The following is a 57,671-nucleotide window of genomic DNA, read 5'->3' on the forward strand; positions in this document are numbered from 1 at the left end:
GTACCACCCGGTGATCGCCCAGCACACCGCCCACAGCAGCCACTGCCAGGCACTGAACGGTGCGATGTTCTCGCGCTGGGTGTGGCCGTCGAGGGTGTAGGCGAGGGTGAACAGCGTGCCGGCCAGCATCCACAGGGCCAGCACCGGCAACGTGTCGTAGACCATTGCCAGCATGCGCCACAGCAGCAGTGCGCGCGGGCGGGGCATCTCGGTGGCGGCCGCAGTGGCCGTGTCGGTGGCAGGGCGGGACATGCGCCGAGCATACGCAATGCTGGCCGCATCCGCAGTCGCCCTCGTATCCTGCACGCATGGCCCTTGTTTCCACCCCCGCCGAACGCCGCCAGCTGGTGCAGCAACTGCCCGAGCTCCGGGCCGATGACAGCCTGCGCATCCAGCGGTTCCTCGATGCGATCTGGGCCGAGAACGGCCTGGCCCGCGCCACCCTCGACAGCTACCGGCGCGACCTGGAAGGGTTGGCACGCTGGATCGATGGGCGCGAGGGTGGCCTGGCCGGCATCGAACGTCCCGGGTTGTTCGACTACCTGGCGTGGCGTACCCGGCACGGTTGGTCGCCGCGCAGCAACGCGCGCCTGCTGTCGGCGCTGCGCGCGTTCTTCGCTGATGGTCTGCGCCGGGGTGATCGCAGCGAGGACCCCAGTGCACTGCTGGATCCGCCGAAGCTGCCGAGGCTGCTGCCCAAGGCGTTGGCCGAAAGCCAGATCGACGCACTGCTGGCGGCGCCGGACATCGACAGCCCGTTGGGCCTGCGCGACCGCGCCATGCTGGAGCTGATGTATGCGGCCGGTCTGCGTGTGAGCGAGCTGGTGCTGCTGCCGGCCACCGCGATCAACCTGCGGCAGGGGGTGTTGCGGGTCACCGGCAAAGGCAGCAAGGAACGGCTGGTGCCGTTGGGCGAGGAGTCGCAGCATTGGCTGGAGCGCTATCTGCAGCAGTCGCGGCCGCTGCTGGTCGGCAAGGGCAAGGTGCAGGCCTTGGCCGATGGGCAGACCCCATTGTTTGTAGAGCCCACGCTGCATGCGCTGACCCGCCAGGCGTTCTGGCATCTGGTCAAGCGCCACGCGCAGGTGGCGGGCATCGATCCGGCACGGATCAGCCCGCATGGCCTGCGCCACAGCTTCGCCACCCACCTGCTCAACCGCGGTGCCGACCTGCGCGCGCTGCAGATGCTGCTGGGGCACAGCTCGCTATCGACCACCCAGATCTACACGCTGGTGGCGCGCGAACACCTGCAGAAACTGCACGCCCGCCATCACCCGCGCGGCTGAGCGGGGGCCTGAACCCGGGCCCCGGGCCGTGCGCAATGTCGCGGCCCGGTACAGGTGGCTGTGTCAGAATCCGGGGTCTTCTTCTGCTGCGGACCGCTCCATGCTCCGATTTGCCATCGCCGCCGTGTTCGGTGCGCTCAGCCTGACTGCCTGCGCCCAGCCGGCCCCGCCGGCCGCCAAGGCACCCGCTACCGCTGCTGCGGCCAAGGCTGCCAGCCCGGCTGCCAACGGCTCGGCCGACCAGGCCGTGCGTGCCGCGCTGACCGCGCTCAATCCAGGTTTCGAAGTGGATTACATCGGCGCCGCGCCGTTCCCCGGTTTCCGCGAAGTGGTGGTCTCCGGCCAGCTGCTGTACGTGTCCGATGACGGTCGCTACCTGTTCCAGTCGCAGCCCTACGACACCCGCGCCAAGGGCCCGGCCAACAGCGAGGGCCTGCTGGGCTACCGCCGCGACCTGCTGGCCAAGGCCAACCACGGCGACCGCATCGTGTTCGCTGCGCCCAATGCCAAGTACACCATCAGCGTGTTCACCGACATCGAGTGTGGCTACTGCCGCAAGCTGCACCAGGACATCGCCGAGCTCAACCGCAACGGCATCAGTGTCGAGTACCTCGCGTTCCCGCGCATGGGCCTGGGCAGCAAGGACTACACCGACATGATCTCGGTCTGGTGTGCGGCCGATCGTCGCCAGGCGCTGACCAGCGCCAAGCGCGGTGGCAGCGTGCCGGCCAAGAACTGCACCAACCCGGTGGCGATGCAGTACGCACTGGGCCAGCAGCTGGGCGTGAACGGTACCCCGGCGATCTTCGCCCCGGACGGTACCCAGCTGGGCGGCTACCTGCCGCCGGCGCAGCTGCGCGCCGCGTTGGAAAAGCTGTCGGCCAAGCGCTGATCAGGACACCGCCGGGCCATGCTCGGCGGATGCATCATGCGAGCGAAGCCGGGGATGCGTGTCGCACCCCCGGCTTTTTTCTTATTGCAGGCCGTCACTGACCGCCTTGGTCAGCGTGCCCTGCGCATCGTCACCACTGAACTCCCAGACGAACGCGCCACCCAGGCCCTGGGTTTTCACGTAACCCATCTTGCGGGTGATGTTGGCCGGGGTATCGAAGCTCCACAACGTGCTGCCGTTGTAGATCCAGGTGGCACCGGCGGTGTTGTCGGTGTAGCCCGGCCACGCCAGGTTCTTCAGTACCTTCCAGTCTTCGATGCCGGCCTCGTAGGTGCCCGGGGCGGCGCCGGTCGCGGTCTGGTACAGGCCGTTGTTGGCGTTGGCCACACCGGTCCAGCCACGCCCGTAGTAACCAATGCCCAGGTTGAGCTTGGCTGCAGGCACGCCACGGCTGATGAAGGCCTCGATGGCGTCGTTGCTGTTGTACAGCTTCTGGTCGCCGGTCGAAGGATCATTGGGTGAATCGAACAGCGCCGACTGGTGATTGGTCTTCGCATCCCACGCGCCGTGGAAGTCGTAGGTCATCACGTTGATGTAGTCCAGGTACGGGTGGTAGGCGGCAGGGTCGGTGACGCGGATCTTGTCGATGCCGGCACCCACCGCCACCGTCAGCAGCAGGCCCGGACGCACCGCATCGAGCTGGCGACGGAATTCGGCCATCAGCGCGGTGAAGTTGGCGTTGTCTTCCGGCTTGCCACATTCGATGCCACACGCCACCGGGTATTCCCAGTCGATGTCGATGCCGTCGAACACGCCCAGCGCGGCACCGGCGCCACCGGCACCGTCGGTCACCGGCAGGTTGCCCTTGATGTAAGCGTCGATGCACGAGGCGACGAAGGCCTGGCGGTTTTCCGGGCGCGCCGCGCTGGAGAAGCCGCGCGACCAGGTCCAGCCACCCAGCGAGATCAGCACCTTCATGCCCGGGTACTTGGCCTTGAGCTGCTTGAGCTGGTTCCAGTTGCCGCGCAGCGGCTGGTCCCAGGTATCGGCGCTGCCACTGACACTCTCGGCGGCGCTGAAGGCCTTGGTGTAATCGGCGAAGGCGTCGCCACCGGCACCGCTGTTCGGATCCGACGGTTGGGTGATGCCCACTTCGCAGCGGTTGTTGCGCACGTTGCCGAAGGCGTAGTTGATGTGGGTCAGGCGCGCGGCCGAACCGCTGCTGTCGATGTTCTTGACCCGGTAGTTGCGGCCGTAGATGCCCCACTGGGTGAAGTAACCGATGACCCGCTTGCCGGTGCCGCCGCCATTGCCGGCCAGCGTGGTGGCGCTGATTTCGGTGCCCTGTGCCGACGCATTGCCGGCGTTGTCGCGGGCGCGCACGCGGTAGCGGTAGGTGGTCGACGCGGTCAGCCCGCCATCGACATAGCTGGCACTGGACGGCGAGCCGACCAGGCTGCCGTTGCGGTACACGTCATAGCCGGCCAGGCCGCTGCCGCCGGTGTTGTCGGTGGAGGGGCTCCAGCTCAGCGCGATGCTGTTGGCGGTGCGGGTGCCGACCGCCAGCCCGCCCGGCACGCTCGGCGCGGTGGTATCGCCACTGGCGGTGTTGACGGTGATGCTGATGGTCGCCGTGCTGGCGGTGGCGTTGTTGTTGTCGGTGGCTACTGCGCGAAGGGTGTGGCTGCCGGCGCTGGCATTGGCCCAGCTGGCCGCATACGGCGCATTGGTGGCCACGCCCAGCGAGCTGCCATCGCGGAAGAATTCGACCTTGGCGACGCTTCCGTCCGCATCGCTGGCATTGGCGGTCACGTTGACCGTGCTGCCGGCGCTGAAGGTGGCGCCATTGGCCGGCGAGGTCAGGCTGACCACCGGCGGCTGGTTGCTGCCGCTGCCATCACAGGCACCGAGGTTGGTGTAGTAGGGCGCACCGGCAGGATGGTCCGGCGGCGCGTTCCAGATGTCCTGGTTCGCCCGATAGAGGACGCCTCCCTTCTGCAGGGTATCGCCGGCCCGGTAGATCTTGGCCTGGTCCCACTGGGCCACCCCGGCACAGCTGGCGGCCTGCGCCAGGCCGGGCAGGGCAACGGCCCCGGCAAGGGCCAGCAGCCAGGCCAGACGGCGCGGGCGACAGCGGTGGAGGGAGCGTTCGGCACTGCGGACATCGGCACTCAGCACAAGCGGGTCGTACATGGTGTGTCTCCGATCGATCGGTTGGCGCGCGGGCCCGGATGGCGCCGCACGTAACGCAGGTCCGGACATCGCCCGGGAAGGCGACGGAGGGGGACGGACGGAGGTACCTGGGAGGCCGGGGAGAGAGTCCGGCGCCAGGTAGGGACAACGTTGTCATCAATCGCGTGGTCAATCCGTGAGCAAGCGCATGGTTCGGGGATTCGGGCGGAGAGCGGCGCTGCGCGCGGTCGGCAGCCATCGGCGGAGCCCCCTCGTGGCTGGGGTGGGTCGCTGAAAGCGGGTTTCTGAGGTTTGGCCGGGTGGGTGGGGTCAGGCGGACACCCCGCCATCCCACAGGAAACCCGCTATTGCTGTGGCTTTTGCCCTTGCTCTGGCTGTGGCCTTGGCTTGGGCGCCTCTGCGGGTGCCGGGCGCCGCCCGGCCAGAGCCCATCCGCCGCTTCCGGTACAATGTCGGGCCCGTTTCCCAACTACGGTTCCCCGGACATGATGGTCCTCGAGGGCGCGCCCGCCCTGTCGCCGTTCCGCCGCGAACGTCTTGAATCCCGCCTGCAGTCCATCGCTCCCTCCCTGCGCATCAGCGGTGCCTGGCACGTCTACTTCGTGCAGGCCGAGGGCACTGCCGCCCCCGACGTCGATACCCTGTGCCGCATCCTGGAAGCCCGCCCGCAGTCCGAGGCGGTCGCTGACGGTGCGGTCAGCCGCATCGTGGTGCCGCGCCTGGGCACGCTGTCGCCGTGGTCGAGCAAGGCCACCGAACTGGTGCGCGGTGCTGGGCAGCCGGTCAGCCGGGTCGAACGTGGCCTGCGCATCGATGTGCAGGGCTGGCCGGCCGATGCCGCCACCCAGCAGGCGCTGGTCAAGGCGCTGCACGACCCGATGACGCAGTCGGTGCTGGAGAACGTCGAGCAGGGTCAGGCCCTGTTCTCGACTCCGGCCCGGGGCGAACTGGAGCGCGTGCCGGTGGACCAGCTGGAGGCCGCCAACCAGCGCCTCGGTCTGGCCATGGCGCAGGACGAGATCGATTACCTGCGCGAGCGCTTCAGCGCACTGGGTCGTTCGCCGTCGGACGTGGAACTGATGATGTTCGCGCAGGCCAACTCCGAGCACTGCCGCCACAAGATCTTCAATGCCAGCTGGACCATCGACGGCCAGGAGCAGGATCGCTCGCTGTTCCGGATGATCAAGAACACCCACCAGCAGACCCCGCAGCACACGCTCAGCGCGTACAGCGACAATGCCGCAGTGATCGAAGGGCATCCGGCGTCGCGCTATCGCCCAGACCCGGCCAGCGGCGAGTACCGCAGCGAGCCGAGCGTGCCCAGCGCGTTCCAGATCAAGGTGGAAACGCACAACCATCCGACCGCGATCGCTCCGTTCCCGGGCGCCTCGACCGGCGCCGGCGGCGAGATTCGCGACGAAGGCGCGACCGGTCGCGGTGGCAAGCCGAAGGCCGGCCTGAGCGGCTTCTCGGTCTCGCACCTGCGCATTCCCGAGCTGCCGCAGCCGTGGGAGGCGCCGCGCGCGCTGAACCCGCGCATGGCGCCGGCGCTCGAAATCATGACCGACGGCCCGCTGGGCGGCGCTGCATTCAACAACGAGTTCGGCCGCCCGGCCCTGCTCGGCTACTTCCGCAGCTTCGAGCTGCCCGAAGGCGCCGACCTGGTGCGTGCCTACGACAAGCCGATCATGCTGGCCGGTGGCCTCGGTGCGATCGACCGCGTGCAGGTCGACAAGATCCTGCTGCAGGATGGCGACGCCGTGATCGTGCTCGGCGGCCCGGCGATGCTGATCGGCCTCGGCGGCGGTGCCGCCAGTTCGGTGGCCTCCGGCGAAAGCGCCGAGGACCTGGACTTCGCCAGCGTGCAGCGCGACAACCCGGAAATGGAGCGCCGCTGCCAGGAGGTCATCGACCGCTGCGTGGCGATGGGTGCCGACAACCCGATCAAGTTCTTCCATGACGTCGGTGCCGGTGGCCTGTCCAATGCCATCCCCGAGCTGCTGCACGACTCCAAGGTCGGCGGCATCATCGATCTGGGCAAGGTACCGACCGACGACCCGTCGCTGTCGCCGATGCAGTTGTGGTGCAACGAGTCGCAGGAACGCTATGTGCTCGGTGTCGCGCAGGAGCGCCTGGCCGAGTTCGCCGCACTGTGTGCCCGCGAGCGCTGCCCGTTCGCCGCGGTCGGCGTGGCCACCGCCGAAGAACACCTGGTGGTGGCCTACGGTGCTGTTCCGGGCAACATTCCGGCCGATGCGCCGATCGACCTGCCGATGGACGTGCTGTTCGGCAAGCCGCCGAAGATGCACCGCGACACTGCGCACCCGCCGGCACCGCGCTGGCCGGCGCTGAAGACCGGCGGCCTGGACCTGCAGGAAGCCGGTCTGCGCGTGCTTTCGCACCCGACGGTGGCCTCGAAGAACTTCCTGGTCACCATCGGCGACCGCAGCGTTGGTGGCCTGACCGCGCGCGAGCAGATGGTCGGCCCGTGGCAGTTGCCGGTGGCCGACGTGGCGATCACCCTGGCCGACTTCAACGGCGTGGCCGGTGAAGCCATGGCGCTCGGCGAGCGCACCCCGCTGGCGCTGCTGGATGCCGCAGCGTCGGCACGCATGGCGGTGGGTGAAGCATTGACCAACCTGTGCGCTGCGCCGGTCGATGCGCTGGACGAGATCAAGCTGTCGGCGAACTGGATGGCCGCTGCCGGCCACCCGGGCGAAGATGCGCTGCTGTACGACGCGGTGAAGGCGGTGGGCATGGAATTGTGCCCGCAGCTGGACATCAGCATCCCGGTCGGCAAGGACTCGCTGTCGATGCAGGCGCAGTGGCACGACCAGGGTGAGGCGCACAAGAGCGTGTCGCCGGTGTCGCTGGTGATCACCGCGTTCGCGCCGGTCGCCGACGTGCGCCAGCAGTTGACCCCGCTGCTCGATCGCGAAGTCGAGAGCGAGCTGTGGCTGATCGGCCTCGGCGCCGGCAAGCAGCGCCTCGGTGGTTCGATCCTTGCCCAGGTGCATGCCGATCATGGCGACCTGCCGGCCTTCGCCGGCGCCGCGCCGGACCTGGATGACCCGCAGCGCCTGCGTGGCTTCTTCGAACTGATCCGCGATGCGCGCCAGTCCGGGTTGCTGCTTGCTTACCACGACCGCAGCGACGGTGGTGCCTTCGCCGCACTGTGCGAAATGGCCTTCACTTCGCGCCTGGGCCTGGACATCACCCTCGATGCCTGGGGCGATGATCCGTTCCGCAGCCTGTTCAACGAAGAACTGGGTGCAGTGGTGCAGATCGCGCGCGAAGACCGCGCTGCCTTCGCCGACCTGGTCGAGCGCCATGCCCTGACCGAATGCGCGCAGCGCATCGCCAAGCCGACCACCGCACCGGTGGTGCGCGTGTCGCTGGGCGGCGAGAACCTGGCTGAATGGCGCTGGGACGCGCTGTTCGATGCCTGGTGGTCGGTCACCCATGCCATGCAGAAGCGCCGTGACAACCCGGCCAACGCCGACGCCGAGCGCGAGATTGCCCGCGCCTTCACGGCGCCGGGCCTGAAGCCGAAGCTCAGCTTCGACCTCAACGAAGACGTGGCCGCTCCGTTCATCAGCACCGGTGCGCGTCCGCGCGTGGCCGTGCTGCGCGAGCAGGGCGTCAATGGTCAGATCGAAATGGCGAATATCTTCGAACGTGCAGGCTTCCGCGCGTTCGACGTGCACATGAGCGACCTCATCGAAGGCCGCGTGGCGCTGCAGGACTTCACCGGCCTGGTCGCCTGCGGTGGCTTCAGCTACGGCGACGTGCTGGGTGCCGGCCGTGGCTGGGCGACCTCGATCCTGGAGCGCAGCGCGCTGCGTGATGCCTTTGCTGCGTTCTTCGCCCGCGAGGACAGCTTCGCGCTGGGTGTGTGCAACGGCTGCCAGATGATGAGCCAGCTGAAGGGCATCATCCCCGGTGCCGAGCACTGGCCGCAGTTCCGTCGCAACGCCAGCGAGCAGTTCGAAGCCCGCACTGCACTGCTGGAGGTGGTGGAATCGCCGTCGATCCTGCTGCGTGGCATGGCCGGATCACGCCTGCAGGTGGCGGTGGCGCATGGTGAAGGCCAAGCGGTGTTCGACAACGCCGTCGACCAGGCCGCCGCGCGCGTCTCGCTGCGCTACATCGATGGCAATGGCAACGTCGCCAGCCAGTACCCGCTGAATCCGAACGGTTCGCCGGACGGTATCACCGGCCTGACCAGCACCGACGGCCGTGTCACCATCATGATGCCGCACCCGGAACGCACCCCGCGCGCGCACAACATGAGCTGGGCCCCGGCCGAGTGGCAGGGCGATTCGCCGTGGATGCGCATGTTCCGCAACGCGCGGGTGTGGTGCGGCTGATCGCACTGCATCGCGCAGGCCTCAATGCCAACGCGTATGGAAAAACCCGCCGTTGATCGGCGGGTTTTTCTTTGCGCGATTGAAACTCCAGTTGTGACCGCTAGTTACATGCATTTTCATGCGTCGAGGAATCGTCACGCATGCATAACAAAATCCTTTCATAAACAGGTGAAATAGTGATGTGCTTCACGGCAATAGGATTTGCCGTGTCAAAGTCTTGACGATCTGCAAAGTTGCCGTTAACACTTGAACCCCGTTTCAGAATCATTCATTTCGCAGTAACCGCTTGGCGCACGCGCTCGGTTTTCTGTCGCTGCGCGCCGTTCGGCAATACCCCGCAGTAAATCACGCGAATAAACGCCCCCAGGGGACGTTGGGCCGGAAAGCCCAGCGGTGGCGTTGCTTTGCCCAAAACCAGTCCAATCAGGAGCCGTACCGATGAATCGGATTTATCGCAAGGTCTGGAACAAAGCATTGGGTCAGTTGGTGGTGGCCTCGGAACTGGCCTCCTCCGGCAGCAGCGGCGGGGTCGTCGACCAGCGCCGCGATGCAACGCAGGCTGCGCCCGCACGGTTGGCGATGGCACTGGGCCTGGTATTGGGATTGGGCATGAGCGGTATCGCTGCGGCACAGTCGGTGCAGATCGGCGGCAGCGCCACCTGCGTCGCATTCAGCGGCAAGCTGCTCGAAAAGTGCCTGATCGAAGGCACGGCTGCGGCCAAGGGCAGCAACGCGGTGGCGATCGGCAGCAACAGCAGCGCCAGTGCCGCCAATAGCGTGGCGCTCGGCGCCGGCTCCAAGGCCACCCGTGCAAATACCGTGTCCGTCGGTGACACCGGCAAGGAACGGCAGATCACCAATGTCGCCGCAGGCAGCCAGGCCACCGATGCGGTGAACAAGGCGCAGCTCGATGCGCAGGCGCGTGCAACGCAGGCCGCGCTGGCCGACGTCGCCGCAGACGGTAACCGTTATTTCAAGGCCGACGGCGCTGGCGATGACAGCGACGCGGCGAAGATCGACGGGCAGGGCGCTCTGGCGGCCGGTGCCGGCGCACAGTCGCTGTCCAACGCCACCACGGCAGTCGGCACGCAGGCCATCGCCGCTGGCATCGGCGCGAGCGCCTTCGGCCAGGGCGCACTCGCGCTCGGCGATGCCAGCGTCGTGGTCGGGCAGAGCGCCGCGGCATTCGGTCTCGGCGACACCGCGGTTGGCGCAAGCGCTACCGCCGCCAGCGAAAACGGCGCGGCTACCGCACTCGGTGCACTGTCCGAAGCCACCGCTGATGGTGCGACGGCCGTCGGCGGCGGTGCCGTTGCGATGGGCCCGGGCAGCACCGCGCTCGGTCGCGGCGCTACCGCCGCCAACGAAGCGTCGATTGCAGTGGGTGCATTCAGCACCGCCGTCGGTGAATACAGCACGGCGCTGGGCTCGAACTCCGCTGCGGTGGCCACCGGCAGCGTGGCGCTCGGTGCCGGCTCGCTGGCCGACCGCGTTGATACCGTGTCCGTCGGTGCCGCCGAATACGGCCTGACCCGCCAGATCACCAGCGTGGCTGCCGGTACGGAAGATAACGATGCGGTCAACGTCGGCCAGTTGAAGGGCGTTGCCGCCGTGGCCGATGCCACCGCCAAGCGCTTCCAGGCCACCGGCAGCAGCAACAGTGATGCCGGTGCGCTGGCCGAGGGCGACGACGCACTGGCTGCAGGCGAGGCCGCCAACGCGATCGGCAACGGTGCTACTGCAGTTGGCGCTGGTGCTGGCGCCGTCGCGCAGAACGCGACCGCCGTCGGCAACAACGCGTTGGCCTCGGGCCAGAACAGTGCAGCGTTCGGCAACAACGCACAGGCCAACGGCCCGGGCAGTGTTGCCGTGGGTGGTGCTGCGGTGGACGCCAACGGCAACCCGCTGATCACCAGCGGTGGCGTACCGGTGGAAACCGGCGCCACCAGCGCCGGCGTCGGTGGCACTGCCGTCGGTGCCAGCGCTGAAGCCAGCGGTTTTGCCGCGTCGTCCTACGGCGTGGGTGCCTATGCTGCCGGCGCACAAGCGTCGGCGTTCGGTGCGGTGGCCAATGCCATCGGTGATTACTCCACCGCGTTGGGTACGCAGAGCAATGCCACCGGCACCAGCAGCGTCGCCATCGGCGGCCCGGCCGATCTGATTCCCGGCCTGGGCTTCTTCGTGCAGACCCAGGCCAGTGGCGAAGCCGCGACCGCCGTCGGCGCGGGCGCCATTGCCAGTGGCGATCGCGCGGTGGCCAACGGCAGCCTGAGCGAGGCCTCCGGTGCCGAAGCCACTGCCGTTGGCTACTTCGCCTATGCACCGGGCGAGAACGCCAGTGCCCTCGGCGCTCAGACCTGGGCCAGTGGCGCGCAGAGCACTGCCGTGGGCTACTACGCCACCGCACGCGGCGCCAACAGCGTCGCGCTCGGCGCGAATTCCGAAGCGGTGCGCGCCAACAGCGTGGCGGTGGGCAGTGCCGGCAACGAGCGGCAGATCACCAGCGTTGCCGCCGGCAGCGAAGCTACTGATGCGGTGAACAAGGCGCAGCTGGATGCCGTGGCCAGCACCGCCGACACCACCGCTCGTTTCTTCCAGGCGCAGCCGGAGGCGGGCAGTGACGCCGGCGCACTGGCTGATGGCGAGGGCGCCATCGCCGTCGGTTCCTCGAGCAATGCGATCGGTGCCGGCGCCGTTGCGCATGGCGCCGCCGCGTCGGCCATCGGCGATGACAGTGTGGCGGTAGGCCGCAACAGTGCTGCCACCGGCAATGGTGGCGTTGCCATCGGTGGCCTCGGCCAGGCCTATGATGAATTCAACCAGCCGATCATCGGTGCCGACGGCAAGGCACAACAGGTCGGCACCACCGCCGTTGCCGATGCCACCGCAGTCGGCAGCGGCGCACAGGCCACCGGGGCTGCCAGCAGCGCATTTGGCAATGCTGCCAAGGCCAGTGGTGACAACAGCTTCGCCGCAGGCGGCAAGTCACGCGCCACCGGCAGCTATGCGGTTGCAGTCGGCGACAGCGCGTTCGCCAGCAGCGATGACAGCACCGCCGTCGGTGGATACAGCTGGGCCACCGCCAGTGGCGCCGCGGCATTCGGTTCGGGTGCATGGGCGACTGCCACCAACGCGTCGGCGTTCGGCAACGCGGCCTGGGCCAGCGGCAGCGGCGCAACGTCCATCGGTTACAACAGCTGGGCCAACGGTGCCAGCTCCACCGCTGTCGGTCGCGGCGCCTTCGGCTATGGCGACAACAGCGTGGCGTTGGGCTTCCAGGCACTGGGCAACAGCATCAACAGCATCGCCATCGGCACCAATACGGTGGCCGGTGGTGAAAGTGCCATCGCGCTCGGTGCCGGCAGCAATGCCAGCGCCAGCAACACGGTCGCGCTGGGCGCCGGTTCGGTCGCCAATCGCGCGCGCACGGTGTCGGTGGGCAGCGCCGGCAACGAACGCCAGGTCACCAACGTCGCCGCCGGCACCCAGGCCACCGATGCGGTGAACAAGGCGCAGCTGGATGCGGTTGCGACCACGGCGACAACCACCAGCCGCTTCTTCCAGGCCAGCGGCAACGGCGATGACGTAGCCGGTGCGCTCGTGGACGGTGACAACGCACTGGCCGCCGGTGATGCGGCCAATGCCATCGGCAATGGCGCCACTGCGCTGGGCAGCGGCGCCAATGCGTTGGCCAACAATGCGCAGGCGGTGGGCTTCAATGCCCTTGCCAGCGCAGCCAATGCCAGCGCCGTCGGCGCCAACGCACAGGCCACCGGCGAGTACGCCACCGCGCACGGTGCGGAAAGCGAGGCCAGCGGCGAGCAGAGTGCAGCGTTCGGTGCGGCCAGCATCGCCAGCGGTGCCGGCAGTACCGCTACCGGCGTGCTGTCCGAAGCCTCTGGCGAAGAAGCCGTAGCTGTGGGTTACTTCAGCAATGCCAGCGGTGACGCGGCAACCGCCGTGGGTAGCGAAAGCGTGGCCAGCGGCACGGCGTCAGCGGCGTTCGGTATCGGTGCCGAAGCCACCGGTGGTTACAGCACCGCCATCGGTGGCTATGCACAGGCATCGGCGTTCAACGCCACCGCGTTCGGCAACTTCGCCAACGCCTCCGGCTCCAACAGCGTGGCAGTGGGTGGCGACTCGGAAGCGTCCGGCGCCTACAGCACTGCCACCGGCCAGGGCAGCCTGGCCACCGGCACCAACAGTGTCGCCGTCGGCGGCTCGCTGTTCGGCGTGCTGGCCACCGAGGCCTCGGGCAACTACTCCACTGCGGTGGGTGGTGGTGCCTGGTCGGGGGGCATCAACAGCACCGCACTGGGCAACGCCGCCGAATCGCGTGGTGCCAACAGCGTGGCGCTGGGTGCGGACTCGATTGCAGACCGGGACAACACCGTATCGGTGGGCGGCGGTGGCAACACCCGCCAGATCACCAACGTGGCCGACGGCACCCAGGGCAACGACGCGGTCAACAAGAACCAGCTCGATGCGGTGGCCGCTGCGGCGGAAAAGACCAGCAAGCAGTTCCAGGCCAGCGGCAATGCCGATGGCGAAACCGGGGCGCTGGTCGAGGGTGACAACGCGCTGGCCGCAGGTGACGCCGCCAATGCCATCGGCAACGGCGCCACCGCGCTCGGCAGTGGTGCCAACGCGCTCGCGGCCAACGCCACGGCGGTAGGCTTCGATGCGCTGGCCACCGGCAACAACGCGGCTGCTCTGGGCAGCACGGCACAGGCCACCGGCGAAGACAGCCTGGCGCTGGGCAGTGGTGCCAGTGCCAGTGAACTGGGCGCCAGTGCCACCGGCGCGCGTGCGCAGGCCAGTGGTGCGTACAGCACCGCCAGCGGCGCCGAAGCCAATGCCAGCGGCACCCAGGCACTGGCCAGCGGCTTCCGCAGCGCCGCGTCGGCCGATGGCACCACCGCCGTCGGCGGCTATGCCGAAGCCAGCGGTCGGCTCGGCACGGCACTGGGCTACGGTTCGGCGGCCAGTGGCGCCAACACCACGGCGGTCGGCTTCGGTGCCGCCGCCGCCGGTACCGGTGCCGTAGCGGTCGGTCAGTCCAGCGAAGCCAGTGGCGAAGAAAGCGTGGCGATCGGTGGCAGCACCTTCTTCGGCCTGATCCCGTCGCGTGCCAGTGGCACCGGTGCGGCAGCGTTCGGCGCAGGCGCCTGGGCCACCGAAGACTACGCCACGGCGATCGGCTGGAATTCGTGGGCGGCAGGCAGCAGTGCCACCGCACTGGGTGCCAACGCCACCGCCAATGGCAGCAACAGCGTCGCGCTGGGCGCCGGTTCCAAGGCTGACCGTGACAACACCGTGGCCGTCGGCAAGACCGGTGGCGAACGCCAGGTGACCCATGTCGCAGCCGGCAGCGAAGCCACCGATGCGGTGAACAAGGGTCAGCTGGATGCGGTGGCCAGTGTCGCCGACAAGACCAGCCGTCAGTTCCAGGCCAGCGGCAATGCCGATGGCGAGGCCGGTGCACTGGTGGATGGTGACAACGCACTGGCTGCCGGTAATGCGGCCAACGCCATCGGCAACGGCGCCACCGCACTGGGCAGCGGAGCCAACGCGATGGCGGCCAATGCCACCGCGGTGGGCTTCGATGCGCTGGCCACCGGCAACAATGCCGCTGCACTGGGCAACACGGCGCAGGCCAGCGGTGTCGACAGCGTCGCCCTCGGCAGTGGCGCCAGTGCCAGTGAGCTGGGTGCCAGCGCCACCGGTGCCGGCGCCCAGGCCAAGGGCGCCTACAGCACCGCCAGCGGTGCGCAGGCCACCGCCAGCGGCACGCAGTCGCAGGCCAATGGTTTCCGCGCCAGTGCTTCGGCTGACGGCGCGTCGGCCATCGGCAGCTACGCCGATGCCAGCGGCCGTCTTGGCACCGCCGTCGGTTATGGCAGCAAGGCCACCGGCGCCAATGCGACAGCGGTCGGTGTCAGCGCCAATGCCAGCGCTGCCAGCAGCGTCGCGCTGGGTGCTGGTTCGGTTGCCGACCGTGCCAACACCGTGTCGGTCGGCAGTGCCAGCAGCGATCGCCAGATCACCCGTGTCGCCGCCGGTACCGAGCGTACCGATGCGGTCAACCGTGGCCAGCTGGATGCCGTTGCCGCCACCGCAGACGGCACGGCGCGCTACGTCAAGGCCACCGGCAACGGCACGGCCAGCGCCAGCGGTACCGACGCCGCAGCCATCGGTTCGGCAGCCAGCGCCAGTGGTGCACGCAGCAACGCGCTGGGTGCCAATGCGCTGGCCATCGGCAACGGTGCATTGGCGCTGGGTACCAGTGCCGGTGCAACGGGTGCCAACTCGGTCGCGCTCGGCGCGGGTTCGCGAGCGCTCGATGCCAACGTGGTGTCGGTCGGTGGTGGCAACGGCACCGATGGTCCGGCCACGCGCCGCATCGTCAATGTGGCCGATGGCCGCATCGCCGCCGGCAGCACCGATGCGATCACCGGTTCGCAGCTCAACGTCACCAACCAGCGCGTGGGCGCAGTGGAAACCCGCGTCGGTGATTTCGATTCGCGCATCGCCACCGTTGAAACCACGGCGGCCAGCGCGGTGGGCTACGACGACGCCAGCCGTGATCGCCTGACCCTGTCCGGCTTCCAGGGCACCACCATCGACAACGTCGGTGCCGGCAGCATTGCGGCAGGCAGCCGCCAGGCGATCAACGGCGGCCAGTTGTTCCAGTCGCTCAGCGATGCCGCCAGCTTCCTCGGCGGTGGTGCCAGCGTCGGCATGCAGGGTGTGTTCGTGGCGCCGAACTATGTGATCCAGGGTGCTACCTACAGCAACGTCGGCGATGCACTGGGCGCACTCGACCGCAAGGTCAGCGAGATCGACCGCCGCAGCGCCGGTGGCACGCGTGCCGGTGCGTCCAGCCTGCGCGCGATGAGCGCCTCGCTGGATGACACTTCGTTGGCCAGCACCGCCGATGCGCCTGTGACGGCGGATGCGGCAGCGGCCAGCACCGCACGCGTGCAGGGCACGCCGACGGCCGCCGCAGCAGGTGCCGGCATTCCGGTCGGCACCCCGGCGAGCGGCCTCAATGCCGTCGCCATGGGGGATGGCGCCGTCGCCAGCGGTGCCTCGTCCACTGCCATCGGCCAGGGGGCGAATGCCAGTGCCGCCAATGCCGTGGCGCTGGGACAGGGCTCGGTCGCCGATCGGGCCAACACGGTGTCGGTGGGCAGCGAGGGCAACGAACGCCAGGTCACCAACGTGGCGGCCGGTACCACGGCTACCGATGCGGTCAACAAGGGCCAGCTTGATCGTGGCATGGCCACGGCCAACAGCTACACCGACAGCCGCGTCCAGGCTGTCACCGACAGCTTCGATGTGTTCAAGGGCGAGATCGACGGACGCCTGCGCCACATGGATCGCCGCATCGACCGCCAGGGCGCGATGAGCGCTGCAATGCTCAACATGGCCACCAGTGCTGCCGGTATCCGTACCCAGAACCGGGTCGGCGTCGGCATCGGTTTCCAGGGCGGCGAATCGGCGTTGTCGCTGGGCTACCAGCGTGCGATCAGCGATCGCGCCACGGTCACCTTCGGCGGTGCCTTCAGCAGTGACGACAGCTCGGTCGGCGTCGGTGCCGGTTTCGGCTGGTAAGCCATTCCATCGCGCCGGCGGCCACCCACGCCGGCGCAGCACCTGCAGTGAGGGCCTGGGGGGAGGTCACGGCAATCCCGGCTGGGCCGGCCGGGAGTCGTCAAGGAATGATGGCCGCAGTGTTGGTTCGAACCATGACCCAGAAGAGGAATTTCGACGTGATCAAGAAGCAGAACCTTCGCATCAATGTGCTTGCCGCCGCCGTGCTGTCGATGACGGCCGTCGGTGCCGTCCACGCCGCCGGCCTGCCGACCCGTGAGCCGGTGCGCCAGGCCAGCACCGCCCAACCGGGTGCTGAGCGCATCATCGTCAAGTACCGGGCCGGCGCTGCTGCCGCCACCGACCGCTCGGCGAAGCTGTCCACCGTGCAGTCGGCGCTGACCCGGGCCAGCCTGTCCGGCGGTACCTCACGTGCCAGTACCCTTGGCCCGCAGGTGGTACGCAAGCTCGCTACCGGTGCGGACCTGATCCGCGTGCAGGGCCGCCTGGCCCCGGCCGAACTGCAGCGCGTGCTGAAGGAACTGAAGGCCGACCCGTCGGTGCAGTACGCCGAAGCCGACGTGAAGCTGCGCCGCACCGAACTGCGTGCCGGCAACGTGCAGCCGGCGCTGGTGCCGAACGATCCCTTCTACCAGCAGAACCAGTGGCACCTGCACAACGCCGTCGGTGGCATCAACGCACCGGCGGCGTGGGATGTCTCGCAGGGCGAGGGCATCGTGGTGGCGGTGATCGATACCGGCATCCTGCCGCAGCATCCGGACCTGGTCGGCAACCTGCTGGAGGGTTACGACTTCATCAGCGATGCGGAGACCTCGCGGCGCCCGACCAACGATCGCGTGCCGGGTGCGCAGGATTACGGTGATTGGGTCGAGAACGACAACGAGTGCTATGACGGCTCGCTGGCCGAGGACAGTTCCTGGCACGGCACGCACGTTGCTGGCACCGTGGCCGAGCAGACCAACAACGGCGTCGGCATGGCCGGTGTCGCCTACAAGGCCAAGGTGCTGCCGGTGCGCGTGCTGGGCAAGTGTGGCGGCTACCTGTCCGACATCGCCGATGCGGTGGTCTGGGCATCGGGTGGCACGGTGACCGGCATCCCGGCCAACACCAATCCGGCCGAGATCATCAACATGAGCCTGGGCGGCGGTGGCGCCTGTGCCAGCACCTACCAGGACGCCATCAACGGCGCCATCTCGCGCGGTACCACGGTGGTGGTGGCCGCCGGCAATGAAACCGACAACGCGTCCAAGTACCAGCCGGCCAGCTGCGAAGGCGTGGTGACCGTGGGTGCCACCCGCATCACCGGCGGCATCACCTACTACTCCAACTACGGTACCCGCGTGGATCTTTCCGGCCCGGGCGGTGGCGGCAGCGTCGATGGCAATCCCGGTGGCTACATCTGGCAGACCGGCTCCAATGCGGCGACCACGCCGGAATCGGGCACGCCGGGCTACATGGGCATGGGCGGTACCTCGATGGCCTCGCCGCATGTGGCAGCCGTTGCCGCACTGGTGCAGAGCGCGCTGATCGCCAAGGGCAAGGATCCGCTGACCCCGGCGGCGATGCGGACCCTGCTGAAGGAAACCGCGCGTCCGTTCCCGGTCGCCATTCCGGCGGCCACCCCGATCGGTACCGGCATCCTCGATGCCAAGGCCGCGCTGGCCAAGGCACTGGAAGAACCATGCACCGAGAACTGCGGGCCGGTGGCCACGCCACTGACCAACAAGGCGGCCATAGGTGGCCTGTCAGGTGCAGCCGGCAGCAGCAGGCTCTACAGCTTCGAAGCGGCTGCCGGCAAGCAGTTCAGCGTGATCACCTACGGTGGCACCGGCAACGTTTCGGTCTACGTGGCTGAAGGCCGTGAGCCCAGTGCCAGCGACAATGATGCCAAGTCGACCCGTCCGGGCACCTCCGAGACAGTGCGGGTGACCAAGCCGGTGGCGGCCACCTACTACATCAAGGTGGTGGGTGAAGCGGCCTACAGCGGGGTGAGCATTCTCGCCACGCAGTAAGCTTGAACTGTCGTAGTTGAATGGCCGAAGCCCGTCATCCCATGTGACGGGCTTCGTCTTTTTACGAAAGGTGGCGCAGGGGCGGCGGAAATCATGGCTTAACTGCTAAAGTCGAACCGATTGACAGGAGAGTCATGTGAACGCGCTTGCTGCAACCGCCGCCGACACCGCCGAAGGTCGCATCCTGGATGCGTTGCTGGCGCGTGGCCGGCTGAAGGAAGGCGACCTGGCACGGGCGCGGCCGCTGCACGCCGAAGCCGGTGGCAGCCTGCTCGGCCTGCTGGTGCGGCTGGGGCTGGTCTCCGAACGTGACCAGGCGCAGGCCAGCGCCGAGGTGCTGGGGCTGCCGCTGCTGGAAGGCAAGCAGCTGCCCGAGGCGCCGCCACAGGGGCTGGCCGAGGGCCTGCCGCTGTCGCTGCGCTTCCTCAAGCAGTTCCATGTGTGCCCGTTGGCGCTTGATGAACAGGGCGTGCGGCTGTGGCTGGCCGATGCCCACGATCCCTATCCGCAGCAGGCCGTGCAGCTGGCATTGGGCGTACCGGTGACGCCAGTGCTGGGCATGCGCGCCGAGATCGATGATCTGGTCGAGCGCTGGTTCGGCCAGGGCCGTAGTGCGATGGGCGCGATTGTCGAGACCGCCGATGGCGAGGGCGGTGCGGTGGATGACATCGAGCACCTGCGCGACCTTGCCTCGGAAGCGCCGGTGATCCGCCTGGTCAACCTGGTGATACAGCGCGCGGTGGAGCTGCGCGCCTCGGACATCCATGTCGAACCGTTCGAAAGCCGGTTGAAGGTCCGTTACCGCGTCGATGGCGTGCTGGTGGAGGGCGAAAGCCCGCCGGCCAACCTCACCGCGGCGGTGATCAGTCGCATCAAGATCATGGCCCGGCTCAACATCGCCGAGCGCCGCCTGCCGCAGGATGGCCGCATCATGCTGCGCGTGCAGGGCAAGGAACTGGACCTGCGCGTCAGTACCGTGCCGACCGCGCACGGCGAAAGCGTGGTGATGCGCCTGCTCGACCGCGAAACGGTGGTGTTCGATTTCCACCGCCTCGGCTTCACCGACGCCTTCCTGCCGCAGTTCCGCAAGGTGCTGGAACAGCCGCACGGCATCCTGCTGGTGACCGGCCCGACCGGTTCGGGCAAGACCACCACGCTCTATACCGCGCTGAGCCAGCTGAACACTGCCGACGTCAAGATCATCACGGTCGAAGACCCGGTCGAGTACCAGATCGAGGGTATCAACCAGATCCAGGCCAAGCCGCAGATCGGGCTGGACTTCGCCAATGCCCTGCGCAGCATCGTGCGCCAGGACCCGGACATCATCATGATCGGCGAAATGCGCGACCTGGAAACCGCGCGCATCGCGATCCAGTCGGCGCTGACCGGCCACCTGGTGCTGTCCACCCTGCATACCAACAATGCGGCCGGCGGCATCACCCGCCTGCTCGACATGGGCGTGGAAGACTATCTGCTCACCTCCACCATCAACGGCATCCTCGCCCAGCGCCTGGTGCGCCGGCTGGAACCGACCCACGCCGAACGCTACGAAGCCTCGCCGGAGGAGATCGAACGCTTCGAACTGCGCCGCCTGCAGCCGCAGGGGCCGATCCACCTGTACCGCCCGAAGCCCTCGGCGCTGGCACCGACCGGCTACCTGGGACGTACCACCATCATGGAATTCCTGGTGATGAACGACGCGCTGCGGCGTGCGGTGATGCGCCGTGATGGCATGGGCGAGATCGAGCGCATCGCCCGCGAGGCCGGCATGCGCACCATGTACGAGGATGGCCTGTCCAAGGCGCTGAGCGGGCAGACGACCATCGAGGAAGTGCTGCGCGTGACCGAGGAAAGCTGATGCGCGCAGGACGCAGGGGCTGACATGCCGAACTACCGCTACAAGGCGCTCAACACGCACGGCGAGATCTTCGACGGGCAGATGGAAGCGGCCAGCGAGGCCGAGCTGGTCGCGCGCCTGCAGGACCAGGGCCACCTTCCGATGGAGACGCAGCTGGCTGACGGCGGGGCGATCGGCGGCAGCACCTGGCGCAACCTGTTCCGCCAACGCCCGCTGCAGGGCGCGGCACTGCTGCAGTTCACCCAGCAGCTGGCGACACTGCTCGGTGCCGGCCAGCCACTCGACCGCGCGCTGTCGATCCTGCTCGGCCTGCCGGAAGACGAACGTTCGCGGCGTGCGATCACCGACATCCGCGACGTGGTGCGCGGTGGTGCGCCGCTGTCCACTGCGCTGGAGCGTCAGCACGGGCTGTTCTCGCGCCTGTACGTGAACATGGTGCGCGCCGGCGAGGCGGGTGGCAGCCTGCACGACACCCTGCAGCGGCTGGCTGACTACCTTGAACGCAGCCGTGCGCTGCAGGGCAAGGTGATCAACGCGCTGGTGTACCCGGCCATCCTGCTGGTGGTGGTGGGCGGTGCACTGCTGTTCCTGCTCGGCTATGTGGTGCCGCAGTTCGCGCAGATGTACGAGAGCCTGGACGTGGCGCTGCCGTGGTTCACCAACGCGGTGCTGCAGTTGGGCCTGTTCGTGCGCGACTGGTGGGTGCTGCTGCTGGTGGTGCCCGCCGTGCTGGCGCTGTTCTTCGAACGCAAGGCGCGGCAACCGGTGTTCCGCCTGGCGCTGGATGGCTGGCTGCTGCAGCGGCGCGGCATCGGCCGACTGCTGGGCGAACTGGAAACCGCACGGCTGGCACGCACGCTGGGTACCCTGTTGCGCAACGGCGTGCCATTGCTGGGCGCGCTGGGCATCGCCCGCAACGTGCTGGGCAACCGCGCGCTGGCCGCCGATGTCGAGGCCGCCGCGGATGAAGTGAAGAACGGCGCCGGCCTGTCGCTGGCGCTGTCGCGCGGCAAGCGGTTCCCGCGGCTGGCCCTGCAGATGATCCAGGTGGGCGAGGAATCCGGCGCACTCGATACCATGCTGCTGAAGGCGGCCGATACCTTCGAACAGGACAGTGCCCGCCGCATCGACCGCCTGCTGGCAGCGATGGTGCCGGCGATCACTCTGGTGCTGGCCTCGGTGGTCGGTGCGGTGATCGTGGCCGTGCTGGTGCCGCTGTACGACCTGACCAATGCCATCGGTTGACGATGGATTCCTACGCAACCCCGACACTTCGTAACTGAAAGGACCGACCATGATTGCTTCCCGTCGACCGATCCGCCTTTCCTTCACCGCCGCGCGCAACCAGTCAGGCATGAGCCTGCTGGAAATCATCATCGTCATCGTGCTGATCGGTGCGGTGCTGACCCTGGTCGCGAGCCGCGTGCTGGGCGGCGCCGATCGCGGCAAGGCCAACATCGCCAAGGCGCAGGTGCAGACCGTCGCGTCCAAGGTCGACAACTACCAGATCGATACCGGCAAGCTGCCTGGCTCGCTCAACGATCTGGTGACCGCACCGGCGGGCGTCGGCGGCTGGCTGGGTCCGTATGCCAAGCCGGCTGACCTGAACGATCCGTGGGGCCACGCGCTGGAATACCGTGCGCCGGGTGAAGGCCAGCCGTACGAGCTGATCAGCCTCGGCAAGGATGGCAAGGCCGGCGGCAGCAGCGTCGACGCCGACATCCGCTACCAGCCTTGATCCTGCATGACGTATTTCCTGCCGCGCCGGCTGCCTCGCCCGCGCCTGCACGGCAGGCGCGCAGCGGGCCTGTCGCTGCTGGAAATGCTGCTGGTGATCGCGCTGATTGCAGCGATCGGCCTGATCACTGCTGCCGGCCTGTCACGTGGCTTTGCCGGCATGCAACTGCGCAGTGCCGGCAAGGACATCGCCAACCAGCTGCGGGTGGTACGCGCGCAGGCGATCACCCGGGGTGAACCGCAGCGCTTCGTGATTGAACCGGCGCGACGCCGCTGGGAAGGTGCCAATCAACGCCAGGGTGAAGTGCCTGCGCAGCTGCAGGTGCAGTTCGAAGGCGCCGCGCAGCTGGCCACCGCACCGGGGCAGGGCGTGATCGAGTTCCATCCCGATGGTGGTTCCAGTGGCGGCCGCATCCGCCTGCAGCGCGACGGTGCCGAGTGGCGCATCGATGTTGGCTGGCTGACCGGCGAAGTGCGCTCCGGCCCATGGCGGGCGCAATGAAGCGGCGTGCGCGTGGCTTCACCCTGCTGGAAGTGATCATCGCCTTCGCCCTGCTCGGGTTGGCGCTGACGCTGCTGCTGGGCAGCCTGTCCGGTGGTGCGAAGCAGGTACGCGAGGCCGGGCTGCGCACGCGCGCGGTGCTGCATGCGCAGTCGCTGCTGGCCGAGACGGGAGTCGCCACGCCGCTGCAGGTCGGCCGCCAGCAGGGCGACTGGGAGCAGGGCCGCTATCACTGGGAACTGCAGGTGCAGCCGTGGGTGGAGCCGCGTGCAGGTAGCGTGGTGCAGTCACAGTCGCCGGGTGCGCCCTGGCTGGCCGAGCTGCAGCTGCAGGTGCGCTGGGGTGACAGCGAGCGCGAACAGCTGCGCTGGCGCAGCCTGCGCCTGTTGCCGCCGGATCTAGAGAGCGCGCGATGAAACGGCGCGCTGCGGGTTTCACCCTGATCGAGGTGATGCTGGCCACGGTGCTGCTGGCCGGCGGCCTGGCCCTGGCATTCGCCAGCGTGCGCTCGGCGATGGCGGTCAGCCAGCGCGGCGAGCAGATCGCTGCCGAGAGCGAACGCATGCGCGCGGTGCAGGCGCTGCTGCGGCGTCAGCTGGCCGGCGCGCTGCGCACACCGCTGGAAGTACCCGACCCCACCCGTGAGCCGATCTTCTTCCAGGGCGAAGAACAGCGCATGCTGTTCGCCGCCGACCTGCCCGGCTATCTCGGCCGCGGCGGACCGTACCTGCACGCGTTGCAGGTGGACGGCCGCAGTGGCCAGCAGCGCCTGCTGCTGGACCTGGTGCTGCTGCAGGAGGGCGAGCGCATCGCAGAAACGCCGCCGCGTCCACCGGAAGTGCTGGTGGACGGCCTGAAGTCGGTGCAACTGCGCTATCGCGGCATTGACGCCAGCACCGGCCAGGTGACCGATTGGCTGCCGCGCTGGGACGATACGCGGCGCCTGCCGATGCTTGTGGAAGTACAGATCGTGCCGGCCAAGGGCGCGCCCTGGCCGGTGCTGGTGGTCGCACCGCGTGCCGGTGGCAGCGGAGGTGCGCGATGAACCGGCAGGGTGGCGCCGCGCTGGTGCTGGTGTTGTGGCTGATCGCGTTGATGACTGCACTGGTCGGCGCCTTTGCACTGAGCGCGCGGGTCGAGCACCTGCAGCAGCGGGTGCTGGATGACGACGCGCGCGGCCAGGAGCGTGCACGGGCCGGCCTGGAATACGCGCTGATGCGCCTGTCCGCCGATCCGCAGCGGGCCCCGTGGCGGGCCGATGGCCGTACCTATCGCTGGACGTTCGATGACGCCAGCATCGAGATCAAGGTGCTGGACGAGAACGGCAAGATCAACCTGAATCTGGCCGATGTGGCTCTGCTGACCGCTTTCCTCAAGGCGCTGGGCGAAGACGAAGGAGCCGCACGGCAGCTGGCCGGTGCCATCGTCGACTGGCGCGACGAGGACAGTCTGCTGCAGCCCGGTGGCGGTGCCGAGGCGCCCGACTATGCCGCGGCCGGGTTGCCGTATGGCCCGCGCAACAAGCGTTTCGAGACCCTGGGCGAACTGCAGCGGGTACTCGGCATGCCCGGGCCGTTGTACCAGAAGATGCTGCCGCACCTGACCCTGTACAGCCGCCAGGCACGCCCGGATCCGCAGTTCGCCAGCGCACCGGTGCTGACCGCATTGGGGCTGGATGCCGACACCGTGCTGGCCCAGCGCGCCCAGCAGGAGCGTGATGCCGATACCGCTGCGGGTGCGACAACGCTTGCCAGCAGCAGTGGCACCTATAGTATCGAGTCCCGTGTCATCGACGGCAGTGGACGCCGGTCGGTGTTGCAGGCAGTGGTTCGCAATGGCTCGGGCGGGGTTCCCGGGCGGTCCTACACAGTGCTTCGCTGGGAGCAGGGAATGACAGCAAGATGACGGCTTGGCAGGACAGTCTGCGGCAGGTTCAGGGCCGGATCGGCCCGGGCGCTGGCCGCTTCCTGCGCTGGTGGCGGCAATCGCTGCTGGCGTGGGTGCCGGCACGTTGGCAGTGGGCGCTGGGTTGGGCACAAGCGCGCCTGCTGCTGCTGCGCGAGGGTGACCAGCTGCAGGTCTGGCGTGAGGCCGGCGAACGCCGCGAAGCGGTGGCGACCTTGCCGTGGCCGTTGTCGCCGGCCGAACTGGACCGCGTTCTGGAGCCGCGCCTGCGCAGCCTGCCGCGGGTGTGGCTGTTGCCGGCCAGCGAAGTGCTGCGTCGCCATCTGCGCCTGCCGGCGGCGGCGGCCGACCGCCTGCGCGCGGTGGTCGGCTTCGAGATCGACCGGCAGACACCGTTCGAATCCAGCCAGGTCAGCTATGACGTGCGTGAACTGGGCAGCGCCGGTGAAGGCCAGTTGCAGGTTGAACTGATCGCCTGGCCGCTGCGCCAGCTGGAGGCCTGGCGTGGCAGCGTGGGCGAGTGGGCCGATACGTTGGCCGCCGTCGACGCGATTGATGCGCAGGGCGATCCGCTGCACGTGAATCTGCTGCCGCCCGCGCAGCGCCAGCTGCGACCGGACCCGATGCGGCGCTGGAACCTGCTGCTGGCCCTGGCCGCGCTGGTGATGCTGGTGCTGGCCGCCCTGCAGCTGCTCGACAACCGCCGCGCCGCCGCCGATGAACTGCGTGCCCAGGTTGAACGCAGCGCGCGCAATGCGCGTGGCGTGGCCAGCGAACGTGCGCAGCTGCAGGCGCTGATCGACGGTGCCGCGTTCCTCGAAAAGCAGCGCAGCCAGCGCGCCGGCACGGTGGAAATCTGGAATGAACTGACCCGGCGCCTGCCGGAGGGCACCTACCTGGAAAAACTGGCCATCGAGAACAACAACCTGCAGCTGATCGGGCTCAGCCGCGAGGCCTCGCAGCTGGTGCAGCTGCTGCAGGATGCGCCGCAGTGGCGCAAGGTCAACCTGACCGGCGTGCTGCAGGCCGACGGTGCGGCCAGTGGCCGTGACCGTTTCACCATGACCGCTGAACTGCAGCCGATGGCGGCTGCGGCTCCGGAAGGGGAGGCGGCCGATGCCGATGCCAAGCGCGCGCCGTGACCGCTGGCTGGCACTGGCACTGCTGCTGGCAGTGCTCGGCCTGGCCTATCTGTTGCTGGTGCACCCCTGGTTCACCCAGCCGCTGCGTGAGATCGATGCCGATGTCGCGGCCCTGCGCGAGCGCGAGCAGCGTGTACAGGCGCAGCTTCAGCAGCAGCCGCAGATCGAACAGCGCCTGCGCGCTACCCGCGAAGCGTTGCAGCAGCGGCCGGGCTTCCTGCGCGAAGCCACCGCCGAAGCCGCCGCCGCCGCGCTGGGTGGCAAGCTGCAGGATGCCGTGGCGATGGCCAGCCCGGGTAACCGCAGCTGCACCATCAGCAACCGTACGCCGCTGACCGACAACCGTCGCGATGCCGAGTTCGTGCGCGTCGCCATGCAGGTACGCCTGCGTTGCGGCGTGGCCGAACTGGCCACCGTGCTGCACAGCCTGGAAACCGGCAGCCCGCGCCTGTTCGTCGACAACCTCAACCTGATCGCACAGCGTTTCCAGCAATCGCCGAACGAATCCGGGCTGGGCCTGGATGTGTCCTTCGAACTGGCCGGCTATCTGCTGCCGGGCGCTGCGGCCGAAGGGGCCACGCCAACACCCGCAACCGGGCCGGCCGCCACCCCGCAGCCGCCTGCATCGGCACCGGTGGCTGCACCGGTACCGGATGCACCGGCCGAGGGACAGGAGGTGGCCGATGAAACTTGAGCAGATCAGCCTGCGCACCGGTTTCCTGCTGGCCCTGGCGGGCTGGGCGGCAGCAGTCTGGCTGGCCACCGGCTTCGGCCTCGGCAGCCAGTTGCCGGGCGTCGATGGCAATGCCGATGCGGCGCCGTCACTGCCCGGCCTGCCGTCGCTTGCCGCCGAACGCATGGCCAGTGCGGACAGCTACAGCGCGATCGGCGAGCGCCCGTTGTTCGCCGAGGACCGCAAGCCAAAGCCCTATCTGCTTGGTGGCAGCGAGCCCGCTGCCAGCGCCGCATTGCGCCTGACCGGCGTGCTGCTGACCGGCGATTTCGGCATGGCCACCTTCACTACCGAACAGAACCGCTCGCTGCGCCTGCGCCTCAATGGTGAGGCCGTTGATGGCTGGCAGCTGGTCGCGCTGGCGCCACGCCAGGCTACTGTGATCGGTCCCGGTGGCAACCAGGTGCTGGAGCTGGCGGTGTTCAACGGTCAGGGCGGTGAGCCGCCCACCGTGCTGCGCGGCGCCAACGGTGCACCGCCGGCGGGTGGAATCATTGTGCCGCCCCCGGCAGGTGCTCCGCCGCCACCGCCTGCCGCTGCAGCAACGGCACAGCAGCCGCCAGGTGGCAGCGCAGCACCGGCGGCCACACCGGCGGCCGCTACGCCTCCCGCCAACACCAACGGTCCCAGCGAAGCGCAGATGCAGGCCATCCGCGAACGCATCCAGGCCCGCCGCCGCCAGCTGCAGCAACAACAGCAGCAACAACCGTCGCCGCCCCCGGGCGATGGCACCAACCGATAGAGTGAATGCATGAACCTGCGTTTCCTTCCCTGGTCCTTTGCCCTCGCGCTGCTGGTTGGCTGCAGCACGGTGTCCGCGCCGCACGTGCAGCGCAAAGGCAACCTGACGTCCACGACCGATGCCGGCCAGGCGGCGGAAGTGGCTGCCGATGCCGCCCGTGACAGCCAGGGCGCGCCCCAGGCGGTCATCCGCCGCGGCACCGGCACCATGATCAACCGCGAAGCCGCGCGCGCGCCGGCGCCGGCACTGCACGGGGCCAGTACCGGTGAGGCCACCTTCAACTTCGAGGGGGAATCGGTGCACGCGGTGGTCAAGGCCATCCTCGGTGACATGCTCGGGCAGAACTACGTGATCGCACCGGGCGTGCAGGGCACGGTCACCCTGGCCACGCCGAAGCCGGTGTCGCCGGCACAGGCGCTGAACCTGCTGGAGATGGTGCTGGGCTGGAACAACGCACGCATGGTGTACAGCGGTGGTCGCTACAACATCGTGGCTGCCGACCAGGCATTGGCCGGCACTGTCGCACCAAGTACGGCGCCGGCGGCCAGCGCACGCGGTTTCGAGGTCCGGGTGATCCCGCTGCAGTTCATCTCCGCAACTGAAATGAAGAAGGTGCTGGAGCCGTACGCGCGCCCCAACGCCATCGTCAACGTCGACAGCGGCCGCAACGTGATCACCCTTGGTGGCACCCGCGCCGAGCTGGAAAACTACATGCGCACCGTCGAGATCTTCGACGTCGACTGGTTGTCGGGCATGTCGGTGGGCGTGTTCCCGATCCAGTCGGGCAAGGCCGAGCAGGTTGCAGCCGATCTGGAAAAGGTGTTCGGTGAAGAGAGCAAGACCCCCAGCGCCGGCATGTTCCGCTTCCTGCCGCTTGAGAACGCCAACGCGGTGCTGGTGATCACCCCGCAGGTGCGTTACCTGGACCAGATCCAGCAATGGCTGGATCGCATCGATACCGCCGGTGGCAGCGCCCGCCTGTTCTCCTATGAGCTGCGCTACATCAAGGCACGCGACCTCGCCGAACGCCTCAGTGAAGCCTTCGCCAGCAGCGGCAACCGCGGCGGCTCCAGCTCCGGCTCATTGGCGCCCGGCGCGATTCCGTCGCAGTTGGGCAGCGATGGTGATCGTGGCATGGACAGCAACAACAGCAGCAACTTCGGTTCGACGTCAGGTAGTGGTTCCAGTGGTACCGGCAACGGCAGCATGAACCTGCCGCAGCGCCAGGCCGGCAACGTCAGCGTCAGCCTGGAAGTGGAGGGCGACCGTGTCGGCGTGTCGGCGGTGGAAGAGACCAACACCCTGCTGGTCCGTTCGAGCCCGCAGGCCTGGCGCTCGATCCGCGAGGTGATCGAGAAGCTGGACGTGATGCCGCTGCAGGTGCACATCGAAGCGCAGGTGGCCGAAGTCGCACTGACCGGCGACCTGAAGTACGGCGTGAACTGGTTCTTCGACAACGCCGTAGCCGGGCGTGCACTGGGCGGCGCGCTGGGTGCGCTGACGCTGCCGCCGGCCGCCGGCGGTTCGTGGAGCACCTTCGCGGGCGCGGTGACCGGTGCCGAAGGCGCTGGTTGGGCGTTCACCGGCCACAATGGCGCAGCGGTGGTGAGCGCGCTGGACAAGGTCACCGATGTACGCCTGCTGCAGACCCCTTCGGTGTTCGTGCGCAACAACGCCGAAGCCACGCTCAACGTGGGCGACAAGGTGCCGATCAACACCACCACGGTGAACACCGGCATCGGCACCAGCAGCTACAGCTCGGTGCAGTACATCGACACCGGCGTGATCCTCAAGGTACGCCCGCGGGTGACCCGCGACGGCACGGTGTTCCTCGACATCGTGCAGGAAGTGAGCAGCGCTTCCGACGTGCCGGAGAACTGCAACCCGACCGAGCGCAACTGCAACCCGCGCATCTCCACCAAGAAGCTGTCGACCGAAGCGGCGGTGCAGAGCGGTGACACCATCATGCTGGCCGGCCTGATCACCGATACGGCCACCGATGGCAGCAGCGGCATTCCAGGCCTGAGCCGGATTCCGGTGGTGGGCGCGCTGTTCGGGCAGAAGACCCGCACCAGCCGTCGTTCTGAAGTGATCGTGCTGCTGACGCCGAGCATCGTCCGCAACAGCCAGGAAGCGCGCAACCTGACCGACGAGTACAGCCAGCGCTTCCGCGCGATGGAACCGCTGAACCAGCCGCGCGCAAAGAAGTAAGGGGTTTACGGCCGGGCTGCGCCCGGCAACCGCAGAGGCCAGAGCTGGAGCAACAGCAACAGCAACAGCAACAGCAACAGCAACAGCAACAGCAACAGCGGGTTTCTGCGGGATGGCGGGGCGGTGTGGGTTGTCAGGACACGCCGTAAACCCGTCCCTGGGGGCTCGATGGCGCCTTGCTCGTGTGCGCTGTCCTGCGCACACGGCAAGACCGGGGTTGGGCGTCCTGCCCAACCCGCCCGAGGCATGCCTCGGGCCCATGGCGCCAACGGTCCTGCCAACCCACACCGCCCCACCCCTGACAGATTCCTGCGGCTGTTGGTAGGTGTCGACCTTGGTCGACACGGTAGATCCACGCCATGCGTGGATGAATGTCTGTCAGATTTCGAAATCAGAAAATGGGGGTCAGATCCGTTTTCCTCTGGAAAACGGATCTGACCCCCATCGGCATGTCCAGCAGATCGCAGAAATCTGTCGAAGGCGGGGTGGGTCCGGTTGCGGGGGACGCTGCAAGTACGTCCATGTAAGCTCGGTCGCCGCATCCATGCGGCTCACGCCCCTGCAACCGGACCCACCCCGCCATCCCACAGGAACCCAGCCTTTGCTTCGGCTGTTGCTGTTGCTCCGGCCTGAAGCGGGCGCCGGGTGCAACCCGGCCGATACCCTCCCAGTGCTAGGCTGTGTCCACCGACAACCACGGAGGCGGGATGGGGGCGATCGTGTTGTTGCCGCTGTGCGTGGACGATGCTGCGCTCGACCGCTGCCTGGCCGCGCTGGATGCCGGCACCGCGCCGGGAACCGCGGTCTGGCTGGCCGATGACGCGCAGACCGGGCCGCGTGCGCAGGCGGTGGTGGAGCACTGGTTGGCGCATACGCCGTTGCAGGCCGAATACACCCGCCGCGCGCGGCCGCTGGGCGAGGTCGCCCATCTGGATGAGATGCTGCGCGCCTGCGAGGGCCTGGACGTGGCCGTGCTGGCGCCGGACAGCGTGCCCGCACCCGGCTGGCTGCAGCAGCTGCAGGACGCCTTCGCCCGCGATGCCGCCATCGCCACCGCAACACCGTGGTGCAATGCCGGCGAAACCGCCGCGTGGCCGCGATTGGGCGAAATCAATCCCGAGCCGGAGGACCCGGCGCTGCTGGCACACGCCTGTGCCACGCTGCCAGTGCTGCATCCGGAGCTGCCCTCGGCAGTCACCCACGCGGTACTGGTGCGCGGCAACGCGCGTCGCCGCGCCGGTGGCCTGGACGTGGAGAGTTATGCGGGGTGGAACGCGGCGCTGGTCGACCTGAGCCTGCGCATGGCCGGGCTGGGCTGGCGCAATGTCCTGTGCGAAACAGCCTTCGTCGGCCGCGCAGGGGAGGCCATCAGCCGCGATGGCGATCTTGAAGCGCTGGCCGCGCGCTGGCCGGCCTGGGTGCCGCGGCTGGCCGATTTCCTGATGCACGATCCGTTGCACGGGATGCGCGCCGATCTGCAGCAGCGCATGCAGCAAGCGATAATACCGGCCGAGCAGGGTGACCTGTTCGTCCCGTCATCCGCGCCGGAGCCTCACGCTTGAATGTTGCCATTGCCGCCATCGTCGTCACCTACCAGAGCGGCAGCACCATCGATGCCTGCCTCTCACGGCTGCGCCAAGCGCAGGACGTGGCCGAGATCCGGGTGATCGACAATGGTTCGGTGGATGGCACGCTGGAGATCGTGCAGCGACACGCCAGCCATGACCCGCGTGTGCGCTTCATCGGTAATCCGGACAATCCCGGCTTCGCCGCCGCCAACAACCAGGGCGTGGCCGATTCGGGCAGCCCGTGGCTGGCCTTCATCAATCCGGACCTGATGGTCGAACCGGAAACGCTGGCCGGATTGCGCAGCCGCGCCGACGCGCTCGGTGACTGCCTGCTCGGTGTCGAACAGCTGGATGAGCATGGCCACGCCGATGAGGCCGTGCGCCGCCGCGACCCGGATTTCCTGTTGATGCTGCGCTCGCCGGGCAAAGGCTCGAAACTGGCCGTTCCCCGTGACCCGCAGCAGGCACTGCAGCGGGTACCGGCGTTGTCCGGTGCCTTGCTGATGATGTCGCGCGCACTGTTCGACCGTATCGGTGGCTGGGACGCTGGTTACCGCCTGCATGCCGAAGACCTGGACCTGTGCCGTCGTGCCCGCGAGGCCGGCGCAGTGGTGGCGATCGCCAACGATCTGCAGGTCACCCACGTGCGCGGCGTATCCAGCCGCTCACGTCCGTTCTTCGTCGAGTGGCACAAGCACAAGGGCCTGTGGCGCTATTTCCAGAAGTTCGAGGCCAGGCAGCGTTCGCTGCCGGTACGCGTGGCGGTGTGGGGCGCGATCTGGGCGCACGCGCTGATGCTGGTGCCGCGCCTGCTGCGCAGGTCGTTGTAGAGCCGAGCCCACGCTCGGTTCAGGCAACAATCCAGCCGAACGTGGGCTCGGCTCTACAGAAGGCCGGCGCGCCCACGGTTCACTCCGTCGGGCGCATAATCCGCCCCATGCCTATCATCCAGTCCCTGCTCGACACCGACCTGTACAAGTTCACCATGATGCAGGCGGTGCTCCACCAGCATCCCGGCGCCCAGGTGCAGTACCGGTTCAAGTGCCGCACGCCCGGCATCGAACTGGCCCGCTACATCGACCAGATCGACGAAGAGATCGACCACCTGTGCAGCCTGCGCTTCAGTGACGTGGAGCTGGACTACATGCGTGGCCTGCGCTTCGTGAAGCCCGACTTTGCCGACTTCCTTGGCCTGTTCCACCTCGACCGCAAGTACATCCAACTGCGCGCGTCGAAGACCGTGCCCGGCGAGATCGAGCTGGATATCACCGGCCCGTGGCTGCACACCATCCTGTTTGAAGTGCCGCTGCTGGCGATCATCAACGAGGTCTGGTTCCGCAACACCACCACCGCCGACTTCGCCGAAGGCGAGCGCCGCCTGCAGGCCAAGGCCGCGCTGCTGCGTGATACCCCCGGCTTCGAGCAGTGCCGTATCGCCGACTACGGCAGCCGCCGCCGCTACTCGCGTGACTGGCATGCCCGCCTGCTGCCATTGCTGCGCGATGCACTCGGGCCGCAGCTGGTCGGCACCAGCAACGTGCACTTCGCGCGCCTGTATGGCATGACTCCGCACGGCACCATGGCCCATGAGTACCTGCAGGCGTTCCAGGCGCTGGGCCCGCGCCTGCGTGATTCGCAGGTGGCGGCACTGGAGTCATGGGCACGCGAATATCGTGGCGACCTCGGCATCGCGCTGTCCGATGTGGTCGGCCTGGACGCGTTCCTGCGCGACTTCGACATGTACTTCTGCAAGTTGTTCGACGGCGTGCGCCACGACTCTGGCGATCCGTTCGACTGGGGTGACCGCATGCTGGCGCATTTCCAGCAGCGCCGTGTCGATCCACGCAGCAAGGTGCTGGTGTTCAGCGATGGCCTCGACATCGTCAAGGTGATGCGCCTGTACGACTACTTCCGTGGTCGCTGCCAGGTCGCCTTCGGCGTCGGCACCCACCTGACCAATGATCTGGGGCCAACGCCGCTCAACATCGTCATCAAGATGGTCCGCTGCAACGGCCAGCCGGTGGCCAAGCTCAGCGATTCGCCGGGCAAGAGCATGTGCGACGACCCTGGTTACCTGGCTTACCTGCGCCAGGTCTTCGAGCTGCCGCAGCCGGAGTAATGCCGGCCTGCGGGTCTTACAGGTAGTCGACCACCACCAGGTAGGCGCCCTGCAGCGGCTGCTGCTTCGAGGCCTGCACGCTGTAGCGCTCGGAGAAGGCGATATCACCGGCGCGCATCGCGCTGGCCGACACCGACAGCTTCTGGCCCTGGCGCTTGCCATCGCGCAGCGTTGCGGCCTGGCCATCGGCCAGCGCCGTCACGGCCACCGTCGAGCCCTTGGCCGATGGCGGGCAGGCCGCCAGGCTCAACTCGCCCTGGGACAGGTTCGTCGTGCAGCCCGGCTCAGCGATGCGACCGCTGAAACGGATGCTGCCGCTGCTGGCCTGGGCCAGTGCACTGACGGACATCAGGGCCACACACAGCAGGATGGAGTTCCTCATGACACGTTCTCTGGTTCGGTGTGTCCTAGTTAGCGACAGGTTCGATCCGTCTTTAATAGGACGTTTCCGAATCTGCTAGGGCCATCACCAAGAAAGAGTGATGCGCATCAAATAAGGCGATTCCCCGCTGAAAAAGCCTGTTCTTGCGTTGGCGCCGCAGGTAGCCAAATGCGTCAGCGGGTGGCGCTCACCGCCGATCATGGCGCCCGTCAAATCCCTCATGCCCCCGATTCCGGCGTTCCGCCTACCACGTCACATTTCGAGCGTCAATAAATCGTCGTTCAGAAAAATAATGAGACTTTCATCACAGTTGTGCCTATACTTGCGTCACGGATTCAGGGGAAGGTATGTCCGAGTCCGGCCACAGGTGAGACGCAAGGATGGGTCTTGATAGCCCGGCAGTGCTCCTTGCTTCCTCCTCTACTTCTCATCTCTTCAGTAGGGTTAGGTAAAAGCGAATGCACAAGATCAATATCATCGCCGCTCTGATGCTGGCCGCCGCTCCGCTGGCCGCCAACGCCGCCGACGGCACCATCACCTTCAACGGCAAGGTGACCGACAAGACCTGCACCATCTCGACCCCGGGCGGCAAGGACTTCGCCGTCAACCTGCCGACCGTGTCCAAGAACACCCTGGCCAATGCCGGTGCCGTTGCGGGTCGTACCCCGTTCGCGATCAACCTGACCAAGTGCAGCGCCGGCAACGTCGCGACCTACTTCGAGCCGGGTTCGACCGTTGACTTCAACACCGGCCGCCTGCTGAACCAGGCTTCGGCCAACGCTGCCACCAACGTGCAGCTGCAGCTGCTGGGTTCCAACAACCAGGTCCTGCCGATCAAGGCAGCCGGCGCTGGCCTGGCCCAGACCAACTCGCAGTGGGTCACCGTCGGCACCGACGGTTCGGCCGACCTGAGCTACTACGCTGAGTACTACGCCACTGCCGCCGCCACCCCGGGCGACGTCACCAGCAGCGTCAAGTACACGATCATCTACAACTGATCGTAGCCGTACCCGCATTGGCCGGCGTACGCGCCGGCCAATGCTCCGCGGCCTCTGGCCACACACCTCGAGCGTAGTACTTCCGATGAAAGCAATCTTTCCCCGGGCGCTGCTGCTGGCAGCGTTCACGCTGCCCTTCTGCCAGAACGCACTGGCCGGCGTGGTGGTCAACGGCACGCGAGTGATCTATCCGGCGCAGGCGCGCGAAGTCACCGTGCAGGTCGACAACGTGGGCGAATCGCCGGCGCTGGTGCAGGCCTGGATCGACAGCGGCGACGCCAACCAGACCGCCGATACCAGCGATGCACCGTTCGTGCTGACGCCGCCGATCGCGCGCGTCGAGCCGGGCCGCAGCCAGGCGCTGCGCCTGATCTTCTCCGGCGCGCAGCTGCCGACCGACCGCGAGTCGGTGTTCTGGCTCAACGTGCTGGATGTGCCGCCGTCGCCGGACAACGCCGACAACAGTGGCGAACAGAATTACCTGCAGGTCGCGTTTCGTTCGCGCCTGAAGCTTTTCTACCGGCCGCAGGGCCTGAAGGGCGTCGCCAACGACGCACCGGCAGCACTGCGCTGGACCCGCAATGGCGACCGCCTGCGGGTGGAAAACCCGAGCCCCTTCCACGTCACGCTGGCTGAAGTGCATGCCGTGACCGGCAGCAGTGAAAAGGCCGTCGAGGACAAGGGCGCGATGGTCGCGCCGAAGCAGAGCCTGGAGTTCGCCGCACCGGCGGGCACCGACCAGGTCCGCTTCATCACCATCAACGACTACGGCGGCCGGGTGGAACACACCATCCGCCTCGGCAGCACCGGGGGCTGAACGCGCCGCGCCGGCCCATGGCCTGCGCATCCCGCCACCGCCGCCGTGCGGCGAATTGAAGGAATGTCAGTGTGATCGGAAACAGATTGACATTGTCGATCCATCAGGCGCTTTGCCTGTTGGTTGCTGGCGTGGCCTGCCCAGGATGGGCGCTGGCTGCCCCGGCCAATCTCGGCGAACAGGCGCTGATGGCGCAGAGTGGTGCGGCCAATGCGCGTGCACCGGAATCGGCCCAGTTCAACTCCAGCTTCCTGTCCGGCCAGGCCAAGCAGGTCGACCTGGCGGCCTTCAGCAACGGCAACCCGATGGTGGCCGGCACCTACCGCGTCGACGTCTACGTCAACGGTGCCTGGCAGGGCCGTCGCGACCTGCAGTTCAAGGCCGATGCGCAGGGTCGCGTCGACGCCTGCCTGCCGCTGCCGATGCTGGAAGAAATGGGCGTGGACAGCGAGGCCGTGCTGCTGCAGCAGGACCCGTCCGTGCCGGCCGACAAGACCAGCTGCGTGCCGGTGCAGCAGCGCATGAGCAACGCCTACGGCATCTATGACAGCGGCAACCTGCGCTACGACCTCAGCATTCCGCAGGTGTTCCTGCGCCGCGAGGCGCGCGGCTACGTCAACCCGGCGCTGTGGGACCGCGGCATCAATGCCGGCTTCGTCGGCTACAGCTTCAATGCGATCAACAGCGACAGCCGCGTCGAAGGTGGCCAGCGCAACCGCAGTGCCTACCTCGGCCTCAATGCCGGCCTGAACCTGGGCGGCTGGCAGTTCCGCCACGACTCGAACCTGACCTGGTCCGAGGGTGACGGCCGCCATTGGCAGAGCATCGCCACCTACGCACAGCGCGGCATCCCGCAGGTGCGCGGCATGCTCACCATCGGTGAGGCCTACACCACCGGTGAACTGTTCGATTCGATCGGGTACCGCGGTGCCAGCCTGGCCAGCGACGACCGCATGCTGCCCGACTCGCTGCGCGGCTACGCGCCGGTCGTGCGTGGTATTGCTGAAACCAACGCGCGCATCGAAGTGCGCCAGAATGAGCAGTTGATCTACTCCTCGACGGTGTCGCCGGGCAGCTTCGTCATCGACGATCTGTACCCGACCGGCTATGGCGGCGACCTGGATGTGAGCGTGATCGAGGCCGATGGCCGCCGCCGCGAATTCAAGGTGCCGTTCGGTTCGGTGCCGCAGATGCTGCGCGAAGGCGTGTCGCGTTACGCGCTGACCGCCGGCCAGGTGCGCAACAAGCTGCTGGCCGATGAGCCGTGGCTTGTGCAGGGCACCTATCAGCGCGGTATCGGCAACCAGCTGACCCTGTACGGCGGCACGGCGCTGAGCGATGGTTACCTGTCGCTGCTGTACGGCGTCGGCCTGTCCACGCCGGTCGGCGCGTTCGCCGCCGACGTCACCCATGCACGTACGACGTTCGACCACTACGGCAACCACACCGGTGCCAGCGTGCGCTTGAGCTACAGCAACATGATCGGCGAAACCGGGACCAACCTGACCCTGGCCGCCTACCGTTATTCGACTGAAGGCTTCTACAGCCTGCAGGACGCGCTGTATGGCCGTGATTCGGACAAGCGCGGCATCGACCCGACCACCCGCGGTCGTCAGCGCAGCCAGTTCCAGGTAACGCTGAACCAGCCGCTGGGCCGTCGCGGCGGTGCGCTGTACGTGACCGGTTCGGTGCGTGACTTCTACGATCGTCCGGGCACTTCCAAGCAGTACCAGGTGGGCTACAACAACGCCTGGCGCTCGGTGAACTACGGCTTCTCGGCACTGCGCACCGAAGAAGGCGTGCTCGGCCGTTCCGATACCCAGTACCTGCTGTCGATGAGCGTGCCGCTGGGCCGTGGCAGCCACCCGGTGTCGTTCAGCGCCGATGTCGGCGTGCGCGAGCGCGGTGGCTACGACAACAGCCGTGTCGGCATTACCGGTTCGACCGGCATCGACAACAACTTCAGCTACGGCGTGGCCCTTTCCGACTCCCGCGAAGGTGGTACCACCGCGGTCGGCAGCGCCGAATACCGCAGCCGCTACAGCGCGTTGAACGCCACCTACAGCCACTCGCGCGATTTCCGCCAGGCCTCGGTCGGCGCCAACGGCAGCGTGGTCTTGCATCCGGGCGGCTTCACCTTCACCCCGCAGCGTGGCGACACCATGGTGCTGGTCGAAGCACCGGGCGCGCGCGATGCGATCGTCAGCAATGCCCCGGGCCTGCGCGTCGATGGCCGCGGTTACGCTGTGGTCCCGTACGTGTCGCCGTACCGCCTCAACACCGTTACCCTCGATCCGCAGGGCATGGCCCACGACGTCGAGCTGGAAAGCACCAGCCAGTCGATCGCGCCGTTCGCCGGTGCCATCAGCTACCTGCGCTTCGATACCCGCAAGGGCAACGCGCTGCTGATCCAGGTGCGCAACACCGATGGCCGCACCATGCCGTTCGGTGCACAGGTCAAGGACGAGCAGGGCCAGCCAGTGGGCATGGTCAGCCAGGGTGGCCGCCTGTACGTGCGCAGCGAGAAGAACCAGGGCCAGTTGCAGGTCGAGTGGGGCGCAGGTGCCGACCAGCGCTGCACCATTGATTACCAGGTACCGGCGGGCGCCGATGCGTCCAAGACCGGCTTCATCCCGCTGGAGGCAGCATGCCGATGATTTCTTCCCGTGGCCGCAAGGCATTGGCCGCGTTGGCCCTGCTGGGGGGCGTGCTGCTGGCGCAGCAGGCCAGTGCGGCCTGCCGCATCCAGGTCAACGGTTTCGTTGCGCAGGACGTGCAGATGGACATGGGTCAGATCGTGATCCTGCCCAGTACACCGGTGGGTGGCGTGATCAAAGAGATCAGTGTGCCGATCAACCAGCAGAACAACGTTGCCCGCTGCGACTACTGGTATAGCGGCTACTCGACAGGCGAGTACGTCAACGCGCCGCAGAAGCGACCGGTGGCCGGCTTTGCCAACGTCTATGAGACCGGCGTGGCCGGCGTGGGCATCCGCCTGTTCCGCGACTCCGGCGCGATCCAGGCCTATTACCCACATACCATCAATTTCGCGGCCAACTCCACCATCTCGCTGATCGGCGGCCAGTTCCGCATCCAGCTGATCAAGACCGCCGCACAGACCGGTTCGGGCGTGATCGCACCGAACGGTCGCTTCACCACCTACTACTTCGATGGTGATGGCCCCAGCCGCCCGGTGCTGACCTCCACCTTCAGGGGCTCGGGCACCACCGTGGTCAGCCCGACCTGCGAAGTGCAGGCCGGCAGCCGCAACATCGCCGTTGATTTCGGCAGCGTGCCCAACACCACCTTCACCGGCGTTGGTTCGCGTGCGGTCGATCGTGATTTCGAGATCCGCCTGAACTGCCAGGGCAGCAATGTCGCTGCCTACCAGAGCAAGATCGGCATCCGCCTGGACGCCGACCAGGACAGCTCGAACATGCCCGGCGTGCTGAAGCTGAGCGCGGCCACCAACAGCGCCACCCGCATCGGCATCCAGATGGTCCAGCGCGATGGCAGCACCGAGCGCGAAGTGCGCTTCGGCCAGACCGTCAACGTCGGTACCACCACCACCGGTACCAGCACCATGACCTTGCCGCTGCGTGCCCGCTATGTGCAGACCCAGGCCGGTACCGTCGGTGCGGGTGTCGCGAACGGCCAGGCGACCTTCACCATCCAGTACGAGTAAGGCGCCCGCAGGCCGCCGCCACCGCTGCGTTCCACCGCAACGTCACCTGTTCCGCAGGTGGCGTTGACTGCGTCTTGATCTTCCAACGATGAAGATCGGTGCCACGACGCACGTACAACCACATGAATGTGATGTATGTCGCGAATTTGGAGTTTCCTCATGAGGTGACCGTCTCCTGCCCGCGGGTGTTGGACGGGAACGCCGAAAGGATCCAGACGTGGCTACAGCTGCCTGCATCCCCCCGCGCCAGCCTTCGGGAGCGCTGCGGTGAAGGTCCTGTCCGTGTTCGGCACACGGCCGGAAGCGATCAAGATGGGGCCGCTGGTGCGGGCCTTGGCAGAATCTGCCGATATCGAGTCGGTGGTCTGCATCACGGGCCAGCACCGGGCGATGCTCGACCAGGTGATGTCGTTGTTCGAGATCACCGCCGACCATGACCTCGATGTCATGGTGCCCAACCAGACCCTCAACGGACTGTGCGCCAGGCTGTTCGAGCGGCTTGACGCGCTCTACACCCAGGTTCGCCCGGACCGCGTGCTGGTACATGGCGATACCACCACGGCGATGACCGCCGCGCTGGCCGCGTTCCATCACCGCATCCCGATCGGCCACGTCGAGGCCGGCTTGCGCACCGGTGACATCAACCGGCCATGGCCGGAGGAAATGAACCGGCGGGTGATCGACGTGGTCGGCCACCAGCTGTATGCGCCCACCGCCAGCTCGCGCGCCAATCTGGCCCGCGAGCATCTGGGCGGGCAGATCCTGGTCACCGGCAACACCGTCATCGATGCCCTGCAGCAGACCGTACAGCGGTTGGATGCCGACCCGGCCCTGCGCGCGCAGGCCGACGTGCCCTTCCACATGCTCGACCCGCGGCGGCGCCTGCTGCTGGTCACCGGCCACCGCCGCGAGAGCTTCGGCCAGGGCTTCGAGGATATCTGCCGCGCACTGGCCGAGCTGGCGCGGCGGCCGGACCTGCAGGTGCTGTACCCGGTGCACCTCAATCCGAACGTGCAGGGTCCGGTCAACGCCCACCTCGGCCATCTCGACAACGTGCACCTGGTGCCGCCGCAGGACTACCTGCGTTTCGTGCGCCTGATGCAGCGCGCCGACGTGATCCTCACCGATTCCGGTGGCGTGCAGGAAGAAGCGCCGGCGCTGGCCAAACCCGTTCTGGTGATGCGCGATGTCACCGAGCGTCCGGAGGCGGTTGAGGCGGGTGTGGTGACGCTGGTCGGCACCATGCCTTCGCGCATTGTCGAGGCGGTCAACGCAGCGTTGGCACAGCCACCGCAGCCGACCCACTTCGATCCCGATGCCAGTCCCTATGGCGATGGTCGCGCCAGCGCGCGCATCGTCGCCGCCCTGCGTGGCACGCCCCTTCCCGAATTCTCGCCCGGTCTCCGCAGCGGCGGGGCCATCCACCCTCATCCCCATGAAGTGATGCCATGACCCAGACCGGCCGCTCTCCTTTGTTTGCTTCCGCTGCCGCGTTCATCCTTTCGGGTGTGGTCGCCAGTGCCCATGCCGCAGACAGCGTTGCCGGCCAGTTCGCCGAATGGAGCGGCGACAGTACGGTGAACCGGCAGATGAGCTTGCGCGAACTCGGCTTCCGCCAGCCATTGGTGTTGAGCGGGCAGGAAAGCCAGCGCGAGATTTACCTGCCGGTGCCGGCCGGCGTCGCCACCCGTGATGCGCAGCTGCAGCTGGACGGGCGCTACGTGCGCGGGCATGCCGGGCGCACCTCGGGGTTGTGGTCGGTCGACGGAGACCCGATCGCCGCGCGTTCGATCACCGATGCGCAGGGTGATGCCAGCCAGCTGCTGGCCATCGATGGCGAACCCCGCCAGAACGGTTTCGTGCGGGTCGGCGTCGGCTGGTGGTCGATCGTTTCCGATTACCAGTGCGCCGATCAGAGCGCACCGGCCAACGTGCTGCGGCTGTCGCCGGATTCGCGTTTCAGCTATCGCTTCGACGGCCGCGCCGTGGACACCGTGTCCAAGGCCTGGGGCGCGCTGCCGCCACGGGTGCGCCTGCTGGTGGATGGCAAGGCTCTGCAGGCGCCTGTCTATGATGCCGCCTGGCGCATCGGTACCGCGTTGCAGGCCGGTGGCAAGCAGGTGCAGGTGGTCGCACTGCCTAAGGTTGGTGACAGCGTCGACCTGACTGGCATCAGCATCCCGGCCAGCCTGCAGGGCGTGCCGGCCTATGCCGCGCTGGCGTCGGGCGAACGTGCGTATGTGCTGAAGGATCTGGCTGAAGTGGGGGCGCTGCTGTCGCTGCGTGACAGCGGGCCGTTGGCCGCCGATGTGATGATCGGCAGCAACGCGTTGCGGGCTGGAGTACGCGCGGCGCTGGACGCACTCGCTGCACAGGTCGGCGGCGCTGGCGCTGATGCCGGCACGGCGTTCGCCGCGTGGCGCCGTACCGGCATGGACGGCCTGGAAAAGCCCGCGGCCAACGCCTCGGTCAGCGTGGTCGCCATTGCCGGCCGTCCGACGCTGGTGGTCGACCCGGCGGCGGCGGGCAAGGTCGCCGGATTGTTTGCGGAACACTGGCGCAGCTATGCGCTGGGCCGCAGCCTGCAGGTCACCGCGGCCGGCACGCCGAAGCTCGACGGCGACCAGGTGCTGCTGAGCCGGCTCGGCAACATCGCCGGCACGATGGACGTGGTCACCCGCGCCGATCGCAGTGCCAGCTTCGACCTCGGCGCGCTGTCGGCCGATGGCCGCCTGCCCGAGGAAGTGGTGATCGATGTCTCGGCGGCGCCGAACGCAGCCGGACAGGGCGCGGTAGCCACGATCTACTTCAATGACTACCTGCTGGGCGGCAAGGTGCTGTCGGCCAATGGCCAGCCGCAGCGGCTGGTGGCCAAGGTGCCGGCCTATGCGCTGTCGGCGCGCAACGAGATCCGCGTCAGCTTCCTGCGCCAGCCGGCACGCCCCTATTGCCACGATCCGGCCACCGCTTATCCAGTCTCGATCCTGCCCAGCAGCCACCTGACCCTGGCCAAGCGTTCGCTCGGCAGCGATTTCGTCGGTGCCAGCAGCCAGCTGTCACGCGGCAACCAGGTGTTCGTGCCCGCCACGTGGCTGCAGGATGCACCGTCATCGCTGGCCAAGGTCATCGCTGTGGCCAGTGCAGTGGGTGCGTCGCCGGAGGCATCGGAACTGAAGGTGTTCGATGCCGGTGCGGTGGTCAGCCCGGGTGCGCCATGGCTGGCCTTCGGCGTGGCACCGGCCGGTGTCGATGTGGCCGGCCTGAAGGACGGGCACCTGCTGATCGGCGGGAAGCCGCAGCCGCTGCTGGATGTCAGCGGCCTGGACCGCGCAGCGGTGGTGCAGGTCGGCACCTCCGGCGGCCAGCTCGGCGTGCTGTACAGCGACCTTGGCGCACAGGCACCGCCGTTCGGCGCACCGTTCCGGCTGCTGCGCGGTGATCTCGCCGTGCTCGACGGCAGTGATGCCGTGCGCGAATTCGACCGCCAGGATCCCTATGGCACGCGTGTCGCGCAGGACGGCAATCCGCAATCGAAGTGGGAACGGCACATGGTCTGGTTGCTGCTGCTGGTCGGCGTGATCGTGTTCGCGCTGCTGGCCGCCCGCGTCACCCAGGTGCGCCGCCGCAAGTCCGCCAACACAGGGCACTGATCCACCGTGGACGGTCTGTTCTGGAACATCCAGCTGGCAAACTACTACGCCGCCCTGGAAACCACGGCGGCGGCGGTGGCCGTGCTGATCCTGATCTCCAGCCTCGATGACCTGTTCATCGATGTCTGGTACTGGGTGCGCGAGAGCTGGCGCGCGCTCACCATCAAGCGTCGCGAAGCGTATAAACCGCTGACCCAGGAAGACCTGCTGCAGCGGCCGCAACAGCCGCTGGCGATCATGGTGCCGGCGTGGATGGAGTACGACGTCATCGCGCAGATGGTGGAGAACATGATCAACGTACTCGACTACCGCGAGTACGTGGTGTTCGTCGGCACCTATCCCAACGACCAGCAGACCATCGATGAAGTCGAGCGCATGCGCCGCCGCTACAAGCGCCTGCGCCGCGTGGAAGTGCCGCATGACGGGCCGACCAGCAAGGCCGACTGCCTGAACTGGCTGATCCTGGCCATCTTCGATTACGAGAAGCGCCACGACATCGAGTTCGCCGGCGTGATCCTGCACGACAGCGAAGACGTGCTGCACCCGATGGAACTACGCTTCTACAACTACCTGCTGCCGCGCAAGGACATGATCCAGCTGCCGGTGACCTCGCTGGATCGCGAATGGTATGAGCTGGTGGCGGGCGTCTACATGGACGAATTCGCCGAATGGCACGCCAAGGATCTGGTGGTGCGCGAGAGCGTGTCCGGCATGGTGCCCTCCGCGGGCGTCGGTACTTGCTTCTCGCGGCGCGCGCTGCTGGCATTGAGTGCGCAGACCGGCAACCAGCCCTTCAACACCGACAGCCTCACCGAGGACTACGACGTCGGTGCACGACTGGCGGCGATGGGCATGCAGTCGATCTTCGCGCGCTTCCCGGTGCAGTTCCGCGTGCGCCGTCCCTCGTGGTTCGGCTGGGGTCCGGTGCGCGAACGCACCCAGCAGATGGCCCTGTGCGTGCGCGAATACTTCCCCGACAACTTCCGCGCTTCCTACCGGCAGAAGGCACGCTGGGTGCTGGGCATCGGCCTGCAGAGCTGGGAGTCGCTGGGCTGGCGCGGCTCGCTGGCCACCAAGTACCTGCTGGCGCGCGACCGCAAGGGCATCATCACTTCGTTCGTCAGCATCATCGCCTACGTCATCTTCCTGCAGCTGCTGCTGTTCTGGCTGCTGAAGATGACCGGGGTATGGACGATGCAGTTTCCCAGTGTGTTCCAGGCCGGTACCTGGCAGATGAACGTGGCGCTGCTGACCACGGCTGCATTGGTGACCCGCGTCGTGCAGCGTTTCTACTTCGTCAACCGGCTGTATGGCTGGGAGCATGCGCTGATGTCGATCCCGCGCATGGTGGTCGGCAACATGATCAATTTCATGGCCACCGCCCGTGCCTGGAAGGTGTTCCTGGCCTACCTGCTGTTCGGCAAGCGCATGGTCTGGGACAAGACCATGCACGATTTCCCGGATGCGGCGCAGCTGGTGCAGACCCGCAAGCAGCTGGGTGAACTGCTGGGCACCTGGCAGGCCGTTGAACCCGAACGCCTGCAGCTGGCGCTGGACCAGCAGCATGCCGGTCGGCAGCAGCCGCTCGGCCGCATCCTGCTTACCCAGGGTTGGTTGGATGATGAGACGCTGGCCGAGGCGATCGCCTTCCAGGGTGACCTGCAGCGCGCGGTGATCGATGTGGACTACCTGCGGGCCTGTCAGTTCCCGGTCAGTGCCGATGCCTGCGTGCAGTGGCGCATGCTGCCGCTGCCTCCACGCCAGGAGGGAACACTGCGGCTGGCAGTAGCCAGCCCATTACCCGAAGAAGCGTTGGCACTGCTGAAGCAGGAAACCCGCAGTGATCACGTCGAACAGAGCATTGCCCGCGAAAGCGAAATCAACGCTGGCCTGCGCCTGATCGGCGGCGACCGGCAATGGCACCTGAACAACGTGCCGCTGCTGGGCGACCTGCTGGTGGAGATGCGCCTGATCGACCACGCGCGCTTTGAGATTGCACTGGACGCGTACAAGCCGCAGCGCGACGGCCGCATCGGCGACTACCTGGTGAAGCAGGGCATCACCAGCGAAGAGGCCGTGGCCCAGGCCATGCAGGAACAACGCCGGCGCGCGGCCACGCTGCAGTCGCCGCCTCCCGGGGCCTTGCCGGCATGAAGACCACGCTGCTCTCCACCGTCATTGCCGTGGCATTGGCCACGGCCACCACGCCGGTGCTGGCACAGGCCGATGCGCCGCTGCCATTGTCCGGTGCGGCCTACCGCATCGCCGAGCAGGCCTTTGCCGCCTATGCACGTGGCGATTACCCCACCGCCTACCGGCAGTCCAGTGAAGCGATCCGGCTGCGCCCGGACGTGGTGCGGCTGCGCCTGCTGCAGATCTATGCGCTGCAGAAGCTCGGTCGTGGCGCAGAAGCGCAGCAGCAGGCGCGCCGTGCGCTGGACGTGGGGTTGAAGGATCCTGCCTTGCCTGCGCTGGCGGCGGCTACCGCTGCACGTAGCGCGTCCACGGACGGCAAGGGCGTGCGCACCGCATCCCCATCGCGTCCGGTCGGCAGCGCCGCAGACCGCGCCAAGCAGCGGGCCTACTCGCTGGCCACCGAGGCCTACGCGGCCTATGACGCCAAGCAGATGGGCGTGGCGGCCAGCAAGGCCGAACAGGCGTTCCGCCAGCAGCCGGGGCAGGGGGCGTGGGCGCTGTTGTGGGTAGCCGCACTGGAGGCCCAGCAGCAACCCGAGCAGGCCGACGCCGCGATCAGCACCGCGCTGCGGCTGGGCGCGCCCAACGTCGAGGAGCTGCGCGAAAGGCGTGCGGCGCTGGACCGCCAGCGCGCACTGCTGCAGGCTCAGCAGGCCTACCGATCACTGTCCGCACGTAACGATGCCGCCGCCATTGCACAGGCGCGCGCGGCAGTGGAACTGGCGCCGGATATGGCTTCCTACCGGCTGCTGTTGATCACCGCGCAGCTGCAGGGTGAGCAGCTGTCCGAGGCTGAACGTAGCGCGGACCTGGCACTGCAGACCGACGCCAAGGACCTCAATGCGCAGGTGATGCGGGGCTATCTGCGCCAGCGCCAGGGCAATTCGGTGCTCGCCAATGAGGACTTCGACACCGCACTCGCCACGCCCGGGCAATCAGCCCAGCAGCAGCGCAACGTGCGCCTGCTGGCGGTGGATGCGGCGCTGGCTGCAGGCGATCGGGAGCGTGCGGCTGCACTGCTGGCACCGCTGCAGGCAGCAGGTCCCGCAGGTGAAGGCGATGCACGGACACGGCAGCTGCTGCAGCAGGGCATCGAGCAACGCGCCAAGGCGATCCGCACCAGCGGCGAGCCTCCCCGAATGAGTGCGCAGAGCTACCCGGCTCCGTTCCAGCACTGCCAGGTGAGTGACACCGGCAACGCGTGCGAGCTGATGCCGGCCGACCTGCAGGGTGATGGCGGTGCCGCGCAGCGTGCCTACGCGGCTTACGCACGCCGGGACTACGCTGACGCCATCGTTGAGGCGCGGCAGGCCGTGCAACTCGCGCCGGAGGACGAGAACCTGCAGGGCTTGCTGACCACTACCCTGGCAGCGGGCAACCGCGGCCAGCAGGACGAAGCACGGCAGCGCCTCGGTGCGGCGCTGGCACAGCATTCTGATGACGCGGGTTCGCTGATGCAGCGTGGCTATCTCAACCAGAAGGCGGGTGACCCGGCACAGGCGCTGGCAGACTTCCGCGCCGCAGAGGCCACCGGCAAGGCGCCAAAGACCGTGGTGCTCGACCAGGCCTACGCCAGTGCCGCCAACGGCGACCATCCACAGGCGGTGACGCTGCTGCGCAGTGCCATTGATCGCGCCGATGCCGGCGAGCTGACACTGGATGAGCTTCAGCGCTACAACGTGCGCAATGCCATCGCCAACTATTCGCGCGAGTGGGGCGTGATTGCCTCGGCCGGTTTCCGAGGCGCACGCCAGGCCGCAACCAATGTCGGCGGTGCGGCGATCAGCACACCGGGCGATTCGGTGTTCAGTACGCTGGAGGCGTTCTGGCGGCCCCCGGCCTTCAACGACCGGCACGGCACGCTGGAGCTCTACGCGCGGCTGCTCAACACGCTGTATGACGAAGGCGGCACCTACGAATCCATCCGTGCGGTGGATCCCTGCACGGGTGAATCGACACCGGATGCACGCGCACGCGCCGAGCGCCTCAGTCATTCGCGTTCGACCACCGGCTGGCCGTCCACCATCGCGTCCTTCGGCATGCGCTATGCGTTCGGCCAGACTGGCCTGAGTGCCGGCATCGAGCGCCGCCAGTTCCTCGGCAGTGCCACCCGCCAGGGCGAGGTCTACCCCGCATCGGCGGCCGTGCAATGCCGCCTGCAGCTGGCGCTGAACCCACCACTGGAAGCCAGTACGCTGGCGCGATACCGGTTGGCCAGTGGCTCCGGTGGATGGATGTCCTACCTCACCTACGGCTACTACCACGGCACCGATCTACGCACCGATGTGAATCAGTGGTGGATGGTCAGTGGCTACGCGCAGGGGGGATACACCTGGGACGACAACGGTGCCACCTTCACCCTCGACGCGCTTGATGCCAACGGCACGCCGGTGCGGCGCCTTGGCGAGGCCAATGGCCGCCTGCATCGCGAACAGTGGTTCGCTGCCGGTGAACTGCGCGCCGGGCGAAGCTTCCGCTTCGGTGCAGGGCAGACCCACTGGGTGGTCACGCCGTACGTGGTGGTGGGAGCGGACTGGCTGGATCAGCGCTCGCGTGTGCGCGACATCCGTTACTCGCCGTTCCCGGCGCAGTCGTTCGCGCTCAACGATACGCAGCGCAGCTGGTCACTTGGCGCGGGCCCGGGCGTAGGCGTGCGCTACTGGTTCCGCGAGGACCACTACAACGCTCCACGTTCCTACCTGGATCTGACCGAGCAGTACCGCATCGCCATCGGCGGCGGTGATACGCAACGCGCCAAGGGCCTGTTCGCCACCGCCATCCTCTATTACTGAGGCAGGCCCCAGCGTCGCCGCAACGCTGCGGCCTGCGGCGTATCCTGGGTCAGCCACGGCTCCAGCGCATAGACCAGCACGTGTTGCGCGCCGCTGTCGCGTGCCCACGCGAGCTGGCGCTGGATGCGCGCGGCGTCGGCGGTTTCGCCCTTGAACGCGCTGCCGTCGGCAGGGCCGCCGGGCAGTTCGCGGAACAACTCAACGATCGCATCGAAACCGATGCTGTGTGCATGGAAATGATCGAGCAGCGGTTGCAGCTGCTGCACGTTGCCGGCACCGGTCACCCCCACGCCGTCCTGCACCATGGGCCGCACCGCCGCTTGGGCCAGCACGGCCTGCCACAACGTGACCAGGTTGCCGTCGGTCTGCAGGCGGCTGAAGTAGCAGGACATCGCGCAGTCGCCGCCGCGTGCGCTGGCGGCCTGCACCAGCCCGTGCAGCCACTGCGCCAGCCATTGCTGGCGGGCTGGATCGGCCCAGTGGTACTGCTCCAGTTCGTAGGGCAGGTACCAGCCCCCGAAGGCCGGCTGCTGTGCCCAGGGCGCCTGTGCCAACCAGCTGCGTGCGTGCGCCAGGCTCTCGGCCAGGAAGGCCTGCAGCGTTGCGTCGTCTGCGCCGATGGCCTGCCACCAGCGTTGCTGGAAGGGCAGGCCGACGCGGATGCGGATGTCGTTCTCGCTGGCAGCGGTGAACAGCTGCTGCAGGCTGCCGTCGGGCAATGACCAGTCGCCGTCGCTGCCACCGACGATGCCGGTCCACTGCAGCACCAGCTGCCGGCAGCCCAGCGTACGTGCAAGCTTCAGGGAACGCTGCCAGTCGGCCAGGCCCCACTGCAGGTGGCTGCGCCACGGCTGCAGGAAGGTGCCATCGATCTGCACCGGCAGCGAGCAGCCGGGCAGGGTGGTCAGCGCAGCGGCCAGCGGTGCCAGCACTGCCGTACGCAGCAGCCGGCGGCGCAACGGCGAGGACGGATCAGCAGGAAGGACTGGCGGCGGCATGCCCGCATCATCCCAAAGCACCGTGCGCGGCAGGTGAACCACCGCCGGTAGTGCCGGCCGCTGGCCGGCACCGCCCAACGCTTACTCCAGCGCGTAGCGCAGGGTGAACAGCAGCGCCACCAGCCACACCGCCGGATGCACTTCGCGCCAGCGCCCGGTACCGGCCTTCAGTGCGGCATAGGCGATGAAGCCGAACGCCAGGCCATTGGCAATCGAGTAGGTGAATGGCATCGCCAGCGCACACAGCGCGGCCGGCACCGATTCGGTCAGGTCGCTCCAGTCCACTTCCACCAGTTCGCGCAGCATCAGGCCGGCCACGAACAGCAGTGCTGGCGCGGTGGCGTAGCTGGGCACCATCGCCGCCAGCGGCGAGAACAGCAGCGCGGCCAGGAACAGCGCCGACACCACCAGCGCGGTCAGGCCGGTACGGCCACCGACCTGCACGCCCGAGGCGCTTTCAGCGAAGGCGGTGGTGCTGCTGGTGCCGAGCATCGAACCGGCCACGATCGCGGTGCTGTCGGCCAGCAGAGCGCGGCCGAAACGCTTCTGCGCGCCCGGCAGCTTCAGCAGGCCGGCGCGGCCGACCACGCCGTACAGCGTGCCGGTGGCATCGAACACTTCCACCAGCACGAACACCAGCACCACCTGCAGCAGCACAGCGATCGGCGCGCCGCCGTCATGGTGCAGCAGGCCCGGCAGGTCCAGCTGCAGGAAGGTGGGTGCCAGGCTCGGCGGCAGCGAGACCAGGCCCTGGTACTGCACGTCGCCCAGTGCCCAGCCAGCGCCGGTCACCGCCAGGATGCCGATCAGGATCGCACCGCGGATGCGGCGCGCTTCCAGCACCGCGATCAGCAGGAAGCCGGCCAGCGCCAGCAGCGGCGGTGCCGTGTTCAACGGGCCCAGCGCCACCAGCGTGTCTTCATTGCCGACGATCACGCCGGATTTCTGCAGCGCGATGATCGCCAGGAACAGGCCGATGCCGGCCACGATCGCCGAGCGCAGCGACGAAGGAATGCCCGACACCAACCACGCGCGTACACCGGTCAGCGACAGCACCAGGAACACGAGGCCGGAGATGAACACCGCCCCCAGTGCCTGCTGCCACGGCAGGCCGGCGGCACCGACCACGGTGAAGGCGAAGAACGCGTTCAGGCCCATGCCCGGTGCCATGCCCACCGGGAAATTGGCGGCCAGTGCCATCACCGCCGAACCCAGTGCAGCGGCCAGGCAGGTGGCCACGAACACGGCGCCGGCGTCCATGCCGGTGGTGCCGAGGATCTCGGGGTTCACGAAGACGATGTAGGACATCGTCAGGAAGGTGGTGACACCGGCCAGCAGCTCGGTGCGCACGGTGGTGCCGTGCTGCTGCAGCTGGAACAGGCGCTCGAACAGGGACATCGCAGATCTCTCGTACCTGCGCGCCCTGCCGCCCGAAGGACCGGCGGGTGCGTCGCCAGGCGGTTAGAAGTGGTAGTTCAACTTCAGCGTAACGCTGCTGTAGCTGGTATGGAAGCTGCGTCGCGCCGCAGCCGGGTAGTTGGGATCTTCCAGGTAAACCGGGCTGGAGCCCAGATGGGTGTAACGGTACTCCGCACCCGCCGAAAGCTGGTCGCTGAAGCGGTACAGCACGCCCGCGCCGACGTTCGCGCCGGTGGATACATGGGATGCGCGGGTTTCAAATTCGGCCACGCGGCAGCCGTTGGTGGCCTCCACCAGCGACTTGTCGCAGCCCAGCGAAAACTCCTGACGGGCCACGCTCACGCCGGCGCTGACGTACGGCAGCCACTGGCCTGCCGCGTAACCCAGCGTCAGGTTGACTGCGCCCGAACGGGTCACCGAATCCTTGCCGTAGTAAGGGCTGTACTGGTGGTTGTCGCGGTCCTTCCACTCCTGGTTGACGCTGCCGAAGGAAAGGGTGCCTTCGATCCCGGCAACCACATTGTTGTCGAACTGCCAGTTGCGGCCGACCTGCAGCCCGCCAGCGAAGCCACGGATGCTTTTTTCAGAGGCATTGGCGTTGCTGCGGTCCTGGCTGTGGCCTTCGCCATGGCTGGCATGGGCACCCAGGTAGATGCCTTCCCAGTTCGCCGGCGCGGCCGCGGCAGTGCCCGACAGCAGCAGCGCTGCCGTGGTGGAGATCAGTGCTTTCATGGTGTTTTCCTACGAGGGGGATGAATCGGGTGCGTAGGAAAACCGAAGCGTTGGGCCGGGAACATACAACGAGTTGCAAAGTACGGAGGATGCCGTGTGCGACAAGGAATCAACACTGCTTTACACGGGCAGCCTTCAGCCGGGTGGCGTTGAAGCGCGTCGCGAAGAGGCCAAAAGCGTCAATAAAAATCGATTGCGGCCCATGAAAGGCGAAAGGCCGCGCGAGCGCGGCCTTTCGTTCTTGCTTACTTCAGTGCCTTGAAGCGCAGGCGCTTCGGCGCGGCGTCGTCGCCCATGCGGCGGCGCTTGTCTTCTTCGTACTCGCGGTAGTTGCCCTGGAAGAACTCCACGTGCGAGTCGCCTTCGAACGCCAGGATGTGGGTCGCGATGCGATCCAGGAACCAGCGGTCATGCGAAATGACGAAGGTGTTGCCCGGGAATTCCAGCAGCGCATCTTCCAGCGCACGCAGGGTTTCGATGTCCAGGTCGTTGGACGGTTCGTCGAGCAGCAGCACGTTGCCACCCTGCAGCAGGGTCTTGGCCATGTGCAGGCGGCCACGCTCACCACCGGACAGCGAACCGACCATCTTCTGCTGGTCCTGGCCCTTGAAGTTGAAGCGGCCGATGTAGGCGCGCGACTGGATCTCGATGCCGTTGATGTTGAGGATGTCCAGGCCGCCAGCGATTTCCTGGAAGACGTTGTGGTTGCCTTCCAGCGCGTCGCGGCTCTGGTCCACGTAGGACAGCTTCACGGTCGGGCCGACCACGATCTCGCCGGTGTCCGGCTTTTCCTGGCCGGTGATCATCTTGAACAGGGTCGACTTACCGGCACCGTTGGGGCCGATGATGCCGACGATAGCGCCGGCCGGCACCAGGAAGCTCAGGTTGTCGAACAGCAGGCGGTCGCCGAACTTCTTCGAGACGTTCTTGAACTCCATCACCGCCTGGCCCAGGCGCTCGCCCGGCGGGATGAAGATTTCATTGGTCTCGTTGCGCTTCTGGTAATCGACCGACTGCAGCTCTTCCAGGCGGGCCAGACGGGCCTTGCCCTTGGTACGGCCGCCCTTGGCATTCTGGCGCGACCACTCCAGCTCCTTCTGGATCGCCTTCTGGCGGGCCTTTTCCTGATTGTCTTCCTGCTTCAGGCGCTCATCCTTCTGGGTCAGCCAGTCGGTGTAGTTGCCCTTCCACGGAATGCCGCGGCCGCGGTCCAGTTCCAGGATCCACTCGGCGGCGTTGTCCAGGAAGTAGCGATCATGGGTAACGGCCACGACGGTGCCGGTGTAGCGCGCCAGGAACTGTTCCAGCCATTCCACCGACTCGGCGTCGAGGTGGTTGGTCGGTTCGTCCAGCAGCAGCATGTCCGGCTTCTGCAGCAGCAGGCGGCACAGCGCCACACGGCGCTTCTCACCACCGGACAGCTTGCCGACGATGGCATCCCACGGCGGCAGGCGCAGCGCATCGGCGGCCACGTCCAGCTGGTTTTCCAGGGTGTGCGCATCGCCCGCGGCGAGGATCGCCTCCAGGCGCTCCTGTTCCTTGGCCAGGGCGTCGAAGTCGGCGCCTTCTTCGGCATAGGCCGCGTACACCGCTTCCAGCGCAGCCTGCGCCTGCAGCACTTCGCCCACGCCTTCCTCGACCGCTTCACGCACGGTCTTGGTCGGGTCCAGCTCCGGTTCCTGCGCCAGGTAGCCGACCTTGATGCCAGCCTGCGGGCGGGCTTCGCCCTCGAAATCGGTGTCCACGCCGGCCATGATCTTCAGCACGGTGGACTTGCCGGCGCCGTTCAGGCCCAGCAGGCCGATCTTCGCGCCCGGGAAGAACGACAGCGAGATGTCCTTGATGATCTGCCGCTTGGGCGGGACCACCTTGGACACGCGGTTCATGGTGTAGATGTATTGCGAGGACATGAGGTCTCCGTAGGCGCGGCCCTGCGCCCGATCCGTCACGGGGAGCTTCCCGTTGCGGCAGCGGGCACAGACTGAAAAGGAATACCGCCAATTATAGCCGGAACCGGTTCCGCGCCGCGCCCGGGAAGGGCTGCCGGGCTGGCTGCGGCCTGAATACTCCGTCACAGTCCCGCGGCAGGAAGCGTTTCCAGCTGGAAACGGTTCAGATCGGGTGCGCAATATGGGCTCACCACCCACCCAAGCAGAGGTCTGACATGCGCATCAATCGAGTAATGGCCGGAGCCGTGGCCTCTGTGCTGGCGCTCGGCGCGGTGGCCCCGGCCTTCGCCGACAACGATCACCGCCGCGACCATGACCGCCGCGAGTGGCGCGAGGATCGCCGCGAATGGCGCCAGGATCGCCGTGAGTGGGAACGTGATCGCCGCGAGGCCCGGCGCGACTATCGCCAGGACCGCCGTGAATGGCACCGCGACCATGACCGTTACTACCGCCCAGCGCCGCCGCGCGTGGTCTATCGCCCAGCCTATGGCCCGGGCTATGGCTGGAAGGTCGGCCACCGCTACCGCGACTATTACCGCGGCCCGATCTACGTGGTGAACGACTATCCGCGCTATCACCTGCGCCGCCCGCCGTACGGGCACCAATGGATCCGCGATGACCGCGGCAACATGTTGCTGGTGGCCATCGCAACCGGCGTGATCGCCCAGTACGTGCTCAGCAACCGCTGAAGATCGCGGCAGGGGTCGGATCCCTTTCCACCGGAAAGGCCTCTGACCCCACTGACGAAACCATACGGGGCCGGATTCCTTCGGGGATGCCGGCCCCGTCCTTTTCGGCCCCAGCAGGCCGGTGCGGGGCTACAATCAAGGGCTGAGTCGTACCCCTTTCCCTGCCTGCTGGAGTACCCGATGTTCCCGCGTGACGTCCGCATCGAATCCTACGATCCCGAACTGGCCAAGGCCATCGCCGCTGAGACCCAGCGCCAGGAAGACCACGTCGAGCTGATCGCCAGCGAGAACTACACCAGCCCGGCGGTGATGGAAGCCCAGGGCAGCCAGCTGACCAACAAGTACGCCGAAGGCTACCCGGGCAAGCGCTACTACGGTGGTTGCGAATACGTGGACATCGCCGAGCAGCTGGCGATCGACCGCCTGAAGCAGCTGTTCAATGCCGACTACGCCAACGTGCAGCCCCACAGTGGTTCGCAGGCCAACCAGGCCGTGTACTTCGCCCTGCTGCAGCCGGGTGACACCATCCTCGGCATGAGCCTGGCCCACGGCGGCCACCTCACCCACGGTGCCAAGGTGAACGCCTCGGGCAAGCTGTTCAACGCCGTGCAGTACGGCGTGAACGACCAGGGCCTGATCGATTACGACGAAGTCGAGCGCCTGGCCCTGGAGCACAAGCCGAAGATGGTCGTGGCCGGCTTCTCGGCCTACTCGCAGGTGATCGACTGGGCGCGCTTCCGTGCCATCGCCGACAAGGTCGGTGCCTACCTGTTCGTCGACATGGCCCACGTTGCAGGCCTGGTCGCCGCAGGCGTCTACCCGAGCCCGCTGGAACACGCCCATGTGGTCACCTCGACCACCCACAAGACCCTGCGCGGCCCGCGTGGCGGCATCATCGTCGCCAAGGGCGCCGACGAAGACCTGGTCAAGAAGCTGCAGTCGATCGTGTTCCCGGGTATCCAGGGCGGTCCGCTGATGCACGTCATCGCCGGCAAGGCCGTGGCCTTCAAGGAAGCGCTGGAACCGGGCTTCAAGGCCTACCAGCAGCAGGTGGTGAAGAACGCCCAGGCGATGGCCAACACGCTCATCGCGCGCGGCTACAAGATCGTCTCCGGTGGCACCCAGAACCACCTGATGCTGGTCGACATGATCGGCAAGGACGTGTCCGGCAAGGATGCGGAAGCCGCGCTGGGCAAGGCCCACATCACTGTCAATAAGAACTCGGTGCCGAACGACCCGCGTTCGCCGTTCGTCACTTCGGGCCTGCGCCTGGGCACCCCGGCGGTGACCACCCGCGGCTACGTCGAGCAGGACTGCGTGGACCTGGCCAACTGGATCGCCGACGTGCTCGACGCGCCGAGCGATGACGCCGTCATCGCCCGCGTGCGCGACGCCGTCAGCGCGCAGTGCCGCAAGTATCCGGTCTACGGTTGATCGGGCACTGGGGTCGGAGCCCTTCCCTGCGGGAAGGGTTCTGACCCCGGCACCGGAGTACCCGCGCATGGATGAGCGCCGCCTCAGGTATCTCTATGCAGCCTTGGCTGTGCTCTTCGGCCTGCCCAGCCTGGTAGGCGGCGGGGCCGCAGCGATGCTGCTGCTGTTGATGGGCCTGGGCCAGTTTGGTCACGGCACCCTGGCATCGGTGACGCTGATGCCGCTGTGGGGCCTGGCCGGCATGGCCGGCTGCCTGGCCTGGCTGTGGCTCAGTGCGGGTTACCTGATGCAAGGACGTGCCGGCCTGCGGGTGCGGCCGGTCTGGTGGTGGATGTTGCTGGCCGGAGGTCTGGCCGCCTTCCCGCCGCTGGGGCTGGCGGCGTGGTGGAGCGTCAAGGTTCACGCCGAAGGCTTCGGACTGCTGCTGCTGGGGCCGTCGATGCTGGTCCCGGCCGCCATGCTGTTGTGGCTGCGACCACGCACGTGAAGCAAGCAGCCAGCAAGGAGATTCGAACGCATGGATGAGCGCCTGCACAAACGCCTGTATATCGCCCAATGCCTGCTGCTGGGGTTGCCTGCACTGGTGGCCGGTGGCGGCGTCGCCGGCTTCGGCATCTACACCTTCCTGACCCGCCACGGCCTGATGCGCGGTGACGAAGGTGCGGTGCTGTTGCTGTGGGCGCTGGCGGGTGTGATCGGCTTGCTGGCCTGGTTGTGGCTCAGCATCCGCTACCTGCGGCGCGGGCGCGATGGCCTGCGGCGCACCGCCCGTATTCCCTGGATCGGCTTGGCGCTGGGCGCGATGGCGGCGCTGGCGGTGATCGGCGTGGTGCTTTTCAGCTTGTTTGCCGGCAGCCCCTGGCAGGTACTGGGCTATCTGGTACTGGGCGTGCCACTGCTGGTGCCAGCGGCGCATCTGGTGTGGCTGCGGCGGGGTGCGACCGACGCTGTGTGACTGGCGGTTGGAAGTTTCAGAGAAATTGCATGGTGTGCCGCAGGTGTCAGGACTAGGGTCTTCCGACCTACTGGAAGGAGCCCCCGATGCAATCCTCGCGCCGCCGACACGGCCTCTACTTGCTTCTCCACAGCCTTCTTTTCTCCATTCCCTGCGCGTTGGCTGGCCTGTTGGGTTCGCTGCTGTTCCTATGGGTATGGGCGCACGGCGGTGACAACAGCGCACTTCTTGCATTGCTTGCGATGTGGGGTCTGCTCTCTGTGACGGCGATCCCGCTTGTTTTCCAGCTCGCAAACACCTGGCAGATGCGCGGACCGGATGGATTGAAGCCCGCCGCGCCAGTGCTGGGGACGCTGTTTCTAGTGTCAGCTGCTCAGGCTGTGTCCGCGTCGGTGATAACAGTTTCAAGTTTTGGAGTGGATCCGATACTGCTGATACTGGCAATCGGTTGGGGGGCTCCTTGGATCAGCCTCGCCTGCCACTTCCGATGGCTGTCGAAAGCCAGCGGGCGCGAGTGAAGAAAAACGGAGTTTGCTGCTTGGCCCCTTCTCAGGTACCTTTGCGACGCTGCCATGACCGTGGCAATAGGTACTCCCTGAGCCAGGCGTTCAATGCACTGCCCCTTCTGCCAACATGCCGATACCCGGGTCATCGACTCGCGCGTCTCCGAAGACGGCGCGACGATCCGTCGTCGGCGTGAATGCGAAGCTTGCGGCGAGCGCTTCAGCACCATGGAAACGGTGGAGTTGAAGCTGCCCGCCATCGTCAAGAGTGATGGCACCCGCGAGGCGTTCGACCAGCGCAAGGTGCGTGCAGGCTTCGACCGCGCGCTGCAGAAGCGTGCGGTGGCCGAAGACAAGATCGAAGCGGCGGTACGCGCCGTGGTCCATCAGCTGCGCATCAGCGGTGAGCGCGAAGTGCCCTCGATCAAGGTCGGCGAGTTCGTGATGAACGAACTGCGCAAGCTCGACCATGTCGGCTATGTGCGCTTCGCTTCGGTCTACCGCAGCTTCGAGGACGTGGCCGATTTCCGCGAGGAGATTGAGAAGCTCGAGCGCGACCTGCCGTCCAGTACCGAACAGCTGCAGCTGCTGGGCGATGTGATCGCCCTGACCAAGAAGAAGAAGGGCTGACCGCCCCGGTAGATGCCAACCTTGGTTGGCGCCGTACGCTTCATCCACGCATGGCGTGGATCAACACCGGCGGCGTTACCATGGCCGCATGACCACCCTGTTCTCCGTCCTCGACCACCTGCACATGGCCAACGCACTGCGTCTGGCCGAGCGTGCCGCCTACACCACCCGCCCCAACCCAATGGTGGGCTGCGTCATTGCCCACGGCGAACGTGTGGTCGGGCAGGGCTGGCACCAGCGTGCTGGCGGCCCGCATGCCGAAGTGTTCGCATTGCGCGAAGCCGGCAGCGAAGCACGTGGAGCTACTGCCTACGTCACCCTGGAACCGTGCGCGCATTACGGCCGCACGCCGCCGTGCGCGTTGGCGCTGATCGAAGCTGGTGTGTCGCGCGTGGTCGCGGCGATGCGCGATCCATTCCCGAAGGTCGATGGCGGGGGCTTTGACCTGCTGCGCAACGCCGGCATCGACGTTGCCGAGGGCTTGATGGCGGCGCAGGCGCGCGAACTCAACAAGGGCTTCCTGTCCCGCGTGGAGCGCGGCCGTCCGTGGCTGCGGGTGAAACTGGCCGCCAGCCTCGATGGCCGTACCGCGATGGCCGACGGCAGCTCGAAGTGGATCACCGGCCCCGCCGCTCGCGAGGACGTGCAGCACTGGCGCGCGCGCGCGGGCGCGATCCTCACCGGCGCCGACACCGTGATCGCCGACGACCCGATGCTGACCGTGCGCCTGGCCGACACCGAAGTGTTGCCGCCACTGCGCGTGGTCCTCGATTCACGCCTGCGCTCGCTGGAATGCAGCCGTGTGCGCGAAGGTGGAGGTCCGACGCTGTACCTGCACGATGCGATGGTCAGCCCGCCTGACGCAGCCGACGCGGCCTTCGCCAGCGTAGCCATGCGCCACGGCCGACTTGATCTGGGCGCGGTGCTGGCTCTGCTGGCCGAACGCGGTATCAAC

Annotated in this window: 42 protein-coding genes (2 of these 42 cut by a window edge); 34 read left to right on the forward strand and 8 right to left on the reverse strand. The window is 67.4% G+C overall.

Going from position 1 to position 57,671, the window contains the following annotated elements; genetic code table 11:
• Positions 1–252, reverse strand: partial view of an RDD family protein gene (locus DI041_RS11305; RefSeq protein ID WP_136638609.1) — the 5' portion only. The gene continues 240 nt to the left of window position 1, outside the view; only the first 252 of its 492 coding nucleotides appear in the window; its start codon is at positions 250–252; its stop codon lies off the left edge, out of view.
• Positions 253–308: 56 nt separating this feature from the next.
• On the opposite strand from DI041_RS11305, the gene xerD reads away from it, so the two are divergent.
• Both xerD and DI041_RS11315 read left to right on the forward strand, forming a co-directional pair.
• On the forward strand, positions 309–1,286 hold the full coding sequence (gene xerD / locus DI041_RS11310) for a site-specific tyrosine recombinase XerD (protein WP_136638608.1): 978 nt from the start codon (positions 309–311) through the stop codon (positions 1,284–1,286).
• Between the two features lie 100 nt (positions 1,287–1,386).
• On the forward strand, positions 1,387–2,178 hold the full coding sequence (locus DI041_RS11315) for a DsbC family protein (RefSeq protein ID WP_046983859.1): 792 nt from the start codon (positions 1,387–1,389) through the stop codon (positions 2,176–2,178).
• A gap of 81 nt (positions 2,179–2,259) precedes the next feature.
• Here the strand turns inward: DI041_RS11315 and DI041_RS11320 are convergent, their stop codons facing one another.
• On the reverse strand, positions 2,260–4,371 hold the full coding sequence (locus DI041_RS11320) for a glycosyl hydrolase family 18 protein (RefSeq protein ID WP_136638607.1): 2,112 nt from the start codon (positions 4,369–4,371) through the stop codon (positions 2,260–2,262).
• A gap of 485 nt (positions 4,372–4,856) precedes the next feature.
• On the opposite strand from DI041_RS11320, the gene purL reads away from it, so the two are divergent.
• The 17 genes from purL (at position 4,857) to pncB (ending at position 32,887) form a co-directional block, all read left to right on the forward strand.
• The gene (gene purL / locus DI041_RS11325) at positions 4,857–8,741 is read left to right on the forward strand and encodes a phosphoribosylformylglycinamidine synthase (protein ID WP_136638606.1); all 3,885 of its coding nucleotides are present in this window, start codon (positions 4,857–4,859) and stop codon (positions 8,739–8,741) included.
• 438 nt (positions 8,742–9,179) lie between these two features.
• The gene (locus DI041_RS11330; protein WP_136638605.1) at positions 9,180–16,358 is read left to right on the forward strand and encodes an ESPR-type extended signal peptide-containing protein; all 7,179 of its coding nucleotides are present in this window, start codon (positions 9,180–9,182) and stop codon (positions 16,356–16,358) included.
• Positions 16,359–16,516: 158 nt separating this feature from the next.
• On the forward strand, positions 16,517–18,370 hold the full coding sequence (locus DI041_RS11335) for a S8 family peptidase (protein ID WP_136638630.1): 1,854 nt from the start codon (positions 16,517–16,519) through the stop codon (positions 18,368–18,370).
• 136 nt (positions 18,371–18,506) lie between these two features.
• Positions 18,507–20,228 carry a type II secretion system ATPase GspE gene (gene gspE / locus DI041_RS11340; RefSeq protein ID WP_136638604.1) on the forward strand — a complete coding sequence of 574 codons (1,722 nt, stop codon included), beginning with the start codon at positions 18,507–18,509 and terminating at the stop codon, positions 20,226–20,228.
• A gap of 24 nt (positions 20,229–20,252) precedes the next feature.
• Positions 20,253–21,473, forward strand: a complete 1,221-nt coding sequence (xpsF, locus tag DI041_RS11345) for a type II secretion system protein XpsF (protein ID WP_136638603.1) — start codon at positions 20,253–20,255, stop codon at positions 21,471–21,473.
• 49 nt (positions 21,474–21,522) lie between these two features.
• Positions 21,523–21,966, forward strand: coding sequence for a type II secretion system major pseudopilin GspG (gene gspG, locus DI041_RS11350; protein ID WP_004142831.1), 444 nt, complete (start codon positions 21,523–21,525; stop codon positions 21,964–21,966).
• 6 nt (positions 21,967–21,972) lie between these two features.
• Positions 21,973–22,467, forward strand: coding sequence for a type II secretion system protein XpsH (xpsH, locus tag DI041_RS11355; protein ID WP_136638602.1), 495 nt, complete (start codon positions 21,973–21,975; stop codon positions 22,465–22,467).
• On the forward strand, positions 22,464–22,883 hold the full coding sequence (xpsI, locus tag DI041_RS11360; protein ID WP_136638601.1) for a type II secretion system protein XpsI: 420 nt from the start codon (positions 22,464–22,466) through the stop codon (positions 22,881–22,883). The genes xpsH and xpsI overlap by 4 nt, the downstream gene beginning before the upstream one ends.
• On the forward strand, positions 22,880–23,512 hold the full coding sequence (locus DI041_RS11365; RefSeq protein WP_136638600.1) for a type II secretion system protein J: 633 nt from the start codon (positions 22,880–22,882) through the stop codon (positions 23,510–23,512). Before xpsI ends, DI041_RS11365 begins: the two co-directional genes overlap by 4 nt.
• Positions 23,509–24,372 carry a type II secretion system minor pseudopilin gene (locus DI041_RS11370; protein WP_004142842.1) on the forward strand — a complete coding sequence of 288 codons (864 nt, stop codon included), beginning with the start codon at positions 23,509–23,511 and terminating at the stop codon, positions 24,370–24,372. Before DI041_RS11365 ends, DI041_RS11370 begins: the two co-directional genes overlap by 4 nt.
• Positions 24,369–25,514, forward strand: a complete 1,146-nt coding sequence (locus DI041_RS11375; protein ID WP_136638599.1) for a PilN domain-containing protein — start codon at positions 24,369–24,371, stop codon at positions 25,512–25,514. Before DI041_RS11370 ends, DI041_RS11375 begins: the two co-directional genes overlap by 4 nt.
• Positions 25,489–26,208 carry a type II secretion system protein GspM gene (gene gspM, locus DI041_RS11380; protein ID WP_136638598.1) on the forward strand — a complete coding sequence of 240 codons (720 nt, stop codon included), beginning with the start codon at positions 25,489–25,491 and terminating at the stop codon, positions 26,206–26,208. The genes DI041_RS11375 and gspM overlap by 26 nt, the downstream gene beginning before the upstream one ends.
• Positions 26,198–26,989 (forward strand): general secretion pathway protein GspN, encoded by a 792-nt coding sequence (locus DI041_RS11385; RefSeq protein WP_136638597.1) that lies wholly within the window; start codon positions 26,198–26,200, stop codon positions 26,987–26,989. The genes gspM and DI041_RS11385 overlap by 11 nt, the downstream gene beginning before the upstream one ends.
• A 9-nt stretch (positions 26,990–26,998) precedes the next feature.
• Positions 26,999–29,200: a type II secretion system secretin GspD gene (gene gspD / locus DI041_RS11390; protein WP_136638596.1), complete on the forward strand. Its 2,202-nt coding sequence runs from the start codon at positions 26,999–27,001 to the stop codon at positions 29,198–29,200.
• A 707-nt stretch (positions 29,201–29,907) separates the two neighbouring features.
• Complete coding sequence (locus DI041_RS11395; protein ID WP_046982655.1) at positions 29,908–30,762, forward strand: glycosyltransferase family 2 protein; 855 nt, start codon at positions 29,908–29,910, stop codon at positions 30,760–30,762.
• On the forward strand, positions 30,759–31,598 hold the full coding sequence (locus tag DI041_RS11400; protein ID WP_046982656.1) for a glycosyltransferase family 2 protein: 840 nt from the start codon (positions 30,759–30,761) through the stop codon (positions 31,596–31,598). Before DI041_RS11395 ends, DI041_RS11400 begins: the two co-directional genes overlap by 4 nt.
• Positions 31,599–31,705: 107 nt before the next feature.
• Positions 31,706–32,887 carry a nicotinate phosphoribosyltransferase gene (gene pncB, locus DI041_RS11405; protein ID WP_046982657.1) on the forward strand — a complete coding sequence of 394 codons (1,182 nt, stop codon included), beginning with the start codon at positions 31,706–31,708 and terminating at the stop codon, positions 32,885–32,887.
• Positions 32,888–32,903: 16 nt separating this feature from the next.
• Here the strand turns inward: pncB and DI041_RS11410 are convergent, their stop codons facing one another.
• Together DI041_RS11410 and DI041_RS21255 are read right to left on the reverse strand one after the other, a co-directional pair.
• Positions 32,904–33,269, reverse strand: a complete 366-nt coding sequence (locus DI041_RS11410; RefSeq protein ID WP_014645902.1) for a hypothetical protein — start codon at positions 33,267–33,269, stop codon at positions 32,904–32,906.
• A gap of 84 nt (positions 33,270–33,353) precedes the next feature.
• On the reverse strand, positions 33,354–33,491 hold the full coding sequence (locus tag DI041_RS21255) for a hypothetical protein (RefSeq protein WP_169050365.1): 138 nt from the start codon (positions 33,489–33,491) through the stop codon (positions 33,354–33,356).
• Positions 33,492–33,727: 236 nt separating this feature from the next.
• On the opposite strand from DI041_RS21255, the gene DI041_RS11415 reads away from it, so the two are divergent.
• The 8 genes from DI041_RS11415 to DI041_RS11450 all read left to right on the forward strand — a co-directional run bounded on the left by DI041_RS11415 (position 33,728) and on the right by DI041_RS11450 (position 47,407).
• Positions 33,728–34,267 (forward strand): fimbrial protein, encoded by a 540-nt coding sequence (locus tag DI041_RS11415; protein ID WP_046982659.1) that lies wholly within the window; start codon positions 33,728–33,730, stop codon positions 34,265–34,267.
• Between the two features lie 85 nt (positions 34,268–34,352).
• Positions 34,353–35,084, forward strand: coding sequence for a fimbrial biogenesis chaperone (locus DI041_RS11420; protein WP_046982660.1), 732 nt, complete (start codon positions 34,353–34,355; stop codon positions 35,082–35,084).
• A gap of 92 nt (positions 35,085–35,176) precedes the next feature.
• Positions 35,177–37,741 carry a fimbria/pilus outer membrane usher protein gene (locus DI041_RS11425; RefSeq protein WP_046982661.1) on the forward strand — a complete coding sequence of 855 codons (2,565 nt, stop codon included), beginning with the start codon at positions 35,177–35,179 and terminating at the stop codon, positions 37,739–37,741.
• Positions 37,732–38,769, forward strand: coding sequence for a fimbrial protein (locus DI041_RS11430; RefSeq protein WP_046982662.1), 1,038 nt, complete (start codon positions 37,732–37,734; stop codon positions 38,767–38,769). The genes DI041_RS11425 and DI041_RS11430 overlap by 10 nt, the downstream gene beginning before the upstream one ends.
• A gap of 267 nt (positions 38,770–39,036) precedes the next feature.
• Positions 39,037–40,221, forward strand: coding sequence for a non-hydrolyzing UDP-N-acetylglucosamine 2-epimerase (gene wecB, locus DI041_RS11435; RefSeq protein ID WP_136639784.1), 1,185 nt, complete (start codon positions 39,037–39,039; stop codon positions 40,219–40,221).
• Positions 40,218–42,419, forward strand: coding sequence for a cellulose biosynthesis cyclic di-GMP-binding regulatory protein BcsB (locus tag DI041_RS11440; protein ID WP_136639785.1), 2,202 nt, complete (start codon positions 40,218–40,220; stop codon positions 42,417–42,419). The genes wecB and DI041_RS11440 overlap by 4 nt, the downstream gene beginning before the upstream one ends.
• Before the next feature lie 6 nt (positions 42,420–42,425).
• Complete coding sequence (locus DI041_RS11445) at positions 42,426–44,573, forward strand: glycosyl transferase family protein (protein WP_136639786.1); 2,148 nt, start codon at positions 42,426–42,428, stop codon at positions 44,571–44,573.
• Positions 44,570–47,407 (forward strand): NfrA family protein, encoded by a 2,838-nt coding sequence (locus tag DI041_RS11450; RefSeq protein ID WP_136639787.1) that lies wholly within the window; start codon positions 44,570–44,572, stop codon positions 47,405–47,407. Before DI041_RS11445 ends, DI041_RS11450 begins: the two co-directional genes overlap by 4 nt.
• Here the strand turns inward: DI041_RS11450 and DI041_RS11455 are convergent.
• The 4 genes from DI041_RS11455 to ettA all read right to left on the reverse strand — a co-directional run bounded on the left by DI041_RS11455 (position 47,401) and on the right by ettA (position 52,466).
• Positions 47,401–48,405, reverse strand: a complete 1,005-nt coding sequence (locus tag DI041_RS11455) for a DUF4434 domain-containing protein (RefSeq protein ID WP_211195225.1) — start codon at positions 48,403–48,405, stop codon at positions 47,401–47,403. The genes DI041_RS11450 and DI041_RS11455 overlap by 7 nt on opposite strands.
• Positions 48,406–48,486: 81 nt before the next feature.
• Positions 48,487–49,803: an NCS2 family permease gene (locus tag DI041_RS11460; protein WP_136639788.1), complete on the reverse strand. Its 1,317-nt coding sequence runs from the start codon at positions 49,801–49,803 to the stop codon at positions 48,487–48,489.
• Positions 49,804–49,866: 63 nt separating this feature from the next.
• Entirely contained in the window at positions 49,867–50,556 is a 690-nt protein-coding gene (locus DI041_RS11465) for an outer membrane protein (RefSeq protein WP_136639789.1), read from the reverse strand.
• A 245-nt stretch (positions 50,557–50,801) separates the two neighbouring features.
• The gene (gene ettA, locus DI041_RS11470; protein WP_046982668.1) at positions 50,802–52,466 is read right to left on the reverse strand and encodes an energy-dependent translational throttle protein EttA; all 1,665 of its coding nucleotides are present in this window, start codon (positions 52,464–52,466) and stop codon (positions 50,802–50,804) included.
• Positions 52,467–52,720: 254 nt separating this feature from the next.
• Here ettA and DI041_RS11475 point away from each other — a divergent pair, with 254 nt between their 5' ends.
• From DI041_RS11475 to ribD, 7 genes are all read left to right on the forward strand, one after another.
• A complete protein-coding gene (locus DI041_RS11475; RefSeq protein WP_136639790.1) occupies positions 52,721–53,194 on the forward strand; it encodes an RcnB family protein in 474 nt (157 codons plus the stop codon).
• A gap of 180 nt (positions 53,195–53,374) precedes the next feature.
• Entirely contained in the window at positions 53,375–54,628 is a 1,254-nt protein-coding gene (glyA, locus tag DI041_RS11480; protein WP_046982670.1) for a serine hydroxymethyltransferase, read from the forward strand.
• Between the two features lie 67 nt (positions 54,629–54,695).
• On the forward strand, positions 54,696–55,115 hold the full coding sequence (locus tag DI041_RS11485; protein WP_025876658.1) for a hypothetical protein: 420 nt from the start codon (positions 54,696–54,698) through the stop codon (positions 55,113–55,115).
• Between the two features lie 30 nt (positions 55,116–55,145).
• Complete coding sequence (locus tag DI041_RS11490) at positions 55,146–55,583, forward strand: hypothetical protein (protein ID WP_136639791.1); 438 nt, start codon at positions 55,146–55,148, stop codon at positions 55,581–55,583.
• Positions 55,584–55,669: 86 nt separating this feature from the next.
• On the forward strand, positions 55,670–56,101 hold the full coding sequence (locus DI041_RS11495; RefSeq protein ID WP_099841897.1) for a hypothetical protein: 432 nt from the start codon (positions 55,670–55,672) through the stop codon (positions 56,099–56,101).
• A gap of 93 nt (positions 56,102–56,194) precedes the next feature.
• A complete protein-coding gene (gene nrdR, locus DI041_RS11500; protein WP_004143350.1) occupies positions 56,195–56,716 on the forward strand; it encodes a transcriptional regulator NrdR in 522 nt (173 codons plus the stop codon).
• An 88-nt stretch (positions 56,717–56,804) separates the two neighbouring features.
• Positions 56,805–57,671, forward strand: partial view of a bifunctional diaminohydroxyphosphoribosylaminopyrimidine deaminase/5-amino-6-(5-phosphoribosylamino)uracil reductase RibD gene (gene ribD / locus DI041_RS11505; protein ID WP_136639792.1) — the 5' portion only. Its footprint extends 219 nt past the window's final position; 867 of the gene's 1,086 nt are visible here — the first part of the coding sequence; its start codon is at positions 56,805–56,807; the stop codon falls past the right edge of the window.

It is taken from the genome of Stenotrophomonas maltophilia, from assembly GCF_004920835.1.
Taxonomy (GTDB): Bacteria; Pseudomonadota; Gammaproteobacteria; order Xanthomonadales; family Xanthomonadaceae; genus Stenotrophomonas; species Stenotrophomonas maltophilia_AQ.

Bases quoted from the DNA above. Each gene is read 5' to 3' on its own strand.
- DI041_RS11430 (WP_046982662.1), top strand. From the start codon at position 37,732: ATGCCGATGATTTCTTCCCGTGGCCGCAAGGCATTGGCCGCGTTGGCC.
- DI041_RS11485 (WP_025876658.1), top strand. From the start codon at position 54,696: ATGGATGAGCGCCGCCTCAGGTATCTCTATGCAGCCTTGGCTGTGCTC.
- DI041_RS11455 (WP_211195225.1), bottom strand. From the start codon at position 48,405: ATGCCGCCGCCAGTCCTTCCTGCTGATCCGTCCTCGCCGTTGCGCCGC.
- DI041_RS11415 (WP_046982659.1), top strand. From the start codon at position 33,728: ATGCACAAGATCAATATCATCGCCGCTCTGATGCTGGCCGCCGCTCCG.
- DI041_RS11320 (WP_136638607.1), bottom strand. From the start codon at position 4,371: ATGTACGACCCGCTTGTGCTGAGTGCCGATGTCCGCAGTGCCGAACGC.
- DI041_RS11395 (WP_046982655.1), top strand. From the start codon at position 29,908: ATGGGGGCGATCGTGTTGTTGCCGCTGTGCGTGGACGATGCTGCGCTC.
- ettA (WP_046982668.1), bottom strand. From the start codon at position 52,466: ATGTCCTCGCAATACATCTACACCATGAACCGCGTGTCCAAGGTGGTC.
- DI041_RS11495 (WP_099841897.1), top strand. From the start codon at position 55,670: ATGCAATCCTCGCGCCGCCGACACGGCCTCTACTTGCTTCTCCACAGC.
- gspG (WP_004142831.1), top strand. From the start codon at position 21,523: ATGATTGCTTCCCGTCGACCGATCCGCCTTTCCTTCACCGCCGCGCGC.
- DI041_RS11385 (WP_136638597.1), top strand. From the start codon at position 26,198: ATGAAACTTGAGCAGATCAGCCTGCGCACCGGTTTCCTGCTGGCCCTG.
- purL (WP_136638606.1), top strand. From the start codon at position 4,857: ATGATGGTCCTCGAGGGCGCGCCCGCCCTGTCGCCGTTCCGCCGCGAA.
- DI041_RS11460 (WP_136639788.1), bottom strand. From the start codon at position 49,803: ATGTCCCTGTTCGAGCGCCTGTTCCAGCTGCAGCAGCACGGCACCACC.
- xpsI (WP_136638601.1), top strand. From the start codon at position 22,464: ATGAAGCGGCGTGCGCGTGGCTTCACCCTGCTGGAAGTGATCATCGCC.
- DI041_RS21255 (WP_169050365.1), bottom strand. From the start codon at position 33,491: ATGAGGGATTTGACGGGCGCCATGATCGGCGGTGAGCGCCACCCGCTG.
- DI041_RS11440 (WP_136639785.1), top strand. From the start codon at position 40,218: ATGACCCAGACCGGCCGCTCTCCTTTGTTTGCTTCCGCTGCCGCGTTC.
- nrdR (WP_004143350.1), top strand. From the start codon at position 56,195: ATGCACTGCCCCTTCTGCCAACATGCCGATACCCGGGTCATCGACTCG.
- DI041_RS11370 (WP_004142842.1), top strand. From the start codon at position 23,509: ATGAACCGGCAGGGTGGCGCCGCGCTGGTGCTGGTGTTGTGGCTGATC.
- DI041_RS11410 (WP_014645902.1), bottom strand. From the start codon at position 33,269: ATGAGGAACTCCATCCTGCTGTGTGTGGCCCTGATGTCCGTCAGTGCA.
- DI041_RS11420 (WP_046982660.1), top strand. From the start codon at position 34,353: ATGAAAGCAATCTTTCCCCGGGCGCTGCTGCTGGCAGCGTTCACGCTG.
- DI041_RS11315 (WP_046983859.1), top strand. From the start codon at position 1,387: ATGCTCCGATTTGCCATCGCCGCCGTGTTCGGTGCGCTCAGCCTGACT.
- gspD (WP_136638596.1), top strand. From the start codon at position 26,999: ATGAACCTGCGTTTCCTTCCCTGGTCCTTTGCCCTCGCGCTGCTGGTT.
- pncB (WP_046982657.1), top strand. From the start codon at position 31,706: ATGCCTATCATCCAGTCCCTGCTCGACACCGACCTGTACAAGTTCACC.
- xpsF (WP_136638603.1), top strand. From the start codon at position 20,253: ATGCCGAACTACCGCTACAAGGCGCTCAACACGCACGGCGAGATCTTC.
- DI041_RS11490 (WP_136639791.1), top strand. From the start codon at position 55,146: ATGGATGAGCGCCTGCACAAACGCCTGTATATCGCCCAATGCCTGCTG.
- gspM (WP_136638598.1), top strand. From the start codon at position 25,489: ATGCCGATGCCAAGCGCGCGCCGTGACCGCTGGCTGGCACTGGCACTG.
- DI041_RS11465 (WP_136639789.1), bottom strand. From the start codon at position 50,556: ATGAAAGCACTGATCTCCACCACGGCAGCGCTGCTGCTGTCGGGCACT.
- DI041_RS11375 (WP_136638599.1), top strand. From the start codon at position 24,369: ATGACGGCTTGGCAGGACAGTCTGCGGCAGGTTCAGGGCCGGATCGGC.
- xerD (WP_136638608.1), top strand. From the start codon at position 309: ATGGCCCTTGTTTCCACCCCCGCCGAACGCCGCCAGCTGGTGCAGCAA.
- DI041_RS11365 (WP_136638600.1), top strand. From the start codon at position 22,880: ATGAAACGGCGCGCTGCGGGTTTCACCCTGATCGAGGTGATGCTGGCC.
- DI041_RS11450 (WP_136639787.1), top strand. From the start codon at position 44,570: ATGAAGACCACGCTGCTCTCCACCGTCATTGCCGTGGCATTGGCCACG.
- DI041_RS11330 (WP_136638605.1), top strand. From the start codon at position 9,180: ATGAATCGGATTTATCGCAAGGTCTGGAACAAAGCATTGGGTCAGTTG.
- glyA (WP_046982670.1), top strand. From the start codon at position 53,375: ATGTTCCCGCGTGACGTCCGCATCGAATCCTACGATCCCGAACTGGCC.
- xpsH (WP_136638602.1), top strand. From the start codon at position 21,973: ATGACGTATTTCCTGCCGCGCCGGCTGCCTCGCCCGCGCCTGCACGGC.
- DI041_RS11475 (WP_136639790.1), top strand. From the start codon at position 52,721: ATGCGCATCAATCGAGTAATGGCCGGAGCCGTGGCCTCTGTGCTGGCG.